At 29.8% G+C, this 57671-nt stretch carries 60 protein-coding genes and 1 other RNA gene (1 of these 61 running past the window's edge); 8 read left to right on the top strand and 53 right to left on the bottom strand.

Annotation, left to right across the window (positions count from 1 at the left end; genetic code table 11):
* The 13 genes from alaS to AC5EAH_RS01610 form a co-directional block, all read right to left on the bottom strand.
* Positions 1-1223 carry the 5' portion of an alanine--tRNA ligase gene (gene alaS / locus AC5EAH_RS01670; protein WP_493493011.1) on the bottom strand. The gene continues 1402 nt to the left of window position 1, outside the view, so 1223 of the gene's 2625 nt are visible here — the first part of the coding sequence; the start codon lies at positions 1221-1223; its stop codon lies beyond the left edge, outside the window.
* 282 nt (positions 1224-1505) lie between these two features.
* Positions 1506-2102 (bottom strand): hypothetical protein, encoded by a 597-nt coding sequence (locus AC5EAH_RS01665; protein WP_493493010.1) that lies wholly within the window; start codon positions 2100-2102, stop codon positions 1506-1508.
* A gap of 1 nt (position 2103) precedes the next feature.
* Positions 2104-2544 (bottom strand): acyl-CoA thioesterase, encoded by a 441-nt coding sequence (locus AC5EAH_RS01660; protein WP_493493009.1) that lies wholly within the window; start codon positions 2542-2544, stop codon positions 2104-2106.
* Positions 2545-2690: 146 nt separating this feature from the next.
* On the bottom strand, positions 2691-4070 hold the full coding sequence (brnQ, locus tag AC5EAH_RS01655) for a branched-chain amino acid transport system II carrier protein (RefSeq protein ID WP_493493008.1): 1380 nt from the start codon (positions 4068-4070) through the stop codon (positions 2691-2693).
* Positions 4071-4296: 226 nt separating this feature from the next.
* Entirely contained in the window at positions 4297-4761 is a 465-nt protein-coding gene (locus AC5EAH_RS01650; protein WP_493493007.1) for a MarR family winged helix-turn-helix transcriptional regulator, read from the bottom strand.
* 45 nt (positions 4762-4806) lie between these two features.
* Positions 4807-5595: a metal ABC transporter permease gene (locus AC5EAH_RS01645; RefSeq protein WP_493493006.1), complete on the bottom strand. Its 789-nt coding sequence runs from the start codon at positions 5593-5595 to the stop codon at positions 4807-4809.
* Complete coding sequence (locus AC5EAH_RS01640) at positions 5582-6316, bottom strand: metal ABC transporter ATP-binding protein (RefSeq protein ID WP_493493005.1); 735 nt, start codon at positions 6314-6316, stop codon at positions 5582-5584. The genes AC5EAH_RS01645 and AC5EAH_RS01640 overlap by 14 nt, the downstream gene beginning before the upstream one ends.
* Positions 6317-6513: 197 nt before the next feature.
* Entirely contained in the window at positions 6514-7698 is a 1185-nt protein-coding gene (locus AC5EAH_RS01635; protein ID WP_493493004.1) for an acetate/propionate family kinase, read from the bottom strand.
* 155 nt (positions 7699-7853) lie between these two features.
* On the bottom strand, positions 7854-8771 hold the full coding sequence (locus AC5EAH_RS01630; protein WP_493493003.1) for a class I SAM-dependent methyltransferase: 918 nt from the start codon (positions 8769-8771) through the stop codon (positions 7854-7856).
* 8 nt (positions 8772-8779) lie between these two features.
* The gene (locus AC5EAH_RS01625; RefSeq protein ID WP_493493002.1) at positions 8780-10879 is read right to left on the bottom strand and encodes an AAA family ATPase; all 2100 of its coding nucleotides are present in this window, start codon (positions 10877-10879) and stop codon (positions 8780-8782) included.
* A gap of 16 nt (positions 10880-10895) precedes the next feature.
* Positions 10896-11945, bottom strand: coding sequence for a Nif3-like dinuclear metal center hexameric protein (locus tag AC5EAH_RS01620; protein WP_493493001.1), 1050 nt, complete (start codon positions 11943-11945; stop codon positions 10896-10898).
* Positions 11946-12061: 116 nt separating this feature from the next.
* Positions 12062-13066: a tryptophan--tRNA ligase gene (gene trpS, locus AC5EAH_RS01615; RefSeq protein WP_493493000.1), complete on the bottom strand. Its 1005-nt coding sequence runs from the start codon at positions 13064-13066 to the stop codon at positions 12062-12064.
* Positions 13067-13213: 147 nt separating this feature from the next.
* On the bottom strand, positions 13214-14026 hold the full coding sequence (locus AC5EAH_RS01610) for a 3D domain-containing protein (RefSeq protein ID WP_493492999.1): 813 nt from the start codon (positions 14024-14026) through the stop codon (positions 13214-13216).
* A gap of 230 nt (positions 14027-14256) precedes the next feature.
* Between AC5EAH_RS01610 and AC5EAH_RS01605 the strand changes: the two genes are divergently transcribed.
* A complete protein-coding gene (locus tag AC5EAH_RS01605) occupies positions 14257-14451 on the top strand; it encodes a YjzD family protein (RefSeq protein WP_493492998.1) in 195 nt (64 codons plus the stop codon).
* A gap of 69 nt (positions 14452-14520) precedes the next feature.
* Here AC5EAH_RS01605 and AC5EAH_RS01600 read toward each other — a convergent pair whose 3' ends face one another.
* The 3 genes from AC5EAH_RS01600 to dxs all read right to left on the bottom strand — a co-directional run bounded on the left by AC5EAH_RS01600 (position 14521) and on the right by dxs (position 19621).
* On the bottom strand, positions 14521-16734 hold the full coding sequence (locus AC5EAH_RS01600; RefSeq protein WP_493492997.1) for a 5'-nucleotidase C-terminal domain-containing protein: 2214 nt from the start codon (positions 16732-16734) through the stop codon (positions 14521-14523).
* 175 nt (positions 16735-16909) lie between these two features.
* A complete protein-coding gene (locus AC5EAH_RS01595) occupies positions 16910-17734 on the bottom strand; it encodes a TlyA family RNA methyltransferase (protein ID WP_493492996.1) in 825 nt (274 codons plus the stop codon).
* 9 nt (positions 17735-17743) lie between these two features.
* Complete coding sequence (gene dxs / locus AC5EAH_RS01590; protein WP_493492995.1) at positions 17744-19621, bottom strand: 1-deoxy-D-xylulose-5-phosphate synthase; 1878 nt, start codon at positions 19619-19621, stop codon at positions 17744-17746.
* A gap of 205 nt (positions 19622-19826) precedes the next feature.
* On the opposite strand from dxs, the gene AC5EAH_RS01585 reads away from it, so the two are divergent.
* On the top strand, positions 19827-20531 hold the full coding sequence (locus tag AC5EAH_RS01585) for a Crp/Fnr family transcriptional regulator (protein ID WP_493492994.1): 705 nt from the start codon (positions 19827-19829) through the stop codon (positions 20529-20531).
* Between the two features lie 114 nt (positions 20532-20645).
* The gene (locus AC5EAH_RS01580; RefSeq protein ID WP_493492993.1) at positions 20646-21374 is read left to right on the top strand and encodes an amino acid ABC transporter ATP-binding protein; all 729 of its coding nucleotides are present in this window, start codon (positions 20646-20648) and stop codon (positions 21372-21374) included.
* 47 nt (positions 21375-21421) lie between these two features.
* On the opposite strand, the gene AC5EAH_RS01575 is transcribed toward AC5EAH_RS01580, so the two are convergent.
* From AC5EAH_RS01575 to mnmA, 12 genes are all read right to left on the bottom strand, one after another.
* Entirely contained in the window at positions 21422-22216 is a 795-nt protein-coding gene (locus tag AC5EAH_RS01575; protein ID WP_493492992.1) for an alpha/beta fold hydrolase, read from the bottom strand.
* A gap of 47 nt (positions 22217-22263) precedes the next feature.
* Positions 22264-23175, bottom strand: coding sequence for a GTPase Era (gene era / locus AC5EAH_RS01570; RefSeq protein ID WP_493492991.1), 912 nt, complete (start codon positions 23173-23175; stop codon positions 22264-22266).
* Between the two features lie 9 nt (positions 23176-23184).
* Positions 23185-23520: a diacylglycerol kinase family protein gene (locus AC5EAH_RS01565; RefSeq protein ID WP_493492990.1), complete on the bottom strand. Its 336-nt coding sequence runs from the start codon at positions 23518-23520 to the stop codon at positions 23185-23187.
* Positions 23520-23990 carry an rRNA maturation RNase YbeY gene (gene ybeY / locus AC5EAH_RS01560; RefSeq protein ID WP_493492989.1) on the bottom strand — a complete coding sequence of 157 codons (471 nt, stop codon included), beginning with the start codon at positions 23988-23990 and terminating at the stop codon, positions 23520-23522. Before ybeY ends, AC5EAH_RS01565 begins: the two co-directional genes overlap by 1 nt.
* Complete coding sequence (locus AC5EAH_RS01555; RefSeq protein WP_493492988.1) at positions 23991-24938, bottom strand: PhoH family protein; 948 nt, start codon at positions 24936-24938, stop codon at positions 23991-23993.
* Between the two features lie 174 nt (positions 24939-25112).
* On the bottom strand, positions 25113-25541 hold the full coding sequence (locus tag AC5EAH_RS01550; RefSeq protein ID WP_493492987.1) for a hypothetical protein: 429 nt from the start codon (positions 25539-25541) through the stop codon (positions 25113-25115).
* 12 nt (positions 25542-25553) lie between these two features.
* Complete coding sequence (gene floA / locus AC5EAH_RS01545; protein WP_493492986.1) at positions 25554-26534, bottom strand: flotillin-like protein FloA; 981 nt, start codon at positions 26532-26534, stop codon at positions 25554-25556.
* Positions 26535-26557: 23 nt separating this feature from the next.
* Positions 26558-27187 carry an NfeD family protein gene (locus AC5EAH_RS01540; RefSeq protein WP_493492985.1) on the bottom strand — a complete coding sequence of 210 codons (630 nt, stop codon included), beginning with the start codon at positions 27185-27187 and terminating at the stop codon, positions 26558-26560.
* Positions 27188-27272: 85 nt separating this feature from the next.
* Positions 27273-28043, bottom strand: a complete 771-nt coding sequence (locus AC5EAH_RS01535) for a tRNA threonylcarbamoyladenosine dehydratase (protein WP_493492984.1) — start codon at positions 28041-28043, stop codon at positions 27273-27275.
* Between the two features lie 71 nt (positions 28044-28114).
* A non-coding RNA gene (ssrS, locus tag AC5EAH_RS01530) (6S RNA) lies at positions 28115-28309 on the bottom strand.
* A 37-nt stretch (positions 28310-28346) separates the two neighbouring features.
* Positions 28347-29003, bottom strand: a complete 657-nt coding sequence (locus AC5EAH_RS01525) for a tetratricopeptide repeat protein (RefSeq protein WP_493492983.1) — start codon at positions 29001-29003, stop codon at positions 28347-28349.
* 4 nt (positions 29004-29007) lie between these two features.
* Positions 29008-30138 carry a tRNA 2-thiouridine(34) synthase MnmA gene (mnmA, locus tag AC5EAH_RS01520; RefSeq protein WP_493493028.1) on the bottom strand — a complete coding sequence of 377 codons (1131 nt, stop codon included), beginning with the start codon at positions 30136-30138 and terminating at the stop codon, positions 29008-29010.
* 334 nt (positions 30139-30472) lie between these two features.
* On the opposite strand from mnmA, the gene AC5EAH_RS01515 reads away from it, so the two are divergent.
* A complete protein-coding gene (locus AC5EAH_RS01515; protein ID WP_493492982.1) occupies positions 30473-32836 on the top strand; it encodes a bifunctional 2',3'-cyclic-nucleotide 2'-phosphodiesterase/3'-nucleotidase in 2364 nt (787 codons plus the stop codon).
* Positions 32837-32948: 112 nt separating this feature from the next.
* Here the strand turns inward: AC5EAH_RS01515 and AC5EAH_RS01510 are convergent, their stop codons facing one another.
* Together AC5EAH_RS01510 and AC5EAH_RS01505 are read right to left on the bottom strand one after the other, a co-directional pair.
* Entirely contained in the window at positions 32949-33827 is an 879-nt protein-coding gene (locus AC5EAH_RS01510) for a hypothetical protein (protein WP_493492981.1), read from the bottom strand.
* Between the two features lie 308 nt (positions 33828-34135).
* Positions 34136-34342 carry a helix-turn-helix domain-containing protein gene (locus tag AC5EAH_RS01505; RefSeq protein WP_493492980.1) on the bottom strand — a complete coding sequence of 69 codons (207 nt, stop codon included), beginning with the start codon at positions 34340-34342 and terminating at the stop codon, positions 34136-34138.
* A gap of 574 nt (positions 34343-34916) precedes the next feature.
* On the opposite strand from AC5EAH_RS01505, the gene AC5EAH_RS01500 reads away from it, so the two are divergent.
* Positions 34917-35030, top strand: a complete 114-nt coding sequence (locus AC5EAH_RS01500) for a putative holin-like toxin (RefSeq protein ID WP_493492979.1) — start codon at positions 34917-34919, stop codon at positions 35028-35030.
* Positions 35031-35431: 401 nt separating this feature from the next.
* On the opposite strand, the gene AC5EAH_RS01495 is transcribed toward AC5EAH_RS01500, so the two are convergent.
* From AC5EAH_RS01495 to AC5EAH_RS01425, 15 genes are all read right to left on the bottom strand, one after another.
* Positions 35432-36307, bottom strand: a complete 876-nt coding sequence (locus AC5EAH_RS01495; RefSeq protein WP_493492978.1) for a hypothetical protein — start codon at positions 36305-36307, stop codon at positions 35432-35434.
* 417 nt (positions 36308-36724) lie between these two features.
* On the bottom strand, positions 36725-37138 hold the full coding sequence (locus tag AC5EAH_RS01490; protein WP_493492977.1) for a type II toxin-antitoxin system HicB family antitoxin: 414 nt from the start codon (positions 37136-37138) through the stop codon (positions 36725-36727).
* Positions 37139-37226: 88 nt separating this feature from the next.
* Positions 37227-37415 carry a type II toxin-antitoxin system HicA family toxin gene (locus AC5EAH_RS01485; protein WP_493492976.1) on the bottom strand — a complete coding sequence of 63 codons (189 nt, stop codon included), beginning with the start codon at positions 37413-37415 and terminating at the stop codon, positions 37227-37229.
* Between the two features lie 611 nt (positions 37416-38026).
* Positions 38027-38389, bottom strand: coding sequence for a hypothetical protein (locus AC5EAH_RS01480; RefSeq protein WP_493492975.1), 363 nt, complete (start codon positions 38387-38389; stop codon positions 38027-38029).
* A gap of 11 nt (positions 38390-38400) precedes the next feature.
* Complete coding sequence (locus AC5EAH_RS01475) at positions 38401-38712, bottom strand: hypothetical protein (RefSeq protein WP_493492974.1); 312 nt, start codon at positions 38710-38712, stop codon at positions 38401-38403.
* A gap of 18 nt (positions 38713-38730) precedes the next feature.
* Positions 38731-39525, bottom strand: coding sequence for a Rha family transcriptional regulator (locus AC5EAH_RS01470; protein WP_493492973.1), 795 nt, complete (start codon positions 39523-39525; stop codon positions 38731-38733).
* A gap of 129 nt (positions 39526-39654) precedes the next feature.
* Complete coding sequence (locus AC5EAH_RS01465; RefSeq protein ID WP_493492972.1) at positions 39655-40554, bottom strand: ATP-binding protein; 900 nt, start codon at positions 40552-40554, stop codon at positions 39655-39657.
* 10 nt (positions 40555-40564) lie between these two features.
* Complete coding sequence (locus AC5EAH_RS01460; RefSeq protein ID WP_493492971.1) at positions 40565-41434, bottom strand: phage replisome organizer N-terminal domain-containing protein; 870 nt, start codon at positions 41432-41434, stop codon at positions 40565-40567.
* Positions 41407-41721 carry a hypothetical protein gene (locus AC5EAH_RS01455; RefSeq protein WP_493492970.1) on the bottom strand — a complete coding sequence of 105 codons (315 nt, stop codon included), beginning with the start codon at positions 41719-41721 and terminating at the stop codon, positions 41407-41409. The genes AC5EAH_RS01460 and AC5EAH_RS01455 overlap by 28 nt, the downstream gene beginning before the upstream one ends.
* Before the next feature lie 6 nt (positions 41722-41727).
* Positions 41728-42213 carry a hypothetical protein gene (locus AC5EAH_RS01450; protein WP_493492969.1) on the bottom strand — a complete coding sequence of 162 codons (486 nt, stop codon included), beginning with the start codon at positions 42211-42213 and terminating at the stop codon, positions 41728-41730.
* 128 nt (positions 42214-42341) lie between these two features.
* Positions 42342-42518, bottom strand: a complete 177-nt coding sequence (locus tag AC5EAH_RS01445; RefSeq protein ID WP_493492968.1) for a hypothetical protein — start codon at positions 42516-42518, stop codon at positions 42342-42344.
* Complete coding sequence (locus AC5EAH_RS01440; RefSeq protein ID WP_493492967.1) at positions 42515-42907, bottom strand: hypothetical protein; 393 nt, start codon at positions 42905-42907, stop codon at positions 42515-42517. Before AC5EAH_RS01440 ends, AC5EAH_RS01445 begins: the two co-directional genes overlap by 4 nt.
* On the bottom strand, positions 42908-43114 hold the full coding sequence (locus AC5EAH_RS01435) for a hypothetical protein (RefSeq protein ID WP_493492966.1): 207 nt from the start codon (positions 43112-43114) through the stop codon (positions 42908-42910).
* A gap of 5 nt (positions 43115-43119) precedes the next feature.
* Positions 43120-43821, bottom strand: a complete 702-nt coding sequence (locus tag AC5EAH_RS01430) for a hypothetical protein (protein ID WP_493492965.1) — start codon at positions 43819-43821, stop codon at positions 43120-43122.
* Between the two features lie 179 nt (positions 43822-44000).
* Complete coding sequence (locus AC5EAH_RS01425) at positions 44001-44213, bottom strand: helix-turn-helix domain-containing protein (protein ID WP_493492964.1); 213 nt, start codon at positions 44211-44213, stop codon at positions 44001-44003.
* A gap of 172 nt (positions 44214-44385) precedes the next feature.
* Here AC5EAH_RS01425 and AC5EAH_RS01420 point away from each other — a divergent pair, with 172 nt between their 5' ends.
* From AC5EAH_RS01420 to AC5EAH_RS01410, 3 genes are all read left to right on the top strand, one after another.
* Positions 44386-44988, top strand: coding sequence for a helix-turn-helix domain-containing protein (locus AC5EAH_RS01420; RefSeq protein WP_493492963.1), 603 nt, complete (start codon positions 44386-44388; stop codon positions 44986-44988).
* Positions 44989-45615: 627 nt separating this feature from the next.
* A complete protein-coding gene (locus AC5EAH_RS01415) occupies positions 45616-46794 on the top strand; it encodes a tyrosine-type recombinase/integrase (protein ID WP_493492962.1) in 1179 nt (392 codons plus the stop codon).
* Between the two features lie 133 nt (positions 46795-46927).
* The gene (locus tag AC5EAH_RS01410; protein ID WP_493492961.1) at positions 46928-47701 is read left to right on the top strand and encodes a chorismate mutase; all 774 of its coding nucleotides are present in this window, start codon (positions 46928-46930) and stop codon (positions 47699-47701) included.
* Positions 47702-47728: 27 nt separating this feature from the next.
* On the opposite strand, the gene AC5EAH_RS01405 is transcribed toward AC5EAH_RS01410, so the two are convergent.
* From AC5EAH_RS01405 to hisS, 8 genes are all read right to left on the bottom strand, one after another.
* Positions 47729-49150, bottom strand: a complete 1422-nt coding sequence (locus AC5EAH_RS01405; protein ID WP_493492960.1) for an aldehyde dehydrogenase family protein — start codon at positions 49148-49150, stop codon at positions 47729-47731.
* Positions 49151-49379: 229 nt separating this feature from the next.
* A complete protein-coding gene (locus AC5EAH_RS01400) occupies positions 49380-50591 on the bottom strand; it encodes an NAD(P)/FAD-dependent oxidoreductase (protein WP_493492959.1) in 1212 nt (403 codons plus the stop codon).
* A 137-nt stretch (positions 50592-50728) separates the two neighbouring features.
* Entirely contained in the window at positions 50729-51811 is a 1083-nt protein-coding gene (locus AC5EAH_RS01395) for a branched-chain amino acid aminotransferase (RefSeq protein ID WP_493492958.1), read from the bottom strand.
* Positions 51812-51890: 79 nt separating this feature from the next.
* Positions 51891-52154 (bottom strand): UPF0223 family protein, encoded by a 264-nt coding sequence (locus AC5EAH_RS01390; RefSeq protein WP_493492957.1) that lies wholly within the window; start codon positions 52152-52154, stop codon positions 51891-51893.
* A gap of 1 nt (position 52155) precedes the next feature.
* Entirely contained in the window at positions 52156-53532 is a 1377-nt protein-coding gene (locus tag AC5EAH_RS01385) for a sensor histidine kinase (protein ID WP_493492956.1), read from the bottom strand.
* A 1-nt stretch (position 53533) separates the two neighbouring features.
* Positions 53534-54214 carry a response regulator transcription factor gene (locus tag AC5EAH_RS01380; protein ID WP_493492955.1) on the bottom strand — a complete coding sequence of 227 codons (681 nt, stop codon included), beginning with the start codon at positions 54212-54214 and terminating at the stop codon, positions 53534-53536.
* Positions 54215-54274: 60 nt separating this feature from the next.
* Entirely contained in the window at positions 54275-56050 is a 1776-nt protein-coding gene (aspS, locus tag AC5EAH_RS01375; RefSeq protein WP_493492954.1) for an aspartate--tRNA ligase, read from the bottom strand.
* A gap of 1 nt (position 56051) precedes the next feature.
* A complete protein-coding gene (gene hisS, locus AC5EAH_RS01370; protein WP_493492953.1) occupies positions 56052-57326 on the bottom strand; it encodes a histidine--tRNA ligase in 1275 nt (424 codons plus the stop codon).
* Positions 57327-57671 lie beyond the last annotated feature (345 nt).

Genomic DNA, 57671 nt, shown 5'->3' with positions numbered 1-57671 from the left:
TATTCTTCAGTCAATTCAATTGGAAAACCATATGTATCATATAACTTAAATGCTTCTGTTCCAGCAATGATTTTTGTTGTTGATTTTGCTTCACTAATTAAATTATTTAGAATTGTTTCCCCTTCCTGTAATGTCTCATGGAAACGATCTTCTTCATTTTTAATTACACGTTCAATAAATTCTTTTTGAGCTTTAACATTTGGATAGTAACTTTCCATAATTGTTGCTACTTCATCAACTAGTAAATACATAAAGGCTTCTGTTAATCCTAACATTTTACCATATCTTACTGCACGACGTAATAAACGACGTAATACATAACCACGTCCTTCATTGGAAGGTAAAGCACCATCTGCAATTGCAAAAGCTACTGTACGTGTATGATCAGCAATAACCTTAAAAGCAATGTCTGTTGCTTCACTAGCTAAATATTTACGACCTGATAATTTTTCAGTTTTTCTAATAATTGGAATAAATAAATCAGTATCAAAATTAGTTGGTACTTCTTGAATTACTGAAGCCATACGTTCAAGCCCCATACCTGTATCAATATTTTTAGCAGGTAATTCTGTATATGTACCATCTGGATTATGATTATATTGTGAGAAAACAATATTCCAAATTTCTAAAAATCTATCATTTTCTCCACCTGGATACATTTCTGAGGCAGGTGAAGTTGTATCTGTTTCTTCTCCTCGATCATAGAAAATTTCTGAATTAGGTCCTGAAGGTCCTTCACCAATATCCCAAAAGTTACCTTCAATTCGGATAATTCTTTCTTCTGGTATTCCGATAATATTATGCCATATATCATAAGCTTCTTCATCTTCAGGATGAATAGTTACTGATAATTTTTGTGGTTCAAAGCCAATCCATTGTGGTGATGTTAAAAATTCCCATGCCCATTCAATTGATTCACGTTTAAAATAATCACCTATAGAAAAATTACCTAACATTTCAAAAAATGTATGATGACGTGCTGTTTTTCCTACATTTTCAATATCGTTAGTTCTAATTGATTTTTGTGCATTAGTAATTCTTGGATTTTTTGGTATTTCTCGACCATCAAAATATTTTTTTAATGTTGCTACACCTGAATTAATCCATAATAAGGTAGGATCATCTAATGGTACTAAAGAGGCACTCGGCTCGATAGCATGTCCTTTTGTTGCAAAAAAATCTAAGTACATTTGACGTATTTGTTCACCTGTTAATTTTTTCATTATTATTCTCCTTATAAAATTAAATATAAAAATCCCTATATGCCTTTAGCATATAGGGACGAATTGATCGCGGTACCACCCTAATTAATTATTGTTACCAATAATTCACTCAATCTTTATTAACGCTAAAGTCACGTCTTGTTTTGCAAGAAAATAAATTAATAAAAGCAGCAAAATTATAAATAACTACTAGTTTTCAGCCACCACTAGCTCTCTAAAAATATATTTATAATTTTTTCTTTTCAATTAATTATACTGTACACTTAATCATATCGTCAATTATTAATCTAATAATTTAAATTTTTTCAACCCCATTAATATAATCAAAATTAAAACAAGTACGCCCCCACCAAAAATAGCTTTTTTAGTAAAGCCGTTATCTTGTTGAACAAGTTTCTTAGTTACTTTTTTCTTGTATTTTGATACAGGCTCACTAACTTTTTGTTTCGCTTTTTTTACTTTTTCTTTATTTTTATTTTTAACAGCTTGTTTTGAAGAAACTACTTCTGAACTAATCTCAACTACATTTTCTTCACTAGAAGTTGTTTCAGTTGATGTTGTTTCTTGAACACTAGTTTCTTCAGTTGGTGTAACTTGGGGTGTCTGTGTAGGCTGAGGTGCTGGTGTTTCTACAATTGTAGGTTGTACTACTTCTGGTGCTACTGGTACAACATGCGTTGTGTTATTTGTTGATGGTTGTGTGATTTCAGCAGGTGTTTCTTCAGCTGGTGTAACTGAAACAGTTGGTGTTTCTACAACTGCTGGTGTTTCAGTTGTTGTTATAGGCATATCTGGCAATACCTCATCTGCTAACACGGTTGATGTTGTTACACTCATACTTAACATTAAACTTGTAATAATTTTAAATTTTAACTTCACGTTACATGCCTCCATGATTATTTTTCAAATTTTCTTTATAAATTTCATCTCTATTTGGAAATACTCTATCAATACGGATTGGTCTTAATTGCTGACTAAACTTAGTAACAACAATCTGTTCTGTTATAGCTGTTAGAGCCAATTCACCATTTTGTTTATACACTTCATAGGCAAATGAAATACGTAATGAATTATATTTTTCTATCCAAGTAACAATTTTAATAACTTCACCTATAACGATATTTTGTTGATAAGTTAACTTCAAATCAATAATAGGTGTTTCATATCCTGCACGATCATATTCTAATACATCACAACCTAATGTATTCATATAATTAGTACGTGCAAATTCAAACCATGATAAATAATTAGTTGATGATGTTATACCTAATTTGTCACTGTCACTCTGTCGTACTTCTAAACTTATTTCATGTTGATACATCAGTTCCTCCTTGATAGTTATACATTTACAAATATACCATTTATATGATAATAGATTATAGTATTAAGCTCAAGTATTTTAACTATTATGTAACAATAAAATATAAAAATCTTCACAAATATAACACTTGTGAAGATTTTTAACGATTATTTAACTACTGTTTTAGATAAAATTATACCTAATACAAAACCAATGACTAAAAATACAATCCATCCTAAACCATATTGAGCTAGTGGTAATGTTTCAACAAAGAATGACTTAATACTTTCTGGTACACTAAATAACTTTGTAGCATCTGATAAAGCAAAGATACCATCATATAATGCTGGAATAATAGTTAAGGCGATTGTTGTTTGATAAACAATGCGTGCCCCATTAAATAATTTATCTGTAAAAGCTAAAAATATAATAGCAATTGTTAATGGATATAAGAATAATAAAACTGGTATAGACCAATTGATAATCGCACTTAAACCACTAAAATAAATAATAGTAGAAACTAAAGTAAATATAGTACAAAAAACTTTATACGATAATTGTGGTAATAATTTAGAAAAGTATTCTGAACAAGAAGCAACTAAACCTGTTGACGTTGTTAAACAAGCTAAAAATACAATTAATCCTAAAACAATCGAACCAAAACTACCTAAAAAATGAGTTGCTGCACTATTCAATACAGTCGCACCTGAAACAACATTTTCACCTTGATAAAAAATATCTTCTTTTAATGTGAATAAAGTTTGTGCTGTTGCACCGATACGTGCTACAAAAATGTACACTAAAGCTAATAATGATACGCCAATAACTCCTGATTTTAATGTTACAACAGCAACTTCTTTATCACTTTTAGCACCAAATTGTTTAGCAGCATCTACTACAATAATAGCAAATACTAATGATGCTAAAGCATCCATTGTCCCATACCCTTGTAAAATACCTGCAAAGAATGGAATTTTTGCATATTGATCTGATAAATTTGAACTTGCATTATAAGCTGTACCTATTGAACCTATTGGATGTACAAATGACATCACCACTAAAATAATAATAACTACTAATAACATTGGTGTTAAATATTTTCCAATATTATCAGCAATTTTACTCGGCGTAACAGCTAACCAATAAGTTATACCAAAGAAAATTATTGCATAGATGATTTTAACGATTAAATTATCACCAAAAATTGGTGTAATTGCCATTTCATAAGATACTGACCCTGTTCTTGGAATAGCAAAGAATGGACCAATTGTTAATAGTAATGCTACAGTAAAAAAGATACCATAACCTTTAGATACACGTGAGGCTAATTCTTCTAAATTAGCAGACCCTGAGTAACCAATTGCTACTACACCTAATAATGGTAAAGTAACACCTGTAATACAAAAACCTATTACAGCTTGCCATACGTTACCGCCAGCATATAGCCCTAATAGTGCTGGGAAAATCAAATTACCTGCACCAAAAAACAATGCAAATAACATAAACCCAATAATAAATAATTTTGATGTTGTTAATTTATTATTCATAAAGACTCCTTCTATTAATGAAATATAAACAATTTCTATAATTGTATAAAAATAAGAATACAAGAATATTTCTTATTTGTCAATAAATTTTATTGAATTTTCTGAATAATTAATAGTAAATTATATTAAATTAATAATTAGCTATTCTAATAAAAAAAGCCCTTGGTAATATTAACTAAAATTAATAATTCTCGTTAATATTATCAAGAGATTCATATGAAACGTTCTAATTCTCTTCGTCTATCTCAAAATTTTCATTATATTCATCTAAAAATGCAATGATACGATTTAGTGTTGCTACATCTTGTTCTGTAAATTCTTTCATTGCTTCTTTAAGAATATTTTCATAATAACTATAGTAAATTTCTACAGCTTTCTCACCTTTTTCAGTTAACACTGCTCTAACAAAACGTTTATCAAATCTATCACGTATTCTAGTCACATAACCTTTTTTCACAGTTTGATTAATTAAAGTTGTTAAAGTACCTAATGTAATATTTAATTCAAAAGCTAGATCACTCATAATTGGTTTTTCTAATCTAGAAATAATACCTATCAATCTCATTTCAGTTAATGTCATTGTCTTTAATCCATGATGATTCAACATTTTTCTTTCATTAGCATAAATACCATTTGATACTTGTAAAAAGTCAACAATTAATTGTTTTACTACTTGATCTGATGTTTCCATTTTATCCACCTATCTTTCTTGTTAATAACATTATATTTTGTTTTATTATCTATATTTACTGTAAATTAATCCTAAAAAATAAAAACTTGCTTCAATTGCTGTAATATAAAAAGTAACAGGTAATAAAGTATAATAACTTAAAATTAAACCTAACCATACGCCAATCATTGCAAATACTACAGACAATACAATCATTTTTGGTAATGTATGTACAAATAATCTAGCACTAGATGCGGGCATAGTTACCAATGAAAAAACTAATAATGCACCAATAATTTGTACTGTAATACTCACCGATATTGATAGTAAAATTAAAAAACCAATTGATATTATCGTTACTGGTAATCCAGCAGCTTTAGCACCTACTGGATCAAATGAATCAAATTTTAAATAACGATAAAATATAATAATAATAATAATAACCATACTGGCTAGACATAAAATACTTTTAACTTGTTGAGCACTAATTCCTACCACACTACCGAATAGAATATTTGTTGCATAGGCAGAAGATTTTGACGATAATGATAAAAATAAAATACCTAAACCTAAAAATACACTTAACATTACACTTACTGATGCTTCTCTGCGATATAAGTTTACTCCCATGCTACCTATAGCTAATGAAATTAAAATTGTAAATAACATTAACCCTAAAATAGGATCCCATCCAATAAATACTGCAAAGGCTGCTCCAGCAAAACCAACATGAGAAAATGTATGCGAAATAAAAGATAAATTTCTCGCCATAACAAACACACCAATAATACCACACATTAAAGCAATAATGGTACCTGCCATAAATGCATGTTTCATAAAATCAAGTTGAAACATGAGTATGCCCCTCCTCTGATATATGATCACAAATTTCAAAATTATTTTTTTGACATGACGATAACATCACACTTGTCTCACCATATTTATAGTATTTTCTAGTTAAGTACAATAAATGATCTGTGAATTTATCTACCATCATTATATCATGACTAACACATAACACAGTAATATTATGTGTTTTAGCAATATCCTTAACTAATTTCATCATACTATATTGTGCTTCTGGATCCAAATTCGAAGTAAACTCATCTAAAATTAATAAATCTGGTTGTTGTACTAGTGCTTGTGCTAAATATGCACGCTGTTTTTCTCCACCTGATAATTTACCAATTGATTTATTATAAAATCTATAACAATCTGTCCACTCCATCACTTGTTTTACACGTAATTTTTCTTGTTTAGTTAACCATGGAATAAATCTAGGTTTTAACCCAAGAGAAACAAAATCATAAGTAGCAAGTGGTGTTTCTTCGTCAAAATTTCTTGATTGTGGCACATAACCCATAACTACTTTAGATCTTTTTGATTCAATTATTATTTCACCACATTGATGCTGTAAAACACCTAAAATAATACGTAATAAAGTTGTTTTACCGGCACCATTTGGACCAATAATACCTACAATTGACCCTGGTTGAATAGTTAAATTGATATTGTTTAAAATCATCTCATCTCCTATTTTAAAACAAATATCTTTTAATATAAATTTTTCTAACATTTTTTCACCTGGTTTTTTATAATTAAAAAGTTAATTTACTTTTTTAATGATTATATCATATAATCTCATTTTAATCAAAATGATTACGATTTATTCTTGATTTTTTATTATTAATAACATTTTTTAGTTATTTCTACCTATTTTCTAATAAAAATAATGAATATTGACAAAACTTAATCAATATTCATTATTTTATATTATTTTAAATTAAATGTATCGCGTGCAATCATTACTTCTTCATCAGTCGGAATAATTAATGCTTTAACTTTCGAATCTGACGTTGAGATAATACGTTCTACACCACGACAATTATTTAATTCATCATCGATATGTACGCCTAAGAATGATACACCTTCAATAACATTTTTACGTGTTTCAGCTGAGTTTTCTCCAACACCTGCTGTGAATACAATTGCGTCTACACCGTTCATCGTTGCAGCATAGGCACCAATATATTTTCTAATTCTTTCATCAAATACATCTAATGCATCTTGTGCAGCTTGATTACCTGCTTCTGCAGCCATTTCTACATCACGTGAATCTGATGACACTTGTGATAAACCTTTCAATCCTGATTCAAAATTGAACACAGTAATTAATTCTTCAGCAGTTTTACCAGTTTTCTTCATTAAATATGGAATAACAGCAACATCGATATCACCTGTACGTGTTCCCATCATTAAACCTTGTAATGGTGTGAATCCCATTGAAGTATCTACTGATTTACCTCCATCGATTGCAGCTACTGAAGCACCTGAACCAATATGACATGTGATAATTTTCAACTCTTCAATTGGACGTTCTAATAATGCAGCAGCACGACCTGCAACGTATTGATGACTTGTTCCATGCATACCATATTTACGCACACCATATTCTGTATAATAATTTAATGGCGTTGCATATAAGTAATTCTTTTTAGGCATTGTTTGGTGGAATGCCGTATCAAAAGTTAAGACATTAATTACATTTGGTAAAATTTGTTGGAATGCACGTACTCCACGAATGTTAGCTGGATTATGTAAAGGTGCTAATTCTTCAATAGAATCTAATTTTGCTAATACTTCATCAGTAACGACTGTAGATTTATCAAATAACTCACCACCATGTACTACACGATGTCCTACACCTTCAATTTCATCTAATGAATTAACAATATTTAAAGACGTTAATTTTTCTAATAACATTTCTACAGCAAATTCATGATTTGGAATTGGTAATTTTTCAGTTTGCTTCTCTCCATTAACACTAATTGTAAAAATACCTTCTTCTAATCCAATACGTTCTACTAAACCTTTAGTAATTACTTTTTCTTCTGGCATTTCAAACAATTGAAATTTTAATGATGAACTACCTGAATTAATTGCTAAAATTTTTGTCATGTTTTATCTCCTCTTAAATTATGATAATATTTAAGTTGATTTTTCTAATATTATCTGAAATATGTTATACAACTACATTATAATTTGCATACGTTTCAAAATCAAGCTACTTATAAATATATTTAACAAGTTTTCTATGTATGATCTAGTTTATTCTATAAATTTAACTCAATCTTTATATTATTGAAAAAACTTGCTAATGCCTGCGTATTTTTTAACGATGGAATATTTGCTAAAATAACCTCTGGTTTATGCAAATCATTTGAAGAAGGTTTTTCTAAAATAACAATTGATTTTTGTGCCTGTTCATTTTTAAAAAGTGTCACTGGTAAATTTAAAATTGCTCTTAATTTTGTTTCTTCAGCAATATATTTACGTAATGTATCTGCTTCACTATCTTCTAAAAGATGTTGAGGTAAAATAAGAATTGCGTAACCACCTTGTTTTAATAAATTCATACTTTGTTCGATGAATAAATAATGACTAAAACTATGTCCTTGTTTTTTTGCTAAATGATAATGACTAGCAATATCATCATTTGGATAATAACCTACTGGTACATCCGCTATCACAATATCTTGTTTATCAATAAAAATTGGTTCTAAAGCATCTTGATGTAATAAATTTATTGGTAATTGTAAATAATCTGCAAGTAATGAACTTAATTCAACATAAAAAGTATCTACTTCTATACCTGATAATGTTACATTTTCTTCTTGTATACTTCCTATAATTGTTGCTAACAAATTACCAGTACCTAAGCCTAATTCTAACACTTTCACATGATCTAATTTATCAGTTAATAGTTGAATAAAAAATGCAATCGTATAACCTATACCATCTGGTGTCATTTGATGTTGGCTTTGTGTGACATCTTTTAAAGCTTTTAATAATAAATATTGATAAACTTTTCTTCTAACTTGTCTGTCATATTCTGAAACAATTTGATCATAGTAAGTATCAGAAAATTTAAATACCTCCACAATCGCTTCTAAGTAAGAAATATTCTGCTTTTGACTTATTTCTGTTACTTGTTTATCTAAATCATAAAATAATTTTTCTATTTTTTCCATAATAACCTCTACTCAATCTCAGGTAAATCTGACACTGTTAATGTCAATAAACTTTCTTTATCTAATTGATTACTATCAATTAATCGTTCACCTTGATTTAATTGAATTTTTTCTAAAAAGTTTCTAACTAATCTACCATTACCAAAATGTCTATCTTTATTTTCAACTTGTTTTTCAAAATACTGTTTTACAGCACGCTCAAACTTATCATCATATTGATATTGAAATTGTTGACACATTTTATTAAATATTTCGTACAATTGGGCTGCTGTATAATCTTCAAATTCAATATTAAAACCTATGCGTGATAACATACCTGAGTTAACTTCTAACATTTGTTGCATTTCATACGTGTAACCAGATAAAATAACAACTAGTTTATCACGATTATTTTCCATTTCTTTAATTAAAGTAGCAATAGCTTCTTGACCGAAATCATTTTTTCCACCTGAATATAATGCATATGCTTCATCAATATATAACACACCACCATACGCTTCTTTAATTGTATTCATCGTTTTGACAGCGGTTTGTCCCACATACTCACCAATTAAATCTTCTCTTGTAACTTCTATTAATTGGCCTCGCTTTAATACACCTGCTTCTTTTAAAATTTGAGCTACAATGCGTGAAACAGTCGTCTTTCCTGTCCCTGGATTTCCAGTAAATACCATATGTAAATTAATATTATCTTGTGGTAAATTCAATTCTTTTTTACTTATATTTAGTTGGACTCTTTTAACAATTTTTCTAATTTCTTGTTTTACTTCGTCTAATCCTACTAAAGCATCTAATTGAGCTAACAAACTATCAATATCTTTATTTTTCATTTTTTGTATATTAAAACCAAAATCATTTGCTGTTAATTCACTTAATTGCTCTTTTGTTAATGTAGCATAATCTATGCTTGCTTTATTTCGAATAGCATCATTAACCATTACTTTCATAGTGTTAGCAGCTGAAAAATAATCCGATAACTGAATAGCTTCTAATTTCATTTCTAATGCCATTTTTGCTTCTTCTGTTAATTTATAATGTGCTTGTTGCGCAAAAAAGCTAACTAATTCTATAAGTTCAGCACTAGTATAATCATCAAAATCAATAATAAAAGTTATATTTGAAGCTAATGATTTATAATGATTTAATAATACCTCTACCTTAGATTTATTAGCCGTAGCAATAAACGAAAAATTCGATTGATCATTTACATGTTTTTCTAAGGTTGCTAAAGCTTCTCGACCAAAATCATTATTATTATCTGCATTATATAATTGTTCTAAATCATCAACTAATAAGACACCTTCATTAGCTTCTTTAATATATTTATGTACTAGTGGCGCTGTTTCTCCCACATATTGCCCCACTAAATCAGCACGTGATACTTTAATAACCTTATTCGATGCAACAACATCTAAACTTAATAAAATATCAGCTAAATAGTTGGCAACAGTTGTCTTACCTACACCAGCATTTCCAACTAATAAAAAATGATAACAATGTGATTGTATAGGTAAATTTAATGTTTCATTTCTATATTTATCGTAAGCAATTGTATTTTTTATTTGTAAAATGGTATTTTTTATTTTTTCTAACCCTACTAATTTTTCTATTGAAGCAAAAGCCTCTTCGAAAGTAGGTTTTACGATTTCACCAGATTGTTCAGATTTTATTTGTTGTAATTCTTCGATATGTTGTAATTCTTGCTGTTCATTTAATTCTGCATTAATATTTGAGATTTGTTGCTGTAATATTTCTTGACGTGTCTGATCTATTTTTTCATTATTTTTAGATATTAAATCTTGTAATGATTGTGATAATTGCGTCGTCATTTTAGCAACATTATCACTCACCTTATTATAATTTGTTTTAATTTGATCTATTTTAGATGCAGAAGATGAATTTGATGTTGCAAAAAAATCGCTAAAATCATCTATTTTTTTATATTTTGGATGATTTAATGTTATTTTATTTTGCATTTGTTGTAACTGAGAATGATTAGGATAAATCATTAATGCTTGTTCTATTAAAAAATTAGCTTCATTATATTGCTGATTATCTAAGTAGTGTTGTGCTGACGCTATAATTTTATCTACTTGATTCATTGTCATTCATTCACCTCTAAATTTAAGACATAATATATTTATATGGATTAGTATTAATTGTTGATTCTATTATTTCTATATTGGATGTATTTAATACTTCTATTAATCGTTTTGATAATTCTGTTTTAACAATATGTTCTATATAATGCCCAGCATCAATAATGGCAATATCTAAATCTAAAGCATCTAATGCAGCATGATAGGTAATATCTCCTGTAATATAAACATCGGCACCTAAATTTTTTGCTTGCGAAATGAAATCACGCCCTGCACCACCTACTATCGCTACTTTGTTAACTATTTTATTCGCTGGGCCTATCATTTTAACCATCGGTGTATTGAAAGCATGCTTACATTGTCTAGATAATTCTAACAAAGTCATATTTTGTGATAATTCGCCAATTTTACCGATACCGTGACGACTGCTAGTATGTGTGACATCAATCATATGATAATTAAATTGTTCATAGTTAGATAATTCTTTTAACAATTTCATTATCGACATTAATTTATTTTCTGGTACTTTTATTACTAATTTAATTAACTTATCCGTAACATTACTAACAATTTGTTCGGATTCTTCAATTTCTATATCTTTTATACCCTCAGCTAATAACAGTGTTTTAACACTATGTAATAATTGAGATGATGATGTTTCTATCATTAATTGATATGTTATTTCAACTGCTGATGGTACTAAAACTTGTGTATGATTTAATTTTAATTGTTTAGCTAACCAGTCATTCATACCATCACTAACACTATCTAAATTGGTATGTGCAGCATATAAATTAATATTATGACTTATTAAATCTAATAGCATTTGCCCTTGAGCAGTTTGGTTAGTTATTGATTTTATACCTTTAAATATTAGTGGATGATGTGCAATAATTAAATCTATTTTTTGTTCTATCGCTTCACTTATTACAGCTGGTGTAACATCTAAAGTAACTAAAATACGTCGAACCTCATTTGTTGTTGAACCTACTAGTAAACCTATATTATCCCATTTTTCTGCTAGAGTTGGCGGTGCAATTTTTTGCATTATATTTATAATTTCATTGACTTGCATAGTAAGACTCCTTTTTCTTGCTTATATTATATTGTATCATATTCTATTACAAATATCTGTTGAAAACACTGCAAAAAAGATGAGATGAGTTAAACAACTCTTTCTCATCTTTGAACTTATTTTCTACCTAAACCCATTGCTTTTTTCATTTTTACTAATGTGGTATTCGCTACTTTATTAGCTTCTTCAGCACCTTTATCTAAAATAACATCTAATTCTGTAGAGTTATAATAGTCATAATATTTTTCTTGAATTGGTGCTAACGTCTCTACTACTACTCTAGCACAATCTGATTTAAAATCACCGTAACCTTTTCCTTCATACATTTGTTCTAATTCTGCTATCGTTTTATTCGATAAAATTGAATAAATAGAAAGTAAATTAGAAATACCTGGTTTATTTTCTTTATCGTATTTAACGATACCTTCTGAATCTGTTACTGCCGATTTAATTTTTTTCTCAATTACTTTTAAATCATCTAACAGTAAAATAAAAGATTTTTGATTATCATCTGATTTACTCATTTTTTTCGTTGGTTCTTGTAAATTCATCACACGACCACCAACTTTAGGTACACTTACTTCGGGTACTGTTAATATATCACCATAACGCTTATTAAATCTTTCAGCTAGATTTCTAGTTAATTCTAAATGTTGTTTTTGATCGTCTCCGACAGGTACGATATCCGTTTGATAAAGTAAAATATCAGCAGACATTAATGGCGGATAAGTTAATAAAGAAACACTAACACCTTCTTGTTGTTTTTTTGATTTATCTTTATATTGCGTCATACGCTCTAATTCACCAACATAAGCTAAACATTGCATTAACCAACCACCTTGAGTATGCGCAGGTACTTCTGATTGAATAAATAACTTACATTTATTTGGATCTAAACCTATTGCCAAATACAATGCTGCTAAACTTCTAATATTTTTTCTTAATTCTAGTGGATTTTGTGGCACAGTTATAGCATGTTCATCTACAATACAAAAATAACAATCATAATCTTCTTGAAGCTCTATAAATTGTTTCATAGCGCCTATATAATTTCCTAAAGTAGGTATACCCGTAGGTTGAATACCTGAAAAAATAACTTTTTTATCTTTATTTAATACCATATTCTCACTCCTTCAAAAGTAAATACAAATTTTATTATACACTATCTATAATGGCTTTTATACTATATTTTATAAATAATAGATTAACTCATAATAAAAAATATCCATCGTGTAATAAACACGAAAGATATTTTTTACTACTCTTTATTAATCTAAAATTGTAATTGTTACTGTTTGACGTCCCCATGATGAAGCATTAGCTTCTGTTCCCATAAATACATCAATAATATTACCTTGAATTGCACCACCTGTATCTGCTGCAATAGCTTCACCATAACCTGGTACATAAACACGTGTTCCTAATGGAATAACGTTAGGATCTACTGCAATAACACGTGCACCTTCGTATAATGCTGTACCATTTGCTGTAATCCCTGAACATCCTGCACAATCAGCACCGTATGCTGTTGCTTCCACAGTAATTTGACGTCCACCATAATTTGGTGTTTCTACTGGTGCTGGTGCTACAACTTCTGGTTGTGCTACATAATTATCATTAGCTACCGCTTCATATTGAACTGCTGGTACTGGTGCAACAACCTCTGGCATTGCTGGTGTTTCTACTGGTACTGCAACTTGTGATGCTACTGGTTGTGCTGTTGGTGTTGTTAAATCATAAGTTGTAACTTCGTTTGTTACTACATTTTCAGCAGTCATAATTGTACGATCTGCACTAAAAACTAAGTGTGTCCCTGGGTAGATTAAATCAGCATTAGAGATTGCATTAATTTCAGCTAATTTTTCTACTGATACATTTGTTGCTTGTGCAATTGTAAATAATGTATCACCCCATTGAATTGTATAACTTTGGTTACCATTTTCATCAACAATAATTTGTGACTGTACTTCACCCACTGTTCTTGGTGTCCATACTTCACCTTCAGCTAATGCCACTTGTCCTAATCCCATTAACATTAACGCAACACTTGATGCTGCAAATTTTGATCTAATTGATTTCATTATATATATCCTCTTTCTTATATCCTATTTTTTAATGTATGTTTACTATATCATAAATTTTTATAAAAAAAAGTAAAATAAGAGTTTTGTTATAAGCCTTTAATACTTTTGTATTAATGCTACTCAATTGTTACAGAATGATGACGTCGCGAATATTTTAATATTATTTTTATTTTTAACTATACAATAACTAGTGATATACGTATAATGTTAGTAACGGAGGTTTTAATATGAGATTTATTATAACATTATTTTGGTCATTTTGCTTTTCTTGCTTAATCACTTATATTATTAGTAATATTAATGGTAGTGATTTTAAATTAGAAACAGCTTTAGTTTTAACTTTTGTTTTTCCAGTATTTTCAATTGTTATAGGGTATATATTACCATCAACACAAAGTAATCATAGTGAGAAACATTCGTAAAATAAAAAGAATCAAGATTTTATCATTCATTGATGCTAAAATCTTGATTCTTTTTATTTAAAAATTTATTTACATTTTATTATTATAGATACGAGTAATCAACACACTTGTCAATAACATCATTAACAAACCTTCTATTAATAGTGCTGATGATGGTACTTCACCTGTAGCTGGTAATACTTTTTTATTCTTAGATGACGAGATTGTAATATTATCATTTGATATTACTTTATCTGCAGCTATCACTGCTTTTTTATTAACTAATAATGCAGTTTTACTATTTTCATTCAATAGTTTCTCTTCTGCATTTAAATGAGATACTTTTTTAGTTTTATGCTCGAAAGCAACATTTTTTATAGTAGGTTGAATATTCTTTTGAATGGCTACTTTATTCGTTTCTGTGATAGTTTTATCATTTTGAACAACTGGTGGTAATTTTGGCATTGGAATTTCCATTACAGCTGCCAATGGAATAATACGAGAATAAGGAAATTCTTTATTATATAGAGACATGTCAGCTTTTTTCAAATAATCTGCTACTTGTCTATCCATAGATAGTCCACTCTCTTCACGTACACCACCTAACATTGTATAGCCATCACCACCTACTGCAAGAAAATCATTTGTTGCCATATAATAATCTTTTGTTAAATCAAGTGGTTCAAATTGTTTTGTTAATCGATTAAACATTTCAATTTTCCATACACGTTGTCCTGGTTCTTTATTGACATCAAAATATACTTTAATTGATTTAGATGAATGTAAGAAACCACCATTACTACCTAATTGTGGTTTGCCTTGTTCATCTAAAACAAGTGTCCCATCGTCTTGTTTATCTTGTAAAGCACGTAATGCATGTTCGTACATATCTTTTACATTTTTACCTGATACTTTAATTTGCATTAATTGATTACCGAATGGTAAAACTTTGATAACATCACCTAAAGTAATTTGGCTATCTTTATTTAATGTTGTACGAATACCACCACCATTAGTAACGGCAAAATCAGACGGATGAGTAAAACCACTATAATCTTCTAACGCATCTGCAATTGCATTACCTAAATTAGTTTCTTTTGTACGCACATACTTACTTTCACCAGCTAATGTTACTTTATTATTAAATAAAAATTCTTTACCTTTTACATCGAATTTTCTTTGTGCTTCATCAACTATTGCTTGTATTTCTTCATCTGGTTGATAATTTTTAGCTACTTCTTTAGCAGATAAAATGGTTGTTTGATAATTACTTATTTGTTTATTCCTTTTATCATAATCAAATGTAATTTTACCAATATTCGCTAAATAAGCGCCTGTCTGTACTAAATGAATATTAGGTGCAATGTTCTTCTGTACAACTTGATGTGAATGTCCATCAATGACAGTGATTGCTAAGTTATTATAATCTATATGATTAGCTAATGCTTGAGCTAATCCTGTTCCTGTCTCTTCCGGTTTAGTTGTCGTATCATCTCCTAAATGAGATAAAATAGTAATAAAATCAACTTTATCTTTAATCGTATCAATTTGTTTCATTACTGATGGAATTGGCGCTTTAAATTCGACACCAACGATACCAACTGGATTTGTCTTTGTATATGTTTCTGGTGTTGTAACACCAATGACACCCATTTTTATCCCTTTCTTCTCTACAATTGTATAAGGATCATAGACTAATTTACCGTCTTTATAAACATTTGAAGTTACCATAGGGAAATTCAACCAATTTGAATCATATCCTTTAGCTATACCAAAACCAAAATCAAATTCGTGATTACCTGCAGTCATTGCATCATATCCTACAGCATTCATAGCTTTCGCCATGTCTTCTCCCTTTGATTCATTAGAGATTGGTAACCCTTGAAAAGCATCTCCAGCATCTAATACAAATACAGTTTTATTCACATCCGATGCTCTTTCACTATCAATGACTGATTTTGCACGTGCCATCCCAAATGAAGTCGCTTTACCTTTATATTCTTCATATTGTAAACGACCATGCATATCATTTGTATGTAAAATCTCAACTGATGTAACATCTGATACCTCAGAAGTTTCTTCAGACTGAACCTCTACTGCACTTATTGGCTCTGCTGTTGTAGTAACTTGCTTTTCTTCTGTAACTACTTCACTAGATACTACTTCAGTTTCTGTTGTTGTAACAATTGGTTCTGAAGTACTGTCAGCAGCAAATACTGTAGTGACTGGACTAAAAAATAATTGTAATACAACTGATAATGCAACTAAAAAAGTAAAAAGTTTTAATGATCTTAACTTTTCCAAAAACAATTCCTCCTAAAATTTATTAGTCAACATGACGACGCTAGTAATTATCTAAAGTATCATCAATATAGACATCCTTATTATAACAAATTTCTTCTATTTTATGACATAAGTTTTTAAATATATTCTTAATTATAAAAAATAGAATCGACTCATTTTCATGAATCAATTCTATTTATAATTTTAATTGTTGATGTGCTTCATTAACAACACGATGAATTGAATCTTCCCAACTCATTTTATCATTTTGAACAACTGTACTTTTATTAAAATAAGCTAAAAATTCGATGTTACCATCACCGCCTGTAATAGGTGAATAAGTTAAGCCGTGTAAAATAAACCCTATATCATTAGCAAATTCAATAATATCTGTTAATACTTTCTGATGAACTTTACTGTTTTTGACAATACCACCTTTTTCAACATTTTCTTTACCTGCTTCAAATTGTGGTTTAATTAATGCAATAACTTCACCATTTTCTACTAATATCTTAGCTAAATTAGGTAAAATTAACTTTAATGAAATAAAAGAGACATCTATCGATACAAATTGTGGTAGTCCTTCTATAAACATTTCTGGTGTGGCATATCTAAAATTTGTTTGTTCCATAACAACAACACGTTCATCATTACGAATTTTCCAAGCTAATTGATTAGTGCCAACATCTAAAGCATAAGACATCTTAACACCATTTTGTAATGCACAATCTGTAAAACCACCTGTCGAAGAACCAATATCTAACATAATTTTATCTTTAATATTCAACTCAAATGTAGTTAAAGCTTTAGCTAATTTATAACCACCACGACTAACATAAGGCATCTTTTGACCTTTAATTCTTAATTCACTTGTTTCAACAATAATTTTTTCACCAGGCTTATCTACTTGAATATTTTTATTATATACAATACCAGCCATAATACCTCTTTTTGCTTGTTCTCTTGAATCAAATAAACCTTGTTGAACACATAGTATATCCGCTCGCTCTTTTTTACTCACTTTATACCTCTATTTATTTAAAAATTGTTTAATATTTTCTTGTATTTTATCAACCGTTAAACCTATCTCATCTAATAGCTGATGACAATTTCCTTGTTCGACAAACATATCATCAATACCTAAACGTAATAATTTATTTTGACCTTTATTATCGATGATATATTCTGCAATAGCACTTGTAAATCCACCAGATAAGATTGCTTCTTCTATTGCTACAATTGGAACTTTGTTAGTTAATAATTCATTCATTATTACTTTATCTATCGGTTTTATAAATCGGCAATTAATAACAGCTACAGAAATATCTGATTTTGCTAAATAAACGGCAACTTCTGTTGCAATTTCTAACATAGGACCAAATGTCAATATAACAACATCTTTACCATGTTTTAAATATTCCCAACTTCCCCATTCAATACTATTATCCAGCAACTCATTTTCTTGTATCGTTGTGGCACCACGTGGTATACGTAATGCTACAGCTCCCTCATGTTTATGAGCAAGATGTAATAATTGACGAGTTTCAAGCATATCTTTACCTTGAATAATTGAAATATTAGGAATTGGTCTTAATAAAGCAATATCAAAAACACCTTGATGGGTTTCACCATCTTCACCAACTAATCCTGCACGATCAATACAAAATAATACATTTAATTTTTGAATTGCAATATCATGAATCACTTGATCAACTGCTCTTTGTAAAAATGTTGAATAAATGGAAACAACTGGTTTAAAATTTTGGCTAGCTAAGCCACCAGCAAAAGTTACTGCATGCTGCTCCGCAATACCTACATCAAAGATTCTTTTTGGAAATAACATTTGAAATTTTTCTAATTTAGAACCTAATAACATAGCTGGTGATACGACAACAATTTTATCATCTTTACGTGCCATTTCAATCAATTCATCACTCACAACGCTACTCCACGCTTTAGTTTGTTGTTGTTTACTTAATGTAACTGATTCACCAGTTTCAATTTTATATGGACCACAACCATGCCATATACCTCTTTTGTCTGTCTCAGCTGGTAAATAACCTTTACCTTTAGTAGTAATTACATGAATAATAACAGGTTGATTGAAATTTTTAGCACTTTCAAAAGCTTGATCTAAACTATCAAAATCGTGACCATCAATAGGTCCAATATATTTTAAACCTAGTTCTTCAAATAATACACCTTTAACTAATAGATATTTCATACTATCTTTTACTCTATTTGCTACCGAAAACATACGGTTACCTATTGTAGGAATATTATGTAAAATTTTTTCTAATTTTAATTTCGCATTCAAATAATTATTCGTACTTCTTAGACGTGTTAACATATGATGCATGCCCCCTACATTAGGTGTAATAGACATTTGATTATCATTTAAAATAATTGTCATTTTAGTACAATCATGCCCAATGTGATTCAATGCTTCGAAAGCCATTCCTCCAGTTAAAGCACCGTCACCGATAATTGGTATAACTTCATAATTTTCACCTAGCATATCTCGAGCTTTTGCCATTCCCATTGCTGCTGACAATGACGTAGAGCTATGTCCTGTTTCCCACTGATCATGAATAGATTCTTTACGTTTTGGAAATCCAGACATTCCTTGATACTGTCTCAATTTATTAAAATCTTTTGCTCTACCAGTTAATATTTTATGAACATAACTTTGATGTCCTACATCAAAAATAAATTTATCATTAGGACTATCAAAAAATTTATGTAATGCAATTGTTAATTCTACAATACCCAAATTCGAGCTAATATGACCCCCGGTAATTGAACATTGTTCAATTAAAAATTGTCTAATATCTGTACTTAATTGTTTTAATTGTGATGTTGTCAAATTTTTCAAAAATAAAGGATCTTTGATATTATTAATATTCATACTTATCTCACTCTCGAATTTTACTTTCTTAACTTTATTATATGCCGTTAAAAAATGAATTGCAATGAATATAACATATAAAACACAGCTGTATTAAAACATTTTTTATATTATTTCATAGTTTTCATAGATATTCAAATCTCTATTTTATTTTCTTAATGTATACAGTATAATCAAATTATATTACAGAAAATGAGGTGGAATAATGTTAACACATTCTTACTATCCATCACTGACTATTACAAGGTTTTTTGAACAACATGGTAAAGTTTTACATTTTAATAAAAACGATATTATTTTATCTGCAAATACGCCAGCCGACTATCTCTATTTAATTAAAAGTGGCTATGTTTATTCAAAATATCCTTTGAATAATCAACGTGATTTTTATTTATCTATTTGTCCCGAAGGGACCATCATTGGTTTGACTAATCTCTTCAGTGAAAACCAAAGCTATCTAACTACAGAAATTGCACGTACAGATGTCAAACTTATTCAATTAAAAAGAAATATTTTAGAAACAGAATTACTAATTGATTCTATTCTACAATTTGAATGGACAAGTTTTACACACCTACATCATCAAAAATTAGAACGCAGATTGTTAGATTTACTAACATTAAATAAAAAAGAAGCATTATATAGTACACTCTTGCGTTTATATTATTCTCTTAGTTTACCTTATCAAGATAGTACACACCAACGACAAGTCGTTATTGATTTAACAATGCAAGATCTAGCTTCATTAACATTTACTACTCGAGAAATGATTAGTAAATGGATGAATGATTTAAAAAAGAATCGTATCATTACATGGCAAAAAAAACGATTTATCTTTTTGGATGTTGACTATTTAAAAAAATACTTTTCAGACATTCAAAGCGCTGAACATCTTTATCAAATATTTTAATTTAAGTCCACTTACATTTTTATATTTATGCTTTTATTAGATTTTTTATGCATCATCATTGACTTTTTTATTGTTGAAAACTATACTATTAATATTCAAGTTTAAGGAGGACATATGATTAAAATTAATAATTTATCAAAAAGTTTTGGTGATAATACTGTGTTAAAAGACATTTCACTAACAGTTAATCGAGGTGATATTATCGCTTTAATTGGCCCTTCTGGTTCAGGTAAATCAACTTTATTACGTTGCCTTAATTTTTTAGAAATACCTACTACGGGTGTAATTGAATTTGAAAATCAACGTATTACTTCTAATCAGCGTCAGTTAGAAAATATACGTAAAAAGATGGGAATGGTTTTTCAACATTTCAATTTATTTCCACATAAAACCATTTTAGAAAATATTACTTTCGCACCTATTCATGTCAATAAAATTCCAATGGATATTGCTAATAAAGAAGCTTTAGAACTATTAACACGTGTAGGCTTACAAGATAAAGCCAATGATTATCCGTCTAGCTTATCAGGTGGGCAAAAACAACGTGTAGCGATTGCGAGAACATTAGCAATGAAACCCGATGTCATTTTATTTGATGAACCGACTAGTGCACTAGATCCAGAAATGGTTAAGGAAGTATTAGATGTTATGAAAGAATTAGCCGAACAAAATATGACAATGATTATTGTTACTCATGAAATAGGTTTTGCTTATAATGTCGCTAATCGTATTATTTTTATGGCAGATGGTCATATTATCGAAGATGGTACACCTCAACAAGTGATTAACTCACCTCAACATGCACGTACTCAAGAATTTTTATCTAAAGTATTGTCATCTTAATACAAAAACTGGGAAAAAATGATTAGTTTTCCCAGTTTTTGTATATTTTAATGGTTTTCTAGTATAAAAGCATGTATTTCTTCTACTACTTTCATTGGTTGTTCTAATTGTATCATATGAGAAGCTTCTTCAATAATAACTAATCTACTATTTTTAATATGACTAGCTAAATTTTGATTAGTTTCAATATTATTAATGCCATCCATTTTTCCTACTATTACTAAAGTCGGTACAAATAATTTATTAATAATATTAGCCACATCGTATTGCTTCATTGCTTCATTAGCTAATTGTATATCTAAAGATGATAATTTTATTGGTGATTTTAATTGGCGTGCCAATTGTTTAGTTTGATTTATCATTGGTGTAAAATACATATATTGATCAATAATTTTTGTTAATTGTTGTGAAGATAATTGATTAATATCTAAATTTAATTGTTCTAAAATACGTGATGTTGATGATTGTTTGCCTTCTAATTTTGAAGCAATTAATACTAATTTAGACACCAATTCTGGATATTGTAATGCAAAAGATAAGGCAATATAAGATCCCATAGAATGCCCAATTATTATGGCATGGTGAATATTTAATGCTTGCATAAAATTATGCAAATCATCAAGATGATTTTGCCAAGTTAATGTATTGGGATGCGTACTTTCACCATGTCCACGAACATCATAATAATATACCGTATAATATTGTGATAACAGTTCAACTAATGGTAACATATTTTCTTTTGAAGCTCGTAAACCATGAATTAGTATAATTGGTGAACCGCTTCCTTGTTGTTGATAAGCAATTTTAATATTTTTTTCTGTAGTAATAAATTTAGTTATCATCATGCTCTCTTTTCTATGGTCAATATTCTTTTAATTGTATGATTATCCTAATAATCTTCTTCTTTAAAACCTAAATCTTTAATGTGTGCTGGTTTATCTCTCCAATTTTTAATGACTTTTACCCATACTTCTAAAAATATTTTTGAACCTAGTAAATTTTCAATATCTAATCGTGCACGTTTACCTATTTCTTTTAACATTTTACCTTGTTTACCAATAACCATACCTTTTTGTGATTCTCGTTCTACAATAATTGTAGCCATCACATGAATTAAATCTCGATTTTCTTCTCTTTTCATTGTATCTACTACTACAGCAATTGAATGTGGAATTTCTTGTGATGTTAAGTGTAAAGCTTTCTCTCGAATTAATTCTGCTACAATAAAATGTTCTGGATGATCTGTAACATAATGTGCTGGATAATATTGTGGACCATCTGGTAAATATGTTTTAATTTGTAATAATAAACGTTCTATATTATTACCACCTAATGCTGATATTGGAATAATTTCAGCAAAAGGATATAAATCTTTATACTGTGCAATCATATCTAGTAATTGTTCTGGATGTACTTTATCAATTTTATTAATCACTAAAAAGACAGGTGTTTTAATATCTTGTAACATATCTATGATAAATTGATCTCCTCTACCATAGCCTTCTTCTGCATTAACCATCATCATGACGATATCTACTTCATGTAAAGTATTACGTGCGACTTTAATCATAAAATCACCTAAACGATGTTTTGGCTTATGAATACCCGGGGTGTCAATAAAAATAACTTGCATATCATCTTCTGTTAAAACACCTTGTACTTTATTACGCGTTGTTTGTGGTTTATCTGACATAATAGCAATTTTTTGACCAATAACACGATTCATGAAAGTTGATTTACCGACATTAGGTCTTCCAATGATTGACACAAAACCAGATTTTTTTATATTAATTTCTTGCATATATTCTCCTTAAAATAATTTTGGTATGAAAATAATCATACCACATAACACAGCAGTAATCGCACTAATTAACACAGCGCCTGCTGCAACATCTTTTGCTACTTTTGCTAATGGATGATATTCTGGACTGATAAGATCAACAACAGCTTCAATTGCTGTATTAAGCATTTCTAATGAGATAACTAACCCAATACATAATAAAACAATACACCATTCTACTATTCGAAGATGTAAATAAATACCTAATATAATTGTACTAATAGCCATAATAATATGAATTTTCATATGTAATTCTGATCTACAGACACAAATAATACCTTCGATTGCGTATTTAAAGTTTTTCATTATCTAATTAATCCAAATTCAGTTAAAATTTTCTCTTGTTTACTAAACATTATTTTCTCGTCTTCATCAGTCATATGATCATATCCTAACAAATGTAAAAAACCATGTACAACTAGAAAACCTAACTCTCTTGTAACACTATGTCCATAATCTTTTGCTTGAGATTTAACTTTATCATAACTAATAATAATGTCACCTAATATACGTGGTTCATCAGATAATCCTATAATTTCTAATTCGTCCTCTGATACTTCTTCTAGTGCAAAAGAAATGACATCTGTTGGTCTATCTACACCACGATAAGTCTTATTAATATGATGAATTTCTTCAAGTGACACTATAGAAAATGAAATTTCTGCTTCACCTAATATTTGTTCTTCTTTCGCTATAAATTTCGCTAATTTTTCAATCAATTGTTGTTCTTCGTCTGATAAATAATTTTGTTCATCAATTATCGCAACATCTAACATTTATAACTCCTTTTTATCTTCATTATAAGCACGAATAATTTTTCCAACTAATGGATGTCTAACTACATCTACATCAGTTAACTGACAAATACTAATACCAGAAATATTCATTAGTCGACTTTGTGCTTCAATTAATCCGCTCTTAGCCCCTTTAGGTAAATCAATTTGAGTCATATCACCTGTAATGACCATTTTAGAACCAAAACCTAAACGTGTTAAAAACATTTTCATTTGTGCTGTTGTCGTATTTTGTGCTTCATCTAAAATAACAAATGCATCATCTAATGTACGGCCACGCATATAAGCTAAAGGAGCTACTTCTATCGTACCACGCTCTAAAAATCTCGTTGTTTGTTCTAATCCAAAAATATCATGTAAAGCATCATATAAAGGACGTAAATAAGGATCTACCTTTTCTTTTAAATCACCTGGTAAAAATCCTAAACTTTCACCAGCTTCTACAGCAGGTCTAGTCAAAATAATACGTCTTATATCACCACGTTTTAATGCTAAAGCAGCCATAACAACCGCTAGATAAGTTTTACCTGTACCTGCTGGACCTATACCAAAAACCATATCATTCGTTTTCATTGCATGAATATAATATCTTTGCCCTAATGTTTTACAACGTACTTTATGGCCTTTAAAATTTGTAATTAATGCTTCGTCATACAATGCAATAAATTGCTTTCCATTATTTTCGTCAGTCATTTTTATTGCAGCAATAACATCTTGTAATGTTATCATTATATCTTTTTGTAATACCGACAACAAATTATAAAAAACTTCATACGCTTGTTGTGCTTTGTCACCTTCGATTAGTAATTGTTCTTGTTCTATTTTTGTGATGACATTAAAGTGATTTTCAATATAAATTAAAAACTCATCATTGACACCAAATAAACTTTGCATTAAATGACTACTTGCTATTGTCAATTTTTTTGACATTCAAATACCAACTAGATAATCTAGCTTTTCCTTTCTTTAGAATTAGATTACCATCATTTTATCATATTTTAATATTTTGATAAAGACTTGTATCTATCCTAGTACAACAAAAGACTTGAACTACGTTAGACAACGTTAATTTCAAGTCTTTTGAAAATTATTAATTTAATACTTTTATCTTTTACCCTTAGGTTGTGACATAATTTCACTAAATATGATATTTTTAATTAACTGTTGTTGTGATAAATCTCCAGCTGTAAAGATTGGTGAATTGTCATCAGAAATCATATTTTTAGATAAATTAGTTTTTTTAACAATATTTTTATCATTAGTTCTATCAGGTCTATGATGTTGTCGATATTGTTTTGATTTTTTCATTTGATGCACATCACGTTTTTGTATCTTTTTTTGATCTACATCATTTACTTGCTTATTCATTAAAATAGCTGCTTTGTCTAACAATGTCTTATTGTTATGCTTTGTCATCACTTGCTCTTCAACACTACCTTCATTTTTTACATTATTAGCTTGCATTTTTTTAAAAATAATATCCAATAATTTAATAATAACTGCAAAGATAGTAATAATTAATCCTAGTGACATATTATCACCTCATTAATTATCTTTTTTTTGTGATACTTGACGAATACTTTCTCTCATTGCAGTATCCGATTCTACATTTTTCATATTAATATAATCTAAATATCCAATATGACCTTGTTCTAAAGCAGTCGCTAATGCCAGTGGTACTTTTGATTCTGCTTCTACAACTTTAGCACGCATTTCTTGAATTTTAGCTTTCATTTCTTGTTCTTCGGCAACAGCCATTGCACGTCGTTGTTCTGCTTTTGCTTGTGCAATATTTTTATCAGCTACAGCTTGTTCTGTTTGTAAATCTGCACCAATATTTTTACCGATATCTACATCTAAAATATCAATAGATAAGATTTCAAATGCTGTACCAGCATCTAACCCTTTATCTAAAATTGTACGTGAAATACTGTCTGGATTTTCTAATACTTTTGTATGTGAAGTTGATGACCCGATTGTTGATACAATCCCTTCACCAACACGTGCAATAACAGTTTCTTCTCCCGCACCACCTACTAAACGTTCAATATTAGCACGTACTGTAATACGCGCTTTAGCTTTCACTTCGATACCATTCATAGCTACACCAGAAATAAACGGTGTTTCAATGACTTTAGGGTTAACACTCATTTGTACAGCTTGTAAAACATCACGTCCTGCTAAATCAATTGCTGCACATCTTTCAAATGTTAAAGCAATGTTAGCACGATGAGCTGCGATCAACGCATTCACTACGCGATCAACATTCCCTCCAGCTAAATAATGACTTTCTAATTGATTTGTAGTAACATCCAATCCAGCTTTTTGTGCTTTAATTAATGGCACAATTACTTTTCTTGGTGTTACACGTCTCAATCTCATACCAATTAAAGAAAAAATACTGATCTTAACGCCAGCAGCAACTGCACTTATCCATAATCCTAATGGTACAAAACTTAGAATAAATATTAATGCAAAAAATGCTAATAATATTGGTACTAATGTGATAATACTTTCAATACCCATAAAATTTAAACTCCTTTTCTTTTTTATAATGAACGAACGACTATTTTCATACCTTCAACATAAATAACTTGTACTTCAGTGCCTTTGGAAATATATTCTCCTTCACTGACGACATCTATACGTTCATCTAAATATTTAACTATACCAGAAGGTCGTAAATCTGTCATTGTTATCATTTTTTTACCAATCAAATCATATCTTTCTTGATGACTAGTATAGCCATCTTCTGTTGTTGCTCTATCATTTAAGATAAAAATTTGCAATAATTTCACTTCTTTATTTAAATAACGATATAAATATAAGAAAAACATTACAGCTATAATTGTGGCTAATAATAAAATTATTGCAATAGATAATAATTGTACATTATCTTTAACAATACTATAAATAATTAATATCAGACCAAATATCCCTACAATGCCACCCGGTAAAAAAATCTCTAAAATTAAGAAAATAAAACCTGTGATGAAAAAAATTAGCACAGTGATGGGTTGAATTTCACCATGAATATGAAAATAGAAATAAGCTAGTAGCATAGCCATTGCTGAAACACCTTTATAATTCAAATGACTATCAAATAATTGCCATACGATTAATAAAAATGCAAAAACAATGAGTAGAGCATCCAATATAATTTGAAAATTCATTGGCATGTATACCACTCTCCTTTTTTCAATTCTTAATTTAATTATACACCTTTAGATGAATAATAGATATAAGACTATAGACTTATTTATCTTATAATTTAGGTTTTTCAACTGTTGTAATATCAATATTTTTCAGTAATTGTCTGTATGCATAACTTGCAGCAATTAATCCAGCTACCGACGGACAAAATGCATTAGAGGAAGGTGGTAATTGTGCTTTTCTAATTGATGAAGATTGATTACCAACAACTTGATTAACCTCATGTAATGATATTGTAGGACTCTCTGTACTATAAACTACTGGTATTTTTTTATTAGTTTTATATTGTTTAAAATGTGTTCTCATCACTTTAGCTAACGGACACACACTTGTTTTTGATAAATCTGCAATTTCAAATTTGGTAGGATCTAACTTATTAGCCGCTCCCATAACTGAAATAAACGGAACTTGACGACGATGACATTCCTTAATGACATGTATTTTATATTTAATTGTATCACAAGCATCTATAACAAAATCTAATTGTTCATCAAAAAATTGTTGATACGTCTCTTCTGTATAAAACATTTTTAAGTCGATCACTTCACAATTCGGATTAATATCTTTAATTCTTTCTTTCATTAAAGTTGCTTTAGATTGTCCTACTGTCGATAATAAAGCAGGTAATTGTCTGTTAATATTAGTAATATCCACATCATCTTTATCTACTAAAACTAATTTACCAACACCACTTCTAGCTAATGACTCGACTGCAAAACTCCCAACGCCACCAATACCTAAAATACCTACAGTTGCATTTTTTAAAATATCTAATCCTTCTTGTCCAATTGTTAATTCATTTCTAGAAAATTGATGTAACATTGTACTCTCCTATTAATTTTATTAGCATCTTTTTTAAAATAAAAAAAGCCATGAAACATGGCATTAAAAACAGTAGCACCAAGATGCCGTCTTAAATTGTATCAATGACTGGGCCCCGCTTTAGAAAGCAGGTGGGTGCTTTAAATTTCACTTTATAAGTCCCACAACTTATACATGGGCATGTATGCTGTAAAATTAATCAAGCTCCCGAGTTCAATATGTTCGGTCCAAAATTAGAGATACAAAGACAAACATCCTAGTAACTACCTGTACTTGTATCATATCATAATTAACATTTACTGTCTACTTAATATTCTCTGTTTCAATTCTTTTCAGAGCATATGATGCTAATAAATGTTCAGGATATTGACTCACTACTGTTTCTAATAATTGAATAGCTTGTAAACGCTCTCCAATATAATAGTAACTTAAAGCTAGATTATATTTGGCATCAGCTTGATAAACTATAATTTCTGTTAATTCTTGTAATAAAGGCATAGCATAATCAAAAATATTTAATTGACAATAACAAAGTGCTAATTGCATTTTTATTTCATTATCTTTTGAATCTAATTCATGAGCACTTTGTAAATACACTAGAGCTAATTTTGGTTCACTTATGTTTAATAAACTTCTACCTAACATATATAAAATATTACTATCGGTAGGTGTCAATACAAGTGCACGTTGATATAAAATAATTGCTTCTTGCAATCGACCTTCATCATAATAAATATTAGCTAAGGTTGCTATGGCCATCGCACTATTAGGATGATGCACTAAGGCATATTGTAACAACTGTTCTGCTTCTTTAAGATGATTGCTCTTAGACAAAAGAATGGCACTATTAATTAAAGCTTGTTCATTAGATTTATCTATCATTAATATTTCATTAAAAATATCTAAAGCTTGTTGCCACTCACCTTGTTGCATATAACTTACAGCTTTTTCAATAGACATTTCATTAACCTACATAATCTAAAATTCGATTATTTTTATAAACTTTATCAATAGTAGCACCGCCTAGACAAATATCACCATCATAAAATACAACTGCTTGTCCTGGTGTCACTGCACGTACTGGCTCAGAAAAAATAACACGAACTTCATCATCTGATAAAATTTCTACTCTAACTGTTGTATCTGGTTGGCGATATCTAAATTTAGCTGTACAAGTAAATTGTTGTGCAACTGGATTAACAAAAGACACTTTATTTGCTACTAGCATATCAGAATATAATTTTTCATGGTGAAATCCTTGACCTACATATAATACATTAGTTTTTAGATTTTTACCTAGTACAAACCAAGGTTCACCTTCTCCACCTATACCCAAACCATGTCTTTGACCTATTGTATAGTACATTAAACCGTCATGTTGACCGACATGGTTACCATCAAATGTCATCATTTTTCCTGGTTGTGCAGGTAAATACTCACTTAAAAAAGTTTTAAAATCACGTTCACCAATAAAACAAATACCTGTTGAATCTTTTTTCTTAGCTGTAGCAAGTTGTGCTTCAGCTGCAATTTTACGTACTTCTGATTTTTCTAAATGACCTAAAGGAAATAGTACATGTTGTAATTGTTCTTGAGATAATTGATTTAAAAAATATGTCTGATCTTTATTATTATCATTACCTCTTAATAAAACAACTTGTCCTTCTTCTGTGCGTTTAACCTGTGCATAATGTCCAGTAGCAACATAGTCTGCACCTAATTTAAAAGCATAATCAAGAAAAGCTTTAAATTTAATTTCTTTATTACACATAACATCTGGATTTGGTGTACGGCCCGCACGATATTCTTCTAAGAAATACGTAAATACTTTATCCCAATATTGCTTTTCAAAATTTACTGAATAATAAGGGATATCTAATTGATCACATACAGCTTTAACATCATTATAATCTTCTGTAGCTGTACAAAAACCATTATCATCTGTATCATCCCAATTTTTCATAAAAATCCCAACAACTTCATATCCTTGTTGTTTTAATAAATAAGCTGTAACCGAAGAATCAACACCACCACTCATACCAACAACAACTCTTTTATTTGTCATTTTTTCGTCCCTTTCTTCATTGAAATATATGAGTTGATTATAGACTAAAAATAATAAACATGCAATGTACAATGCTTTTAAAGTAATACCCGAATTGTATAGCTCTCATTTCATTACTTTAACACTATAAATAAACATCTATTATTATTTTAAATGTTTATCATAGTTCTATTCTCTTTCTAACACTAATCATCCGTTAAACAAGCGTTTTCAATAATTTTTCAATGTTATTTTATTCATTTGTATATTTTTTCATCTTTTTCCATTTGAATATATAACCAAAAATTCGTATTTACTCTTTTTATTTAATACTATTTGATATATAATACACATGTACAATATTTTCAACTAAAAGGAGTTTATTATGCAATCATCTCGTAAATTTATTTTATCATGTACATTAACAGGAAGCTTACTTATTGTTGGTAGTTCAGCATTTGCTGCTGAAGAAACATCTGAGGTTACTTCTTCCCCTACACCAACTGTAGAAACAACAGTTGATGATAGTGAATTAGATGTAAGAATTTTGTCTACAACAGACTTACATACTAATTTAGTAAACTATGATTATTATCAAGACCAGCCTTCTGAAAAATTAGGTTTAGCAAAAACAGCCGTTTTAATTAAAGAAGCTAAAGAAGAAAATAGCAATACATTACTTGTTGATAATGGTGATACTATCCAAGGAACACCTTTAGGCACTTATAAAGCTATTGTTGACCCCGTTGAAGCTGGTGAAAATCATCCAATGTATAAAGCATTAGAATCTTTGGATTACGATGCTGCTACATTAGGGAATCATGAATTCAACTACGGCTTAGAATTTTTAGATACTGTCATTTCTGGAACAAAATTACCTATTGTCAATGCAAATGTCATCGATGAAACTACTGGCACTTATCGTTATACACCTTATAAAATTCTAAATAAAACGTATAAAGATAATCATGATCAAGACGTCGAACTAAAAATAGGGATTACTGGTATTGTACCACCTCAAATCATGACATGGGATAAAGCTCACTTAGAGGGTAAAGTACATGTAGAAGACAGTGTTGAAGCAGTAACTAAAATGGTACCTGTATTACGTCAAGAAGGTGCAGATTTAGTTGTCGTATTATCACATTCTGGTATTGGTGATAATAAATACGAAAAAGGAGAAGAAAATGTCGGCTATCAAATCGCTAATATACCTGGTGTAGATGCTGTTATTACTGGACATTCTCATGCAGAATTTCCAAGTAGAGATGGAAAAGGTATTTACGAAAAAATTGAAGGTGTTGACGGTACTAAAGGTCAAATTTTAGGTACACCTGTTGTAATGGCTGGTAAATATGGCGACAATTTAGGAATTATTGATTTAAAACTGAAAAAAGATAGTCATAAGAAATGGAAAGTAAGCGATAGTAAAGGATTTTTACGTAGAATTGATGATAAATCAACTACTGTAGATACAAATATCGTTGCTGATGCTAAAGTACCTCATGAAAATACAATTAATTATGTACGTCAAGAAGTAGGAACAACAACGGATGATATTACAAGTTACTTCGCTTTAGTGAAAGATAATCCCTCAGTGCAAATTGTTAACAACGCTCAAATTTGGTATGCTAAAAAAGAATTAGCTGGTACGCCAGAAGGTAATTTACCAATTTTATCTGCAGCTGCACCTTTTAAAGCAGGTGCACGTGGAGATGCCACTAGTTTCACAGATATTGCTAAAGGTAGTATTGCTATTAAAAATGTTGCTGATTTATATTTATATGATAATGTTACAGCTATCGTAAAAGTGAATGGTCAACAACTAAAAGAATGGTTAGAAATGTCAGCTGGTCAATTTAAACAAATCGATCCATCTATCACAGATGCTCAAGATTTAATCAATACATCATATAGAACATATAATTTTGACGTTATTGATGGTATTACATATAAAATAGATATTACACAACCAAATAAATATGATTATAATGCAAAATTAGTCAATGAACAGGCTAGTCGTATTAAAGACTTACAATATCAAGGTAAGGATATTAAACCAGATCAAGAATTTATTGTTGTAACTAACAACTATAGAGCTTTTGGAACATTTCCAGGTGTTAAAGACGCTAGTTTCAAACGTTTACTAAATTTAGAAAACAGACAAGCAATTATTAACTATATTACACAAGAAAAAGTAATTAACCCAAGTGCAGATAATAACTGGACATTTGCTGACACAATTAAAGGATTAAATCTTACTTTTGGTACAGCTGAAAAAGCAAAATCATTAATCCATAGTGATGATATTGTATTTGATAAAACTGGAGAAAATGGTTTTGGTATTTTCAAATATGTTTATCAAGCCCCTAAAATGATAACTGAAGTAATAACTAAACCACAAATCAATACAACTGTTAAATTCAAGGATCATCTTCAAAATCAAACAACAATCACTAAAGAATCAACATCAATTGAAACAGCTAAAAGCACTACAACAATGTCACAACAAACTAAATCGATTTCACCTGTTGTTGTAAAACATACTATTAATGTAGCAAATAAAACTACTCCACAAGCAGCAAGTATGCCAAAAACAATGAATGCAACACAGTTACAAGAAAAACATTTAACAAACAATAAAACATTACCTAAAACTGGTCAATCATCACATCAAAGTTCATTATTAGGTGGTTTATTATTAACTGTATTAGCATTATTTAAAATCAGAAAAAATACTAATATCTAAAATTAATAAAGGGGCTGGGAAAAAACTAGCCTATAAATAAAAAAGTCCCGAAAAGATTGAAAAAAATCTTTTCGGGATATTTATATTCTCGTATAATAAAAGTAACTAAAAATCATTTTATACTATTTATAATCAACTTGTTCACATCTTTCGATAAATCAATGTCGATACCTAAAAGTACATAATTATAATAAGCTTCTATACCATTTACAAATTCCTCTATACTATAATGTTTTATATATTTAGGATAGTAACAATTAAATAAATTAACTGTAATAAACTGAGCAATCTCTATTAAATGTGGCTTATCTTTTTCAATATAATTTAAAATTTGTTGATTAACTTGATAAACTTCACTTAATTGAATAGCAGGTAATTCACTAGGTTTTACAATATATATCATTTGATTTCTTCGATAAACAATAGATTCTGCATCTCCAACCTGTTGTAAATATAGTAACCCCCATGTTATGATGACATCATTATGACAATCTTCAATAATTCTTCTTACACTATAGACATAAAAACTACTATGTGACTGTAATATTTTTTCTAATAGTATTAACTGTTCATCTTGATCAAAATTATTAAAATTTGCTAATTGTTCGCTATATAGTTTTTGTTGTGCATCAACAGCTCGTTGAATTTTTGATAATAATAATTGCCATTGGTAATTTGCTGTAACTGTTTGATGATAATAAATTGCTAAAGCAACTTCAGGTTGATTTAATTCAAGATAACATTCTAAATAAATCAAACTAGCTTGTGGATATTTAAATGATATGTCTTGTTCTAATTGCTCGGCTTCTTCAATGATACGTTCAAAATTTTTTTGATCAAAATCAAATTGCCATTTATTTGCCAATAATTCATCTGTTAATTGATATTTTTCAATATATTGTTGCCAATATTTTTCTAATAACGACTCATTTTCTTTAGTCAAAGCATTGTAAATATGTTGTATTAATTCTTGCGCTTCATATTGGTGCAATATAATATCCTCTCTTTCTATTTATTTTAGTATAAGTATTTTATTATCAAAATTCAAGATAATTACTATGACTTTACTATTGTTAACAATTCTTTTATGCTATAATACACTCTATTGATTTTCCGTTTTTTCACATATTTTCTTATGTCCTTTATATCTCTTGTGCCCCAACGTATACAGCATTATTAATAAAGTCTATCCACATCATGAAATAACACTATTTTGCTAGATTTTGCTAGAAACTTGCTATAAAAAGACGATAATCAATTACTTAGGTTATCGTCTTTAATTATATATTTTTTACATTCTTAACGCTTAGCTTGACGAGTATTGATATAATCTATCACATCACTTTTTAAAAATAATGTTTCACTTCTATATTTTTTTACTGGAACCAATCGCCCACTTTTAACTAATGCCGACACATATTGACGATTACACTCTATCAGTTCGCTAGCTTCTTGTGTATTGATGACATTATCTTGTATCAGTTGGATCAATTTCTTTCTATTCATGACGGTTTAACCACCTTTCAAGAATAATATTAATCAATGATATGATAATAATAGCTATGCTTCCCCATTTAATAAAAGAGTTATGACTATCTAACCAATACAGATAGATACCCATTAATAAAGTTGTGTAAGTACTGATATTTTTTAAAATATTTCTCATTATGTTTAAGATATGCTATAATCTAAAATTGTAAGAGGGGAAATTCCCCTACTTACTTCGTGTTGGACTGCTTTGCCTTTGGCTTAGCGGTCTTTTTATTTTGCACCTTGTCCACTATATCAATAAAGTTCTTGACGATAGTCGTACTCGCTGCAATTATGCCAATGACTATTGCTGTGTCTTTTAGCATATCTTTAATACCTCCTTTCTATACTTTTATTATACCATATAAGTATACAACCGTCTATATAAATATTAAAAAAAGAAGCGGTATAGCCTTTTATTTTTAATTTATTTAATATATAATATCATCAGTGAGAAGTTAAAAAGACGGTGGCTAATCTTTAGCTTGGGGGTGGTCGATATGGAGTATCAAACCATTATCAGCATTCTAAAGAAAGGAGTAGCCTTTTAGTGTCAGTCTATGAAGCTTTAACGCTAATGCTTGGCTTTGGTTCGTTTATCTTAACGTTAATCATTGTCATCGTTACGTTAATCAATCATCATGACAAAGACAATAAAAAATAACCGTCTGTAACTTTGGCATAGTTAACGGTTATTTCATACCAATAATTTAAGCCACCGTCTTAAACGGCTCACTTTAGGGGACAGTTGACGCTGTTCCCTTTTACATTTTTATCATAACTGATTGTTTAAAATTATGCAATAAAAAAAGCAAAATATTATGGATAATATTATGTATTTTGTATTAAATATTTTATTGAATAAAAAAGTACCTAGCATATAGCTAGATACTTTCGATTAATGCCTATTTTTGATTAAGAAAAGTCACAAAAATCTTTATAATTAAGTATGATTTAATTTTATCATACCTTGATACAACTGACAATACCCTATTTTATCAAAGATTTTTTAAAACGGAAAACATACACGGAAAAGACCACACCGCAGTGGGAACTTAATCAACATTAACATGTAAGAGTGGGGGCTAGTTCTTGATATAACCACTTACCTACTCGCACATATTCCGCATTGTTGTATTGCTGTTTGTTGAATTCTATCCCCTTAGCTACCGCTTCATCAGATAACAACGCTCTCGCTTTCTCCTGGTCAATCTCATCAAAGACATTGTAATAAGCTAACTCGCAAGCCACTTCATCACGGCCAATATAAAGGTTGTAGACATACTCATCACAAAATTGCTTTAATTTAGCACACAAGCCTTTGTATGCCTGTTCTATGAGTAAATACTCATGTGATTGTTTAAGTTGTTCTATGGCTTTTTTACGTAAGTTTTTGTCATGCTCTTTCTTCAAGAATGTAATACGATTGTTCACACGTCTCTGAATATTGCTATCTAGTCCATCTAATTCAATGGCTTGTAATTCTTCTAGCGTCTTTGTTTTGATTTCTCGTACTAGAGTGCTGTTATCTATCGTTAGATCGTTATCTTGTGGACGTTCTGGCACTTCTATATGAATATCTTTGAATACTTTTGCTATTGTGTCATTGATTGCTTGATGACTGCATAACGTAACTTCAAACACTTCAAGATAATTCTTAAAATAATATTTAATCATATGCTGTTCAGAAGCCGTAAATTGCCACGTATTCGCTTTATAGTGCTTTGCGATTATTTCATCACGCTTAATCTGTTTATAGCTATCTGCGAGTAATATGACCGCCTTATCAATTCTTAACGATGTTGTATAAATATCATCTATACCATTGAACATTGTATGACTAGTACACTGATGTATAATATCTTCCCTATCTAGCAAATAATTATGGTATCGTACTAATGCTTGAACTAATCGCTTTAAATCTATTTTTAACAGTGGCATACGCTCGCCCCCTATGATATAATTAAGATAAATTAATAAACATAATAAAATTTAATCGTTATCTTTATATCTAGTGCACTGCTCAAGTAGTGGACTTTTTTTATTTGTCCTGGTTAAATATAACCAATCTGCCTAGCTGTTTGTTCAAGAATATCACGCTTTAACCTGTGTACTTGCCTTACTGATAAATCTAAATTACTAGCCACATCTTCAATCTGATACATATTATAATCATTATCCCAATACAGCATATCTATTGTACATATTTCACATTATCGTTGTTCATTCTTCCACCTCATATGGTATAATTTAATTAAGGTTTTGGGAGCGTATGCTCTCTTTTTTTATTATATCACTTACTTTTTGATAGTTGAAATAAAAAAAGACACAACACTTATGTGCTATGCCTTTAAAATGTTATACGTTTAATTGTTTCCTTAGTGCTTCTTGTAATACTTGGCTAAAGTTAATTTTTTCTTTTTTGCCTAATTCCAGCAACCATTTAGGTAACGTCACAGACTTCGTTATCGCCTTATTTTGTTCTTTATCACGTATCAAAGCAGTATCTACGTTGATTGATACTATTCTATCATCATTTGATTTCAGATACTCAAATAATTGTTTGTACGCTGTTGGTTGTGGTAGCTCTTTGCCTTTATCTTCGTACATGATTGTATAAATTTCCAATACTTCACGAGCATTATATAGAGCTTCTTCATAATCATCTGCAAATGTGTGTGCACCTTGAAAATCTGGGAATGTAATTATATAGCCATGGTCTTCATTGCTGTAATTTAAAACAGCGTTGTATGTGTATTTTTGTCCTGTCATGGTACTGCCTCCTAACCATTTAACTTATTCTCGATAGTATAAACGCCTTATATAAACATAAATAATGATAACTATTAACAGTACAGGACTACTTAAGCCCTATACTTTTTAAAATGCTAGTTAATATACCTGGTTTATAGTCTTTCTGTTTTGGCAATGGTACCGTTACAAGTCTACCGTCTTCATGTTCCCAAACTTCATGGCTTCCCTTACCAAAATCAGTTTTATAAAAACCTTGTTGTTTAAGTAATTTAACTAAATCTCTTTTTGTTACCATTAGCTATGTCCTTTCTTTTATATATCTTCATTGTACATTTGTTAATAACATATGTCAATACATATATTAAGTTGATTGATAAAATTAAAAGAAGCGGAATAACCGCTTCGTAAGTAGTATTTTTTCTAGCTTCGTTCTAGCTTCAACAACTGCATTTCTCTTTGTTCATTCTTTGTTCAATGAGTTTTTATCTTAAGTTTTATTAAGTTTTTATGTTAGGTTTTGTAAGGTTTTTATCTGAGGTTTTTTGAGGTATCTTGCCAACAATTCTATATATTTTTATTCCTATATTTTCCAACATTTCAGAGTAATGAACTTAGCACTCACATTTTCCAACAAATTATATTTATTCCCGTATTTTCCAGTATTCCATGCCAACATTTGCCAACAATTTAGTATAAAGAACATTCAAAGTAACATGATGCTAAAACGTAAGTTCAGTTTATTCATTTCATGTTTTTTCATGTTATTAATTCAATTTTCTTGATTTTCTATATTAAAGCTAAGTAATAAATTTCAACGATTTCACTACTTAGCTAATTAACTTTATTGATCTATCTCATATTTTTCTTGGTTTTTATCACTTAAAAAATGTAAACAAATGTCAACATCTAGCTTCTGTAAGTTGTGACCTTATCCATTAACATTTCTATTGTTCTGATGACTTGAAGAATAGTAAAGCAACCATATTTCAAAGGAAATGGCTTGCTAAGCTCTAAACTTTCAGCACCTAACAACCTTATTTGAAATGCTCTATTACTGTTTATATCATGTCCAGTATATGCTAATTCAATATATGCGTGATACTCGTTATGTATCTGGATATACACAATATCATTATGTATTCTATCCACTTGATACGCTTTTTTTAAAATTAAATGATATAAATCAAGCCACTTTCTTGCATCTTGTTGACGTTCTATTTTCTTAACATCTTGTTCTAGTTTTGCTAATCTTTTTATATCTCTTGTCATTGTTCTAATCCTCAACATTTTTCAACATTCTTCAAAATACTATCAATCTTCTTAATAACATTGGCGATATTATCAAATGAATATTCTTCGTTACGATCACGTTTAATATATATCATTCTAAATCTATTACGTGCATTGAGTGAGTTCTTGAAGATGACCATAATACTTTCAAAATGTTCGCTAGGTACTGCAATAGCTATTTTGTTATGATACACACTATAAACATCATAGTGCTTTAACAATATATCTTTTAAATCTCTAAACTTCTTTTTATCAAACTTACAATCTGAATACTTCGCACTTCTTAACGTTTTATTTGTCATAACCTTATGCCTCCAGTCTTATGCCAACAATCTCATTGTACGCTTAACTTGTTGCGGTTTATTATAATTTCTAAGCACTGCTAAAATATAAGGAATTACTACCTTTCCTCTTTCGTGACAGTAGTAAACAACTTCATCAAAATAATGAACACCCTCACGCTTTATAAACTCTCTCATCTCTAGCATGTCATCAATACGATATTGTTTTTCTTGTATGCCATAATATAACAACAATGCAAAAGCTATAAAAATATATTTATCATCTTCAACATTATCAAGTTGAAGATACGGCTCTTCGTATGCTTTCAACTCGTTATATCTTGCTAAAGCTCTGCGTTTATAGTCTAGTCTGTCAATTTCTTCGTAATCTGAATGTATTGGTTTTTGTTTCTCTTTTTCATCTATACGACTGATATACCGCTTCATCTTGTTAAATTCGTCAATGTAGGCTAATTTTAACATCATGGCTTTTTCTCCAGTGTAACTCATAGCAAGTAACATAAAACCGTCCTTGTTCATGTAATAGATTGTTTTTTGTCTATTTCTTGCATCTGTATACGTGTCTAAAAAGTAATAATCTTCAAAATTGTTTTTTAGTGTAAAATGCATTTTCTCAGATTTGAGCTTACCGTTTTTAATCGGCTCAGATTTGAGCTCATCTATTTTGATAAAGTTATTTTTAACTTTATTAAAATTTTCTTTTATCTTTTCAATATCTCTAAGTATATTTTTATGTTTCTTCTCAAACACTTTTGCAACCTGTAAACTACTAACGACGATTTCATCATCTCTAACTATAATATTTAAGTTCATTTTTCCACTCTCCATTTCAACGCTTTAAATTCAATTTTAAGGCTATGTAATTACAACGTGATACATTTATCATATTTTTAAATACATAGCCTTATCCGTTTGATTTCATCTTAATTTTGGCTATTCCAGTTAAAAAGTAATCTGCCTTAAATCTTTTCCTGTGAATTTTAATATCTTCACTTGTTTTTTTGTATTATCTACCATACGGCTAAATATTTTATTTTTTTGAGGTGTGTCTGTCATCTCTGCACTTGTGTTATTTGTCGTATATATCGTTGCTCGTCCTTGTCTATTGTCAACGATCGTAAACAACCTGTTAAATTGTGCTTGTGATAACTGTAACGATAAATCAATATCATCAAAGATTAATATATCTACTTCTTTCGCTTGCTCTAGTTTTTGCTCGAACTCTTTTCTTTTTTCATTATCAAAGCTAGATGATGTGTAAGTAATCAAATCATGAAAGCTAATGAATAAAGCACTGTTTACTGCTCTACGTGTAATTAATTCTTTAACTGTCAGTACACTTAGATGCGTTTTCCCAAGTCCACTAGCACCAGTCATAACTATATTTGACGGCTTACTAATATCAAACGTTGTTATATAGTCGTTTAATTCATCACGTTGTAACTTCTGTTCTTGTTTAACTAACATTGTGATACGTTCAACATCTTTGTATTTGTGTGGTAACGAATTAACAAACGGTTGCCTTACTTGTGCCATACTACGTTGTTCCTGGTTTTGTTTAACTTGTTCTTTGAAGATACAATCGCAATCATCAGTTTTATAACTACCGTCTTCTAGCAATCGCACTGCATAAGATTTTCCACACTTTTCACATTGTACCCTTGTCATATCAGTTATTTTGTTTATCGGTCGTCTTATATTGTTCTCTTGTTTTTGATACTCTACCGCTTCTAATTCGTCACCCTTTTGCTTAGCAATTAACATATTAGCGATAGCTTCATTGCGTGCTTTAGCTTCTGCAGGTGTTAAGTTATCATCTTTGATGTTATTTAATATATTCACTTGTTACCTCCTAAAATCTTAGATGTTCGGGTACATCAGGCTCATACGCAACCACTTGCTTACTCTTAGCTTGTTGTTTACTTTCCCACAACCTTATTGCGTCTTCACGTGTCTTTATTTTGTTTGCTAGTAACTGCTTCAAGATTGTTTCAGTATATCCAAAGTTGTGAGCATTAAACATTGCTGTACGTTCTAATGCCATATATACCAATTCACTACTTAAGTCATTGCTCCACTGTATTATTTTTTGTGTAACTATTGAGTTCATTTGTCCTATATCTGATTGATATAACTCAAATGATTTTTTTAAATAATCGTCATCATCATCTTTCTTTTTTTCTTGGCTCTCTATACTATCTATATGTACTATATTAGATGATGATGATTTTATATCTTTATCTATATCTATTTCTTTATCTATATCTATTTCTTTATCTATATATCGTAACATTTTTGTACAATGTAACGTTTCAGTGTTACATTGTAACGCTTCTTTGTTACTTTGTAACATTTGTTTTCTTTCTCTATGCTTCCTAACCCTTGCAGCTGTTGATGTTTCTTGTCCTGTCATAACTTTAGCTTGTGTTAGTTCATACTCGTCTTGTTCAACGATTTTTATTAATCCTTTTTTTTCTAAAAATGAAAGTGTAATATTTATATTTTCTATGTTTTCATCTAAATCTAGTGATAATTCTTCCGCTAAATTATCACAAGTTCCCTCAAAGTATAATCTCCCTTGATTTTCTAAACTAAGTAATAACATTTTTAAATAAATAATAGTAAATGTATCCCCTCCACTTACACGCCTTAACAATTTAATCTCTTTGCTATTAAAAAAATTGCTCTCCAATTTTAGCCAATAATATCGTTTCGCTGCCATAAATTTTGTCGTTCCTCCAATCTTGATGTATATAATTCTCTTTGTTGTTCTAGTGTAGTCAAAACTACTCCGTTATCATGTACAACAACATAAGCTTTACTCATTAACCAAGTCATATCATCATTCTTTGAACCTATTAGTCGCATAACAGTTCTGGGGTTAGAAATAAAACCATCATCATCCGCATATAAATTCAAATAAATATATAGCACTTTTGCACTATCTGACAAATCCATAAAACTATCTTGTTCTAGTATTGACTTGCTTAACATTCTTCTTTCTGCCATATCTCCCTACCCCCTAAACATGTCAAACTTTGCAAGTCTACCGTATCTAGCAATCAAGTACTGTTCAAAGTTCTTAATGTGGTAGATCTCAATATCAAATACTTGTGGAAAGATAATGTTATCAATCTCTTGCTTTTTGATTTCTCTGATTAAAATATCAATTTTAGAAGCGGATAGATTGAATAACTTCTCAAGTGCTTCTTTATCTGCATATGTATATTGCTTCAAGTAGTGGTATTTCGTCTTAGATTGGGTCAAATAAGCCATAAAACCCTTAACGTTGACGATAATAGTCTTATGTCCAATTTCAAGCACATAATCGCTATACGCACTGTTTTTCATATCTTTAACTAGCGTTCTAACTGCAGTGTTGCCGACATCAAATAATTTAGACAACGTACTATAATTAGCGTAAATTGGTATAATTGCTATTTCTTCATTTGTAATAACATTGTTTAGATTTGGGTCAACTGGTAATGGTATAGTGTTCATTCTCTATTCTCCTTTTTGTCTTTGTATTTAACGACCAGAATTTTTTGGGCGTTGATTTCTTTTTAATAGTTGAACGAAATATTTCGGTGAGTAATTTAATGGGCTGAATTTTTAGCTCGTTAATTTCTTTAATCATATTTAGTTAATTCTGTAAATGACTTGTTAACTAGCTTAATCGTACCAATCGACACGATTGCAAATGATACGATAAATAATAAATTACCTGGTATCGTGATAGCTTGACTATTGCCATAAGCAACATATAGAAAACTTGCGACAAATGATAATATTTTAATTAGTTTCATGCTGTTAGCTCCTTTTTGTGTTCATCTATTAGATTATGTAATTTATCCATGATTAAGTTGAGTACAGCAAAGTGGGTGCCATGTTCATGAATTAGGTTTATTCGTGCTTCTTCGTCTGTTTCTGGGCAACAATTCAACCAGGTATGAACTAAGTATAAGACTTCTGTTATCTCTTCTATATCTGTCTGCAAGTTTTCATATCTATGCAATATACAAATTGCTGTATCGTTAGCTTCGTATCCACGATTAAAAGCTAATGTATACAATCTCTTAACCGCTTCTTTTTTGTCCTGGTGCATATCAAACAAGTCATATAGCATTGATAATTCTGTATCGTCTAACTTGTGATTGTCTTTTAATTCTGCGTGTAATTCTTCGTTTAAACTCATTTATTTGCCCTCCATGATATTATTTAATGTCTGCATCGCTATATAAGTTAAGTCGCTTATTTGACCAACGTCCTCACTCTCATAGATTGCTTTTAGTAATGAGTTCAAGCAATTCAGTTCCATAATTTTGTTATCTAGTACACTACTGCATTGTTGTAGTTCTGCTTTTGTAATATCTCCATTTATCTTCATACTTAATTCGTACATGTGTTTTATTCTCCTAGTAATTTATCTAAATTCTTAATGTTATTTACTACTTCTGTTCGCTCTCTATCATCTAAATTAATTAAATGCTTAATAATTGCTTTAGTTGTGATTTCTAGCGTCTGTGGTTGTTTCGGTGGCTCTGTGCGTTGTTGTAATTGCTGTTCTAAATTTTCCAAGTATTTAATGACTGCACGTCTGACTTGCTTGCTCTCACGTACCAGCACTTGCTTAGCTTGGGATATGGTTAGGTTGAACATAGGCTGTTCTTTGTTTTGAGAGTTGATATATGAGGACGGCGAGATTTTTCGCTCTCCTATTTCTTCATCAAACTCATCACGTATAATATTTAGCAAATCTTTATGTCTAAGGTCTGGCTTACCTGTTAACTGTCTAAAGTGGTTAATCTGTTCTAATAGTTCTAAGCTCGTCATGTTATCAGATAATACTGTCATCACTTGTTGACGTGGTTTCTTGATAACTTCTTTATTGTTTGTATCGTATCTTTTCATTTTGAAATTGTACGCTTTAAATAGTCGTTTAATTTTCGCTTTATTTAGCTCGCTAGGTACATGTTTACCACTTAGCCAATCGAACAATGTAGGCGATGCTATTTCTAACATGTCCGCTAATTCTTTAACTGTTATACTGTTTTCTTCTCTAAATCGTTTCAATGCGTTCGGGTAGTTGTTTCTTGTTGCTGTTTTCATATAAATTTCTCCTTTTTACTTTCTAAAATGTGTGATATAATAAAATAAATTGTTTTTACTAAATATATCCGTTACTCCTTTTCATTTACTTTCTGATGTGTGATAGCTTTTGATTGTATTATGTGAGTAACTGCATTGAGTTTATACTTTTGCTTGGCGGTGAGAGTTTAAACTCTTTTTTATTTTGTTGAAAAAGTGCAAAAATCTTCAATACTGCAATTCAGTGCAGTGGCTAGCTTTTTAGCTGTTTTAGGCGTTAGCTTAGTTTTATTATTAATTAACTGATTAATCAGTACATAACTAACATTTGCATCTTGCGACAACGTTGTTTGATTGTGACCAGATTTAGCCATTAAATTTTTAAAATCATTAACGTTTAACTTTATGTTCATTTCGCTTTATACCTCCTACTTTTGTTTTTTATTTTAACTTTTTGTTCAGATATCTGAACTAAGTTGATTAAACTTTAACATTGTTTTTTGTACAAGTCAATATATTTTTTATAAAAATTATTTATTTTTTGTTCAGAGTATGCTATATTTTGTTTAAGGAGGATACAAAAAAATGTTAAGAAATAGATTAAATTATATACTTTTAGAACAAAGATTAAGAATAAGTAAAGTGGCAAATGATACTGGTATAAGTAGAACAACATTAACAGCTTTAGCTCAAAATCAAGGTAAAGGAATTCAATATGATACATTAGATGCTTTATGTCGTTATTTAAACATAACTCCAAGTGATTTTTTTGAATATATAAATGTAAAATACAATATACAACTAGAAAGTATTTTACGTATATCGGACTATAATTATGAACTGATTATCTTTATTAACTTTGAAAACGGAAAAAAAGAAAGTGTGGAATTGAAAATTCCGGTTAAAATTATCGTTGAAGATGACCCTAATTTTTTTAACCCTAATTATGTAAGTTTTAAATATAATAGTGATATTATTGTCGAATTTTTATCAGATGATGAATATGAAGTTTATAAACAGTGGTGTGATAAACTGCCTATTGATTTTATAAGAGATTTAAAAGAAAATATCACAGAAAAAATAAAAGAAATTATAAATAACAATAAAATACAACTAGGTGGAGAAACAGAGAAACCTATTCATATGAATATTGTTTTTTCAAATGATTTCGATTATAAAATTAAATAATTGAAACCAAATAGCCGACTAAAATATTCTATGGGGCAACTTGCTCACTTTTGAGCGTGTTGAAGATACCCCAAAAGTGTCTTAGCTTGACGACGAAATTTTTCGCTGTGAGGTTACCCCAATTTTGTCACACCCTTAGCTACTGCTCAATTTTGAGCCATAGCTATTGGACAAATAAGGACGATAGCTATTAGACAATTTAGACTAACAGTAATGTCCAAAAATGGACGTAACTAGCTCCTACTCATTTTTGAGTAATAGACAAAATTGTACGCAACTGATAACAGCAAAGATCATGCTGTATTAATAGCCGACTAAAAAATTCTGGGCGGGTCATATCTTGATAAACAGATAAGCTAAATATTTAGCCTATCCCATATACAGCTAATCGTTTGCTTAACAATTTTGTGAAGCAAAAACTTATAGACAAAAATGTCGAAAAGATGTTTCTAAGCCATGTTATTTTGAATAATTCTACTTTATCCCATTTTTGGGAATAGGATTGCAAAAATCTTTGCACACCCCACAAGCATTATAGTTTACTTTCTGATGTGTGATAGCAATAGAAAGAAATTTTAGAAGTCATGTTATTTTGAATGCTTCTAAACAGAAAGGAAGTTAATAACTATGTCAATGTGGATAGATAAAAATAAATCAAATGAATTAAAAACGGTCTATGTCATGGATTACATAGATCCATTAACGAACAAACGTAAGTACGCAAGTGCTACCGTCAAAGGCAAAGCAACAAAAAGGCAATATAATGACACTCTGTTATTGCTGCAAAAGAAAATAGCTAAGAAGTTAGATAAGCCGCTTCATCAAGAAAGTCGAACGTTTGAAAGCGTGGCGATTGAGTGGCTAGAAGAGTATCAGCATGAAGTTAAATATTCAACGTATCACAATACTAAAATGTTGATTAAGAGCATTTACAAGTTAATACCTAGCGATATCAAAGTAGATAGAATTAATGCGCCATTCATTCAGAAGCTACTTAACCATGAGTACCATAAGCGTAACGTGTCATATTCTCATGTGTCACGACTTAAGACAATCATCACGCATGTGTTGAAGTATGCTAAAAAGTACGGATACGCAACAGATATATCTTACTTGCAAGATATTAGTATCAAGAAGAAGCCTAAAACTCATGATGAGTTGCAAACTGTAAATAATAAATTTTTGAACAAGAATGAGTTAACTAGCGTATTAAAAGAAATCTACGCTAAGAACAAGCGTTACGGTATGCTGTGCGAGTTCATGGCTTTGACTGGTGTACGTATTGGGGAAGCGGTAGCGATTAGAACGCAAGACATTGATTTTCATAACTGCAGTGTTACTATCTCAGGAAGTATTTCACTTGTGAGTAAAAAAGGTAGTTACGAACGTACCACGCCAAAGAATACAGCTTCATACAGAACTATCAGCATAAATTATAAATGTATTGAGATACTTAAAACGTTGATGATAGAGAACAAAAAAGCGAGATTACTAAGTAGAAGTTACAAAGATAAAGATTACATCTTTACAACTAAAAATGGACATATTATAAGAAGTACTCAACTTAACCCATTTTTAACTAATATACAAAAAAAGATACAACTTGATAAACATTTAACAAGTCATATCTTTAGGCATACTCATATATCAATATTAACAGAATTAGGGTTGCCTCTCAAGTCAATCATGCAACGAGTTGGACACACAAACCCTAATACAACGCTTAAAATCTATACGCATGTGACTGATGAGATGACTAAAGAACTCAACAGCAAGTTGAATGATTTCAAGCTAGAAATTTCATAACTGCTATATTTTTGCTAGATTGCTAATATATAGTGAATTAACTTATCTAGTTAGTCCATGTGTCTCAAGGATTAAAACGAACAAACAGCACTTTTATGCTATAATACACTCTATAATTATTGGAGGATACAGTATGGAAAATTTAGATAATTTACGTCAAAAGATTAATCAGATAGATACACAATTAGATGATTTATTAAATCAACGCTTTGATATTAGTCATTCAATTGCTTTATATAAAAATAACTATCAAAAAAATATTTACGATCCTTATAGAGAACAATTATTATTACAACAATTACTAAAAAAACCAGATTTATCTTTTCCACTTGGACATATTTATTTAAAAAAACAACTCATGTTTGTTAGTAGATTATATCAGTATCAATTAACTAAACCATTAAAACCAATTAATTGTGAAGCAACATCACAATTTACTAATATCGGTTATACTAAGGAATATCAACATATTGTAGTCAATTTAAAAGCACACAAGACATATTTTAATAGTGAAGATACACTGATCAAAGCACTTATTAATAAAGAAATAACAACAGCCATTATGTCTATATCCTTAGATAATATTAATATGCTACGATTACTTTACCAGAATAATATTTATATTCATCAATTTAATGATATAACTTACTTAAGCAACAAATTATTAATATCTGAACAAACACACGCATTAGGTATGGTCGTAACATTGACTAGAGATGATTCACTATCTCAAATTATTAATTTATTTTATTTTTATAAAATAAATATTCAACAGTTATTTAAGTTAGATAAAAATAAACTTTTTATTAAATTTAAAGGTAATATGAAGCAAGAAAACATTCAACTATTGCTACATATTTTAAATAATGAATCTTATGAACCAACATTACAATTATCTCAACAATAAAAAAGGATGCTAAGCATCCTTTTTTATTTATTCGTAAATATGTGCCATTGCTTTTGCAAAGTCAGAAGTATTTTGACGACGTGCTAATATTTTAAAATTAATTAGATTTGCTGCGCTAACATTTTTAGAAAATGAATTGCGACCGAAACTACCACATCCAAGTGTCATAGATGGTACTAATGAGTTATATAAACCACCAATAGCTCCAAATGCTGCGGGTGCATTCCATACTAAACGACACGCGTCTACAATTTCACCAAATTTTTCAGCTACTGCTTCATCGTTAGTATGAATTGCTGCTGTATGTCCTAATCCATTTAACTCTACCATTTGACGAGCACTTTCAATACCTTCATCAGTACTGTGCGCTTTGATTACCGCTAATACTGGTGATAATTTTTCACGTGATAATGGTTCTTTAACCCCTACTTCTGAAATTTCTGCTGCTAATATCACCGTATCTTCTGGTACTGTAATACCAGCCATTTCCGCAATTTTAACTGCTGGACGTCCTACAACTGATGTATTTAATTTAGCACCAGAACAACTTTCAGAATTAGCATATACACCGAATAAAAATTCTTCTAATTTTTGTTTTTCTTCTTCATTGACAAAATAAACTTTCTTAGCTTTTAATAACTCAATTGCTTCATCATAAATTTTCTCATCCAAAATAGCTGCTTGTTCACTTGCACAAATTACACCATTATCAAATGTTTTACTAAATATAATATCTGTAATAGCTTGATTAAGATCAGCAGATTCATGTACATAGGCTGGTACATTACCAGGACCAACACCTAAAGCTGGTTTACCACAAGAATATGCTGCTTTAACCATTGCACTACCACCTGTTGCTAAAATAACAGCAACATCATCATGATGCATTAAAGCATTTGTCTTGTCTATTGAAGGAACTTCAATAAATTGAATACAGTTTTCAGGGGCCCCAGCTTCAACAGCAGCTTTATATAAAATACGTGCTGTTTCTTTAGAACATTCATTAGCTCCTGGATGGAAACTAAAAATAATTGGGTTGCGTGTTTTTAATGAAATTAAAATTTTGAAAATCGTTGTTGATGTTGGGTTTGTTGTTGGCACAACACCACAAATAATTCCCACCGGTTCTGCAAAAGTAATAGTGCCGACTTGATCATCACGCTCAACAATTCCTACTGTTTTTAATTCTTTAATACTATTTTCTACATATTCGGTAGCAAAAAAGTTTTTCGTTACTTTATCAGCAACAACACCGAAACCAGTTTCTTCAACAGCTAATTTCGCTAAAACTTCACGAGCTTCCATTGCAGCATCTGCTGCTGCTGAAACAATTTTATTTACTTTTTCTTGATTATCGATTAATTTAAACTGTTCTCTAGCAACTCGTGCCTTTTCAACTAACTCTTCAATTTCTTTTGTTACTACTTCTGTTTGAGATTCTCTTGTCATATTAAAACAGCTCCTTTTCTTTTTATGAATATAATATATCATAACGCTTACAATTTGTAAACCCTTTCAATGAATTTTTTATAAATTTTATCTATGTAAGCGACATTCATATTATAGATACATAAATTTTATTTATAGGTTTAAGATATTTTAATTAAAATAAAAAGCAGTAATTTTCATAATATCTTATCGATAATGAAAACTACTGCTTTTTGATTAATGATTTATTTTAGAAAAATTTATTTTTCTTAAGTGCTACTGAAAAACCAGCTAATTCTGCAAAAGATTTTGTTTCTACTGCTTTTTTAGCTAATGAAGCCATTGTACCATGCATTTTTTTGCCATTTGGAAATGCTGCAACAGCATCATGTTGACCTAAAGAACATAATGTCCCTTTATAATTATACTTAAACGGTACTGTTGATTGACCTTTAATATTATTACTAATATTTTTAGCTGCATGTACACCCATTTGTAAAGCAATTTGTGCTGTTGTTGGATAAGGGCGTTCTTCTCCTTCACCAATAAACGCTGCACAGTCACCTAACACATAAATTTCAGGATGATTTTTAATTGTTAAATCAGATTCTACAATAATACGTCCACGTACAACGCCTTCAAATGTTTCATCCATTAAAGGACAGCCACGAACACCAGCAGCCCAAATTAATGTACCAGCAACTAATTCTTTTGCTTCACCATTTTCTTCTACTTTAAAACTTGTAGGTGTTGTACCTACAATTTTAGTACCAATTTTGAATTCGATACCTTCTGCTTCTAATTTATCTACAACATATTTTACTGTTTCTTCATCAAACATTGGTAACATACGTGGTGCTGCTTCTACACAAATAACTTTAACTTCATTTTGTGAAACGCCATATTTTTTACATAAAACTGGAATACGTTCTGCTAATTCACCTAATAATTCTACACCCGTGAAACCTGCACCACCTACTAAAATAGTTAAATCTTCTGCTTTTTTCTCTGATGCTTCACTATATTTTTTAAATTGATTTTCAATGTGTTCAGCAATTTTTAAAGATGAATTTAAATCTTCTATTTGTAATGCATTTTGTTGCATACCTTCAATACCAAATGTTTCTGATACGAAACCTAAAGCCATAACTAAAATATCATAACTAAATTCACCTTTAGTTGTAGTAATTTTTTTAGACTCAATATCAATTCTTTCAACTTCTGCTTGTACAAAGTTAACTTTATTTGTGTTTAATACTGAAACAATATCAAAACTTATTTTCTCACCAGATACATTACCTGCTGATGTTTCGTGTAATAATGTTGTACCATAATGATATGAATTTTTATTAATTAATGTAATTTCAGCTTCATTAACTGATACATTTTTTTGCAATGTACGTACTGTTGATAAACCTGCGTACCCTGCACCTAAGACAACAATTTTTTTACGTGATCCCATTTCATTACTCCTTTTATTTAGTAAATTAACTTAAATTTTATTTCATCTTTAATCATAAGAGTTATATCATTTTTTTTCAAGTATTTAAGCATAATTTATTCTTTTTTTTATTACTTCTATATAAATTCATTAACTTACTAAACTTCACACACAACAATTGACCAATTATTTTTATCTTCTACTTTACCATATTGAATATTTGTTAAATCATTATATAACGTTTTAGTTGCTGGACCTGTTTGACCTTCATTAATAATATATTTATCTGTTTTTGTGCCTAATTCACCGATAGGTGATACAACAGCTGCTGTACCTGTACAAAACACTTCTTGTAATTCTCCAGATCTAGCATATTGATAAATTTCATCAATCGGAATTTTTCTTTCTTCTACTTCTTGTCCTTGTGAACGTAGCAATTCGATAACTGAACGTCTAGTAATACCTGGTAAAATAGAACCATTCAATTCAGGTGTAATAAACTTATCCTTAACTTTAAAGAAGATATTCATTGCACCACCTTCTTCAACATATTTTTGTTCAACACCATCCAACCATAAAGATTGTGCATAGCCTAATTGATTAGCTTTTTGTTGTCCTTTTAACGAAGCTGCATAATTTCCAGCTGTTTTAGCAAAACCAACACCACCTCTAACAGCACGCACATACTCATCTTCTACATAAATTTTAGTAGGTGTTAGACCATTAAAATAACTTCCAGAAGGTGACAAGATAACTGAATAAATCACTCGTGTTGCTGCATGAACGCCTAATGTATCCTCAGCAGCAAACATAAATGGACGAATATATAATGATGTACCTTCTGAATGTGGTACCCATGTTTTCTCAATTTCTAATAATTTATATAATGCTCCTAATGCAAAATCTTCATCTATTTTTGGTAATGCCATACGTTCAGCAGATTGATTAAGACGTTCAAAATTAAGTTGTGGTCTAAATAAACGAATTTGACCATTAACATAATAAGCTTTCATTCCCTCAAATATTGCTTGTCCATAGTGTAACACTGACATTGCTGGGTCAAAATTCATTGGTCCATACGGTTTAATCATTGGATTATGCCATCCTGATTCAGGTGTCCATTCCATCACAAACATATAATCTGTAAAATGTTGTCCAAATCCTAATTTTGTTTCATCTGGTTTCTCTTTTAATTGCTGACATTGCATAAACTTAATATCTGATACTGTCATTTTTTTCATAAAATACCTCTTTTTATTTAAAATTGAAATTATATCCACTATTATAACAATATCATTGAATAAAACACAAGTTATTTTCTTATTTTTTAGAATTTTTAGTTAATATATGAATGACTTTATAAACATCATAACCACTATCTGCTAAAAATTGTTTGTACATTTTTGTTCGATCAGCTTTACTCGGTACTAATTTAGAAAATATTTTATAATGTTCTAATACGCTATTTTCGGTCACTTGCTTCTGATAATATTTTTCAATTTGCTCAAAAAATTGAATTAATTGAATGATTTCATCTGTTGAATATAAACTATAATCTATTGGATAACTGTAATTATTTTTCATTTTAAACTCCTTTATTCTGCATTGGTATAATCACTGTAAAAATCATGCCTTTAGGTGTATTATGTTGTGCTTTAAAAGTACCTTGATGTGCTTCTACAATCCACAGTGCAATAGATAAACCTAATCCAGTCCCACCAGAAGCACGACTTCTAGCTTTATCTTCTCTAAAAAATCTTTCTGTTAATCTATGAATATTTTCTTCTGAAACACCTACACCAGTATCTGTTACTTCAATAATAATGTCATGATTATCAGACACATAAGTATTAATATTAATAGTATCCTTAGATTCTGTATATTTTAAAGCATTATCTAATAAAATAATGATTAATTGATGTATTCTAGCTTTATCTGCATTTATATTTAATGTTTGAGGTGCATTAATACTTAATAATTTTTCTTGTACTTGTGCTACTTCATTATAAACAGCACGAATCTCATTTAAAATAAGTATTAAATCAAAATATTCATATTGTAAATGGTTTTCACCGGATTCTGATTTAGATAAAGTCAATAAATCTGTCGTTAATTTTGTTAAACGTTTCGTTTCGTTTAATGTAATAGAAATATTTTCTGCGTGTTCTATAATCGGATCAAATGGTTTAGTTAATAATTGTTCTTGTTTACTTTGAATAATTGTTAACGGTGTCCTTAACTCGTGTGAAGCATTACCTATAAATTCCGATTGTTTTTTCCATCCTTCTAAAATAGGTTGCATCGCATTTTTTGCAATATGTCTACTAAATACAACTGCAATCAATACTAAGAATACCCCAAAAATAATCATCATTGTCGTATATGTAGATAATAATTTTGTTTCATTAGTAACATCTAAAATTAATTGTATATAATAGATCTTATTATTATCCGGTAGCGTCACTTTAAAAATTAATGTTCTGTATGTATTGCCATGATCATTTTTAAACTCAATAATTTTATTAAAGTGCAGTAAATTTAATGGAAATTCTCTTTTAATAATATGTATTTCTCTATCACTCAATAAACTTTCATTAACTAAAGTACCTGTTGTATTATAAACTGCTGAAATAATACGACTACCTGTATTTTGTTCTGAAAAATCAAATTGAGCTAAGGGTAATGATTTACTTGTAATTAATAATTGTTCATTCTCTGTCGTAACAGATTGTTCTAATTTTAATATTGTTTTAGGTAATAACAATCTCTCAACACCATCTGCTGTATTTGCAAGTATTGCTTGTTGTTCAGTTCTTAATAATCTATCAACTTGCACATACCAAATTAAATTCAAACATATTGTTAATAATACGATAAAAATTGTGAAGATAGATATCAATAATACTGCTGTTCTACGCATAAGTTCAGAAGATTGTTTTTTGATTAGTTGTTGTTCATTCAAATTATGACATACCTCCGTCAGTTAAAATATAACCTAGGCCTCTTACTGTTTTAAAATATTTATCATAGCCAAATGGTTTTAATTCTTTACGTAAACCACTCATATACACTTCTACTACACTTAATGTCGTATCTGAATCAAATCCCCAAATTCGATCAAATATTTGCTCTTTTGTTAGAATAACATTTTCATGAGATAAAAAATAACTCAACAATTCAAAATATTTACCTTGAATCTTCAATACATGACCTTCACATGTCACAACACGATTATTAATATGCAAAATAAGTTCTTTAAAATGTTGACTATCATCTAATGCAACTGCATTAGTCCTTCTTAAAATGGCTTCAATACGTGCTAGTAACTCATCTCTATTAAATGGTTTTACAATATAATCATCTGCACCACAATTCAAACCTTTTATACGGTTATCTACTGAATCTAAAGCAGTTAACATGCAAACTGGTGTATAGACACCTTTCTTACGTAATTTTTTTAACACTTCAAAACCATCTATTTCAGGTAACATCACATCTAATAAAATCAAATCATAAATACCTGTTTCAGCTAAATATAATGCTTCTTCACCATCATAAGCTTGTTTATAATCATATTGATGTTCAATTGTTTCAACAATAGATTGTGATAATTGTTTATCATCTTCAACAATTAATAATTTCATAATTTATTTCTCCTTTTACAATTGATATACAAAAAGATGGGCATCACCCATCTTTTGACTTTATTTTTTAACTAATGATGCAATGTTTAATTCTAATAATTGATCTAATGCAACTGCAGAAGGTGCTTGTGTTAATAAACAACTTGCAGAAGCTGTTTTAGGGAAAGCAATAACATCTCTTAAATTACTTACACCAGCTAATAACATCGCAAAACGATCTAAACCAAGTGCTGCACCGCCATGTGGTGGTACCCCATAATTAAATGCTTCTAATAAAAAGCCAAACTGTTCATGTGCACTTTCTTTACTAAAACCTAAAATTTCTAACATTTGTTCTTGTAATTGTTGATCGTGAATACGAATAGAACCACCACCTAATTCATAACCATTTAATACAATATCATAAGCTTGTGCATGTACTTTTTCAGGTGCAGTAGCTAATAACGGTATATCTGCTTCATTCGGCATTGTAAATGGATGGTGTGCTGAACTAAACTCACCTGAATTTTCGTCAAATTCAAATAATGGCCAATCAACTACCCATAAATAATTAAATTGATTCTCATCAATTAATCCTAATTGTGCACCTAATTTATTACGTAATGCACCTAATGCTGCGTAACAAACAGATAAACTATCTGCTACAAATAATAATAAATCACCAGATTGTGCATTTAAATGAGAGATTAATTGTTGATTTAAATCGCCTTCAAAAAACTTAGAAATAGGACCTGTTAAACCTTCATCTGTTACTTTCATCCAAGCTAAACCTTTAGCATCATAATTAGCAATAAATTGTTGTAGCGCATCAATGTCTTTTCTTGAGAAATTATCTGCTTGTCCTGGTACAACAATCGCTTTAACAGCACCACCTTGTTCAACTGCATTAGTAAAAACTTTAAAATCTATATTTGCTACTAATGAAGATACGTCTTGTAATTCTAAACCAAAACGTGTATCGGGTTTATCTGAACCAAATCTTTCCATAGCTTCATTATATGTTAATCTTGGGAAAGGTGCCTCAATTGTAATGCCTTTAACTTCTTTCATAACATGTTGAATCAAACCTTCAATCATACTAATAATTTCATCTTGACTCATAAATGTCATTTCCATATCTACTTGTGTAAAATCTGGTTGACGGTCTGCTCTTAAATCTTCATCTCTAAAACAGCGCGCTACTTGATAGTATCTATCAAAACCAGCAATCATTAATAATTGTTTAAATAATTGCGGTGATTGTGGTAAGGCATAAAATTCACCTGGATGTACTCGTGAAGGCACTAAATAATCACGTGCACCTTCTGGTGTAGATTTAGTTAAAATAGGTGTTTCAATGTCTGTAAACTCATTATTTTCTAAATAATCACGAATTGCTTTTGTTAATTTTGAACGCAAGTAAATTGTATCTGCTAATGGCTTACGACGTAAATCTAAATAACGATATTTTAAGCGTAATTCTTCACTTGAAGCATTCGCATCATCAAGTACAAAAGGTAATGTTTCTGCTTTTGATAAAATATCAATCTTAGTTACTTTTATCTCTACTTTACCTGAATAAATTTTATCATTAATTGTTTTATCATTTCTTAAAACCACTTCACCTGTGATAGAAACAACATACTCATTTCTTAATTCTTCTGCTATTGTATGTGCTGTTTCATTAATTTGGTTAGAAAATACACATTGCACTACACCTTTTTTATCACGTAAATCAATAAAAATTAAACTTCCTAGATCACGTCTTTTAGCGACCCATCCTTTTAATACTACTTGTTGCCCGACATATGTTTCATCTACTAATCCGGCATATGTTGTTCTTCCGTATGCTGACATATTATTTCTCCTTTAATTGTTGTTTTAAAAATTGTTCAATATTTGTAATTTCAATTTGCTGTTGTTCAAAATTAAGCATATTTTTTATTTGTACACTACCTTGTGATAATTCTTCATCACCTATGATAATTGTGTATTGTGCATTATAACGACTAGCAATTTTCATCTGTGCTTTCATTTTTTTATCAAAATAATCTTTTTCAGCTGAATAACCTGCAATGCGTAAATCATTTAATAATTTAACAGCATAATGATTGGCACGTTCGCCTAGTGTAACAATATAGACATCTAATGGTGCTACGATAGGTAATGCAATATTCTCATCTTCTAGTGCTAATAACAAGCGTTCTACACCTAAACCAAAGCCAATACCTGTTTGTTGTGGACCACCTAACATTTCAACTAAACCATTATAACGGCCTCCACCACATAATGTTTTCAATTCAACTTTTGGATTATCTAATACAATTTCAAAAGCTGTATGTGTATAATAATCTAAACCACGTACTAATTTCGAATCAATTTCGTAAGGAATTTCTAACATATCTAAATAATTAATAACTTGATCAAAATAAGCTTGACTCTCAGGTGATAAATAATCGTGTAAACTTGGTACTGTTTTCATTAATAGATGATTAGCATCTACTTTACAGTCTAAAATGCGCATTGGATTTTTCTCTAAACGTGCTTGACAATCACTACAAAATTCATGAATATGTGGTTTGAAATGCGCTTTTAAATCTTCATTATATTTTTGACGTTCACTCGCTTCACCTAATGTATTAACTAATACTTTAATATTATTTAAACCAAATGTTTTAAATGTTTGTACAGCTAAGGCAATCACTTCTGCATCTACTTGTGGATTTTGAACACCTATAACTTCGACACCAAATTGATTAAACTGACGATAACGCCCTTTTTGTTTACGTTCATATCTGAACATTGGCCCCATATAATATAATTTTTGTGGTTGTGTAACATCTGCGTAGAGTTTATGTTCAATATAAGAACGAATTGTACCAGCTGTCCCTTCTGGTCTTAATGTAATAGAACGTCCACCTTTATCTTGAAAAGTATACATTTCTTTTTGTACGATATCTGTAGTATCACCCACACCTCTAACAAATAATGCTGTTGATTCAAATATCGGTGTACGAATTTCTTGATAACGATATTGACGCAATAAATTATGTAATGTTGATTCTATATATTGCCATTTGTCACTTGAACTTGGTAAAATATCTTGCGTACCTCTTGGCATTGAAATTGTCATAATAAACCTCCTCTTAATATAAAAAGTCCCTTCAGATACTCTTAAAAATATCTGAAGGGACGATATCATCGTGTTGCCACCCAACTTCCACTAATATTAATATTAGTGCTCTAATACTTTAACGCAGTATAACGATTTTACTTTTTATCATAAAATAGAAATAAAAGTGTTCTTAAAATTAATACTAACTATTTTGCTTACAGCCTAGACAAAATTCTCTGATAAGTTAGATAAAATTAATTTTTGCTTTTATATATCTGTTAATATTATTTATCTTTCTATCTTAACTAATCTCTATGGACTTGTCAAGACGATATCAATTGAATTAATTGCGATGTAGCCTAT

This window comes from Staphylococcus sp. B1(2026), assembly GCF_058895785.1.
Note: the sequence above shows the minus strand (reverse complement) of the source record. Positions and strands in the feature narration are given on the sequence as shown.

What these genes read in the sequence shown, in the direction of transcription:
- AC5EAH_RS01660 (WP_493493009.1), bottom strand. Translation starts at nt 2,544, where the DNA reads ATGTATCAACATGAAATAAGTTTAGAAGTACGACAGAGTGACAGTGAC.
- brnQ (WP_493493008.1), bottom strand. Translation starts at nt 4,070, where the DNA reads ATGAATAATAAATTAACAACATCAAAATTATTTATTATTGGGTTTATG.
- AC5EAH_RS01650 (WP_493493007.1), bottom strand. Translation starts at nt 4,761, where the DNA reads ATGGAAACATCAGATCAAGTAGTAAAACAATTAATTGTTGACTTTTTA.
- AC5EAH_RS01645 (WP_493493006.1), bottom strand. Translation starts at nt 5,595, where the DNA reads ATGTTTCAACTTGATTTTATGAAACATGCATTTATGGCAGGTACCATT.
- AC5EAH_RS01640 (WP_493493005.1), bottom strand. Translation starts at nt 6,316, where the DNA reads ATGTTAGAAAAATTTATATTAAAAGATATTTGTTTTAAAATAGGAGAT.
- AC5EAH_RS01635 (WP_493493004.1), bottom strand. Translation starts at nt 7,698, where the DNA reads ATGACAAAAATTTTAGCAATTAATTCAGGTAGTTCATCATTAAAATTT.
- AC5EAH_RS01630 (WP_493493003.1), bottom strand. Translation starts at nt 8,771, where the DNA reads ATGGAAAAAATAGAAAAATTATTTTATGATTTAGATAAACAAGTAACA.
- AC5EAH_RS01625 (WP_493493002.1), bottom strand. Translation starts at nt 10,879, where the DNA reads ATGACAATGAATCAAGTAGATAAAATTATAGCGTCAGCACAACACTAC.
- AC5EAH_RS01620 (WP_493493001.1), bottom strand. Translation starts at nt 11,945, where the DNA reads ATGCAAGTCAATGAAATTATAAATATAATGCAAAAAATTGCACCGCCA.
- trpS (WP_493493000.1), bottom strand. Translation starts at nt 13,066, where the DNA reads ATGGTATTAAATAAAGATAAAAAAGTTATTTTTTCAGGTATTCAACCT.
- AC5EAH_RS01610 (WP_493492999.1), bottom strand. Translation starts at nt 14,026, where the DNA reads ATGAAATCAATTAGATCAAAATTTGCAGCATCAAGTGTTGCGTTAATG.
- AC5EAH_RS01605 (WP_493492998.1), top strand. Translation starts at nt 14,257, where the DNA reads ATGAGATTTATTATAACATTATTTTGGTCATTTTGCTTTTCTTGCTTA.
- dxs (WP_493492995.1), bottom strand. Translation starts at nt 19,621, where the DNA reads ATGAATATTAATAATATCAAAGATCCTTTATTTTTGAAAAATTTGACA.
- AC5EAH_RS01585 (WP_493492994.1), top strand. Translation starts at nt 19,827, where the DNA reads ATGTTAACACATTCTTACTATCCATCACTGACTATTACAAGGTTTTTT.
- AC5EAH_RS01580 (WP_493492993.1), top strand. Translation starts at nt 20,646, where the DNA reads ATGATTAAAATTAATAATTTATCAAAAAGTTTTGGTGATAATACTGTG.
- AC5EAH_RS01575 (WP_493492992.1), bottom strand. Translation starts at nt 22,216, where the DNA reads ATGATAACTAAATTTATTACTACAGAAAAAAATATTAAAATTGCTTAT.
- era (WP_493492991.1), bottom strand. Translation starts at nt 23,175, where the DNA reads ATGCAAGAAATTAATATAAAAAAATCTGGTTTTGTGTCAATCATTGGA.
- AC5EAH_RS01565 (WP_493492990.1), bottom strand. Translation starts at nt 23,520, where the DNA reads ATGAAAAACTTTAAATACGCAATCGAAGGTATTATTTGTGTCTGTAGA.
- ybeY (WP_493492989.1), bottom strand. Translation starts at nt 23,990, where the DNA reads ATGTTAGATGTTGCGATAATTGATGAACAAAATTATTTATCAGACGAA.
- AC5EAH_RS01555 (WP_493492988.1), bottom strand. Translation starts at nt 24,938, where the DNA reads ATGTCAAAAAAATTGACAATAGCAAGTAGTCATTTAATGCAAAGTTTA.
- AC5EAH_RS01550 (WP_493492987.1), bottom strand. Translation starts at nt 25,541, where the DNA reads ATGTCACTAGGATTAATTATTACTATCTTTGCAGTTATTATTAAATTA.
- floA (WP_493492986.1), bottom strand. Translation starts at nt 26,534, where the DNA reads ATGGGTATTGAAAGTATTATCACATTAGTACCAATATTATTAGCATTT.
- AC5EAH_RS01540 (WP_493492985.1), bottom strand. Translation starts at nt 27,187, where the DNA reads ATGCCAATGAATTTTCAAATTATATTGGATGCTCTACTCATTGTTTTT.
- AC5EAH_RS01535 (WP_493492984.1), bottom strand. Translation starts at nt 28,043, where the DNA reads ATGTTACATCAATTTTCTAGAAATGAATTAACAATTGGACAAGAAGGA.
- AC5EAH_RS01525 (WP_493492983.1), bottom strand. Translation starts at nt 29,003, where the DNA reads ATGTCTATTGAAAAAGCTGTAAGTTATATGCAACAAGGTGAGTGGCAA.
- AC5EAH_RS01515 (WP_493492982.1), top strand. Translation starts at nt 30,473, where the DNA reads ATGCAATCATCTCGTAAATTTATTTTATCATGTACATTAACAGGAAGC.
- AC5EAH_RS01505 (WP_493492980.1), bottom strand. Translation starts at nt 34,342, where the DNA reads ATGAATAGAAAGAAATTGATCCAACTGATACAAGATAATGTCATCAAT.
- AC5EAH_RS01495 (WP_493492978.1), bottom strand. Translation starts at nt 36,307, where the DNA reads ATGCCACTGTTAAAAATAGATTTAAAGCGATTAGTTCAAGCATTAGTA.
- AC5EAH_RS01490 (WP_493492977.1), bottom strand. Translation starts at nt 37,138, where the DNA reads ATGACAGGACAAAAATACACATACAACGCTGTTTTAAATTACAGCAAT.
- AC5EAH_RS01485 (WP_493492976.1), bottom strand. Translation starts at nt 37,415, where the DNA reads ATGGTAACAAAAAGAGATTTAGTTAAATTACTTAAACAACAAGGTTTT.
- AC5EAH_RS01480 (WP_493492975.1), bottom strand. Translation starts at nt 38,389, where the DNA reads ATGACAAGAGATATAAAAAGATTAGCAAAACTAGAACAAGATGTTAAG.
- AC5EAH_RS01475 (WP_493492974.1), bottom strand. Translation starts at nt 38,712, where the DNA reads ATGACAAATAAAACGTTAAGAAGTGCGAAGTATTCAGATTGTAAGTTT.
- AC5EAH_RS01470 (WP_493492973.1), bottom strand. Translation starts at nt 39,525, where the DNA reads ATGAACTTAAATATTATAGTTAGAGATGATGAAATCGTCGTTAGTAGT.
- AC5EAH_RS01460 (WP_493492971.1), bottom strand. Translation starts at nt 41,434, where the DNA reads ATGGCAGCGAAACGATATTATTGGCTAAAATTGGAGAGCAATTTTTTT.
- AC5EAH_RS01455 (WP_493492970.1), bottom strand. Translation starts at nt 41,721, where the DNA reads ATGGCAGAAAGAAGAATGTTAAGCAAGTCAATACTAGAACAAGATAGT.
- AC5EAH_RS01450 (WP_493492969.1), bottom strand. Translation starts at nt 42,213, where the DNA reads ATGAACACTATACCATTACCAGTTGACCCAAATCTAAACAATGTTATT.
- AC5EAH_RS01445 (WP_493492968.1), bottom strand. Translation starts at nt 42,518, where the DNA reads ATGAAACTAATTAAAATATTATCATTTGTCGCAAGTTTTCTATATGTT.
- AC5EAH_RS01440 (WP_493492967.1), bottom strand. Translation starts at nt 42,907, where the DNA reads ATGAGTTTAAACGAAGAATTACACGCAGAATTAAAAGACAATCACAAG.
- AC5EAH_RS01435 (WP_493492966.1), bottom strand. Translation starts at nt 43,114, where the DNA reads ATGTACGAATTAAGTATGAAGATAAATGGAGATATTACAAAAGCAGAA.
- AC5EAH_RS01430 (WP_493492965.1), bottom strand. Translation starts at nt 43,821, where the DNA reads ATGAAAACAGCAACAAGAAACAACTACCCGAACGCATTGAAACGATTT.
- AC5EAH_RS01425 (WP_493492964.1), bottom strand. Translation starts at nt 44,213, where the DNA reads ATGAACATAAAGTTAAACGTTAATGATTTTAAAAATTTAATGGCTAAA.
- AC5EAH_RS01420 (WP_493492963.1), top strand. Translation starts at nt 44,386, where the DNA reads ATGTTAAGAAATAGATTAAATTATATACTTTTAGAACAAAGATTAAGA.
- AC5EAH_RS01415 (WP_493492962.1), top strand. Translation starts at nt 45,616, where the DNA reads ATGTCAATGTGGATAGATAAAAATAAATCAAATGAATTAAAAACGGTC.
- AC5EAH_RS01410 (WP_493492961.1), top strand. Translation starts at nt 46,928, where the DNA reads ATGGAAAATTTAGATAATTTACGTCAAAAGATTAATCAGATAGATACA.
- AC5EAH_RS01405 (WP_493492960.1), bottom strand. Translation starts at nt 49,150, where the DNA reads ATGACAAGAGAATCTCAAACAGAAGTAGTAACAAAAGAAATTGAAGAG.
- AC5EAH_RS01400 (WP_493492959.1), bottom strand. Translation starts at nt 50,591, where the DNA reads ATGGGATCACGTAAAAAAATTGTTGTCTTAGGTGCAGGGTACGCAGGT.
- AC5EAH_RS01395 (WP_493492958.1), bottom strand. Translation starts at nt 51,811, where the DNA reads ATGAAAAAAATGACAGTATCAGATATTAAGTTTATGCAATGTCAGCAA.
- AC5EAH_RS01390 (WP_493492957.1), bottom strand. Translation starts at nt 52,154, where the DNA reads ATGAAAAATAATTACAGTTATCCAATAGATTATAGTTTATATTCAACA.
- AC5EAH_RS01380 (WP_493492955.1), bottom strand. Translation starts at nt 54,214, where the DNA reads ATGAAATTATTAATTGTTGAAGATGATAAACAATTATCACAATCTATT.
- aspS (WP_493492954.1), bottom strand. Translation starts at nt 56,050, where the DNA reads ATGTCAGCATACGGAAGAACAACATATGCCGGATTAGTAGATGAAACA.
- hisS (WP_493492953.1), bottom strand. Translation starts at nt 57,326, where the DNA reads ATGACAATTTCAATGCCAAGAGGTACGCAAGATATTTTACCAAGTTCA.